General features: G+C 69.3%; 53 protein-coding genes and 1 tRNA gene (2 of these 54 running past the window's edge). 14 read left to right on the top strand and 40 right to left on the bottom strand.

Annotated elements, in window-relative coordinates; translation table 11 throughout:
• The 14 genes from atpD to fadD1 form a co-directional block, all read right to left on the bottom strand.
• On the bottom strand, positions 1-771 hold the 5' portion of the coding sequence (gene atpD, locus G6N31_RS01645; RefSeq protein ID WP_098006188.1) for a F0F1 ATP synthase subunit beta. 663 nt of this gene lie to the left of the window's left edge; 771 of the gene's 1434 nt are visible here — the first part of the coding sequence; it begins with the start codon at positions 769-771; its stop codon lies off the left edge, out of view.
• Positions 772-810: 39 nt separating this feature from the next.
• Entirely contained in the window at positions 811-1740 is a 930-nt protein-coding gene (locus tag G6N31_RS01640) for a F0F1 ATP synthase subunit gamma (RefSeq protein WP_098006190.1), read from the bottom strand.
• 25 nt (positions 1741-1765) lie between these two features.
• The gene (atpA, locus tag G6N31_RS01635) at positions 1766-3409 is read right to left on the bottom strand and encodes a F0F1 ATP synthase subunit alpha (RefSeq protein WP_098006192.1); all 1644 of its coding nucleotides are present in this window, start codon (positions 3407-3409) and stop codon (positions 1766-1768) included.
• A gap of 49 nt (positions 3410-3458) precedes the next feature.
• On the bottom strand, positions 3459-4790 hold the full coding sequence (locus tag G6N31_RS01630; RefSeq protein WP_098006194.1) for a F0F1 ATP synthase subunit B/delta: 1332 nt from the start codon (positions 4788-4790) through the stop codon (positions 3459-3461).
• Between the two features lie 2 nt (positions 4791-4792).
• Complete coding sequence (locus tag G6N31_RS01625; protein WP_098006196.1) at positions 4793-5311, bottom strand: F0F1 ATP synthase subunit B; 519 nt, start codon at positions 5309-5311, stop codon at positions 4793-4795.
• Between the two features lie 15 nt (positions 5312-5326).
• Positions 5327-5572, bottom strand: a complete 246-nt coding sequence (locus G6N31_RS01620; RefSeq protein WP_098006198.1) for a F0F1 ATP synthase subunit C — start codon at positions 5570-5572, stop codon at positions 5327-5329.
• Positions 5573-5673: 101 nt separating this feature from the next.
• Positions 5674-6459 carry a F0F1 ATP synthase subunit A gene (atpB, locus tag G6N31_RS01615; protein WP_098006200.1) on the bottom strand — a complete coding sequence of 262 codons (786 nt, stop codon included), beginning with the start codon at positions 6457-6459 and terminating at the stop codon, positions 5674-5676.
• Entirely contained in the window at positions 6456-6902 is a 447-nt protein-coding gene (locus G6N31_RS01610) for an ATP synthase subunit I (RefSeq protein WP_098006202.1), read from the bottom strand. The genes atpB and G6N31_RS01610 overlap by 4 nt, the downstream gene beginning before the upstream one ends.
• Before the next feature lie 259 nt (positions 6903-7161).
• A complete protein-coding gene (locus tag G6N31_RS01605; RefSeq protein WP_098006234.1) occupies positions 7162-8358 on the bottom strand; it encodes a glycosyltransferase family 4 protein in 1197 nt (398 codons plus the stop codon).
• 33 nt (positions 8359-8391) lie between these two features.
• On the bottom strand, positions 8392-9054 hold the full coding sequence (locus G6N31_RS01600; protein WP_098006203.1) for an L-threonylcarbamoyladenylate synthase: 663 nt from the start codon (positions 9052-9054) through the stop codon (positions 8392-8394).
• Between the two features lie 14 nt (positions 9055-9068).
• The gene (gene prmC, locus G6N31_RS01595) at positions 9069-9896 is read right to left on the bottom strand and encodes a peptide chain release factor N(5)-glutamine methyltransferase (RefSeq protein WP_098006236.1); all 828 of its coding nucleotides are present in this window, start codon (positions 9894-9896) and stop codon (positions 9069-9071) included.
• A 20-nt stretch (positions 9897-9916) separates the two neighbouring features.
• Entirely contained in the window at positions 9917-10990 is a 1074-nt protein-coding gene (prfA, locus tag G6N31_RS01590; RefSeq protein WP_098006205.1) for a peptide chain release factor 1, read from the bottom strand.
• A gap of 75 nt (positions 10991-11065) precedes the next feature.
• The gene (gene rpmE, locus G6N31_RS01585; protein WP_098006207.1) at positions 11066-11305 is read right to left on the bottom strand and encodes a 50S ribosomal protein L31; all 240 of its coding nucleotides are present in this window, start codon (positions 11303-11305) and stop codon (positions 11066-11068) included.
• Positions 11306-11445: 140 nt separating this feature from the next.
• Positions 11446-13014, bottom strand: a complete 1569-nt coding sequence (gene fadD1 / locus G6N31_RS01580; RefSeq protein WP_098006209.1) for a fatty-acid--CoA ligase FadD1 — start codon at positions 13012-13014, stop codon at positions 11446-11448.
• 108 nt (positions 13015-13122) lie between these two features.
• Between fadD1 and G6N31_RS01575 the strand changes: the two genes are divergently transcribed.
• Positions 13123-13800, top strand: a complete 678-nt coding sequence (locus G6N31_RS01575; protein WP_098006211.1) for a TetR/AcrR family transcriptional regulator — start codon at positions 13123-13125, stop codon at positions 13798-13800.
• Here the strand turns inward: G6N31_RS01575 and G6N31_RS01570 are convergent.
• Positions 13763-14332 (bottom strand): maleylpyruvate isomerase family mycothiol-dependent enzyme, encoded by a 570-nt coding sequence (locus G6N31_RS01570; protein ID WP_098006214.1) that lies wholly within the window; start codon positions 14330-14332, stop codon positions 13763-13765. The genes G6N31_RS01575 and G6N31_RS01570 overlap by 38 nt on opposite strands.
• 66 nt (positions 14333-14398) lie before the next feature.
• Here G6N31_RS01570 and G6N31_RS01565 point away from each other — a divergent pair, with 66 nt between their 5' ends.
• Entirely contained in the window at positions 14399-14833 is a 435-nt protein-coding gene (locus G6N31_RS01565) for a MarR family winged helix-turn-helix transcriptional regulator (protein WP_098006216.1), read from the top strand.
• Between the two features lie 17 nt (positions 14834-14850).
• Here G6N31_RS01565 and rho read toward each other — a convergent pair whose 3' ends face one another.
• The 6 genes from rho to argS all read right to left on the bottom strand — a co-directional run bounded on the left by rho (position 14851) and on the right by argS (position 23565).
• Positions 14851-16836 (bottom strand): transcription termination factor Rho, encoded by a 1986-nt coding sequence (gene rho, locus G6N31_RS01560; RefSeq protein WP_098006218.1) that lies wholly within the window; start codon positions 16834-16836, stop codon positions 14851-14853.
• 298 nt (positions 16837-17134) lie between these two features.
• On the bottom strand, positions 17135-18079 hold the full coding sequence (thrB, locus tag G6N31_RS01555) for a homoserine kinase (RefSeq protein ID WP_098006220.1): 945 nt from the start codon (positions 18077-18079) through the stop codon (positions 17135-17137).
• Positions 18080-18088: 9 nt separating this feature from the next.
• Positions 18089-19168, bottom strand: a complete 1080-nt coding sequence (gene thrC / locus G6N31_RS01550) for a threonine synthase (RefSeq protein WP_098006223.1) — start codon at positions 19166-19168, stop codon at positions 18089-18091.
• Complete coding sequence (locus G6N31_RS01545) at positions 19165-20493, bottom strand: homoserine dehydrogenase (RefSeq protein ID WP_098006225.1); 1329 nt, start codon at positions 20491-20493, stop codon at positions 19165-19167. Before G6N31_RS01545 ends, thrC begins: the two co-directional genes overlap by 4 nt.
• A gap of 4 nt (positions 20494-20497) precedes the next feature.
• The gene (gene lysA, locus G6N31_RS01540; RefSeq protein WP_098006227.1) at positions 20498-21916 is read right to left on the bottom strand and encodes a diaminopimelate decarboxylase; all 1419 of its coding nucleotides are present in this window, start codon (positions 21914-21916) and stop codon (positions 20498-20500) included.
• Positions 21913-23565, bottom strand: a complete 1653-nt coding sequence (gene argS / locus G6N31_RS01535) for an arginine--tRNA ligase (protein WP_098006229.1) — start codon at positions 23563-23565, stop codon at positions 21913-21915. Before argS ends, lysA begins: the two co-directional genes overlap by 4 nt.
• 104 nt (positions 23566-23669) lie before the next feature.
• On the opposite strand from argS, the gene G6N31_RS01530 reads away from it, so the two are divergent.
• Positions 23670-23742, top strand: a tRNA-Arg gene (locus G6N31_RS01530).
• Positions 23743-23764: 22 nt separating this feature from the next.
• Here G6N31_RS01530 and G6N31_RS01525 read toward each other — a convergent pair.
• The 3 genes from G6N31_RS01525 to G6N31_RS01515 form a co-directional block, all read right to left on the bottom strand.
• Positions 23765-26482, bottom strand: coding sequence for a cation-translocating P-type ATPase (locus tag G6N31_RS01525; RefSeq protein WP_098006230.1), 2718 nt, complete (start codon positions 26480-26482; stop codon positions 23765-23767).
• 75 nt (positions 26483-26557) lie between these two features.
• Positions 26558-26842 (bottom strand): hypothetical protein, encoded by a 285-nt coding sequence (locus tag G6N31_RS01520; RefSeq protein WP_163721990.1) that lies wholly within the window; start codon positions 26840-26842, stop codon positions 26558-26560.
• A gap of 84 nt (positions 26843-26926) precedes the next feature.
• Positions 26927-27856, bottom strand: coding sequence for a lytic transglycosylase domain-containing protein (locus tag G6N31_RS01515; RefSeq protein ID WP_109790846.1), 930 nt, complete (start codon positions 27854-27856; stop codon positions 26927-26929).
• Between the two features lie 77 nt (positions 27857-27933).
• Between G6N31_RS01515 and G6N31_RS01510 the strand changes: the two genes are divergently transcribed.
• The 4 genes from G6N31_RS01510 to G6N31_RS01495 all read left to right on the top strand — a co-directional run bounded on the left by G6N31_RS01510 (position 27934) and on the right by G6N31_RS01495 (position 31391).
• The gene (locus G6N31_RS01510; protein WP_197747153.1) at positions 27934-28719 is read left to right on the top strand and encodes an N-acetylmuramoyl-L-alanine amidase-like domain-containing protein; all 786 of its coding nucleotides are present in this window, start codon (positions 27934-27936) and stop codon (positions 28717-28719) included.
• A gap of 82 nt (positions 28720-28801) precedes the next feature.
• Complete coding sequence (locus G6N31_RS01505) at positions 28802-29962, top strand: acyl-CoA dehydrogenase family protein (RefSeq protein WP_098004750.1); 1161 nt, start codon at positions 28802-28804, stop codon at positions 29960-29962.
• Positions 29963-29975: 13 nt separating this feature from the next.
• Positions 29976-31082 carry an acyl-CoA dehydrogenase family protein gene (locus G6N31_RS01500; RefSeq protein WP_098004751.1) on the top strand — a complete coding sequence of 369 codons (1107 nt, stop codon included), beginning with the start codon at positions 29976-29978 and terminating at the stop codon, positions 31080-31082.
• Between the two features lie 84 nt (positions 31083-31166).
• Positions 31167-31391 carry a hypothetical protein gene (locus G6N31_RS01495; protein ID WP_098004752.1) on the top strand — a complete coding sequence of 75 codons (225 nt, stop codon included), beginning with the start codon at positions 31167-31169 and terminating at the stop codon, positions 31389-31391.
• Between the two features lie 19 nt (positions 31392-31410).
• Here the strand turns inward: G6N31_RS01495 and G6N31_RS01490 are convergent, their stop codons facing one another.
• Genes G6N31_RS01490 through G6N31_RS01475 form a run of 4 tightly spaced genes read right to left on the bottom strand, consistent with a single transcriptional unit; the run spans position 31411 to position 35499 of the window.
• Positions 31411-32085: a DUF899 domain-containing protein gene (locus G6N31_RS01490; RefSeq protein ID WP_098004753.1), complete on the bottom strand. Its 675-nt coding sequence runs from the start codon at positions 32083-32085 to the stop codon at positions 31411-31413.
• 19 nt (positions 32086-32104) lie between these two features.
• Complete coding sequence (locus tag G6N31_RS01485) at positions 32105-33397, bottom strand: threonine/serine exporter family protein (protein ID WP_098004754.1); 1293 nt, start codon at positions 33395-33397, stop codon at positions 32105-32107.
• Positions 33398-33446: 49 nt separating this feature from the next.
• Positions 33447-34334: an LLM class flavin-dependent oxidoreductase gene (locus tag G6N31_RS01480; RefSeq protein ID WP_098004755.1), complete on the bottom strand. Its 888-nt coding sequence runs from the start codon at positions 34332-34334 to the stop codon at positions 33447-33449.
• 43 nt (positions 34335-34377) lie between these two features.
• On the bottom strand, positions 34378-35499 hold the full coding sequence (locus G6N31_RS01475; protein WP_098004756.1) for a TDT family transporter: 1122 nt from the start codon (positions 35497-35499) through the stop codon (positions 34378-34380).
• Between the two features lie 101 nt (positions 35500-35600).
• On the opposite strand from G6N31_RS01475, the gene G6N31_RS01470 reads away from it, so the two are divergent.
• The 3 genes from G6N31_RS01470 to G6N31_RS01460 are packed head-to-tail and all read left to right on the top strand — an operon-like array spanning position 35601 to position 38456.
• Entirely contained in the window at positions 35601-36920 is a 1320-nt protein-coding gene (locus G6N31_RS01470; protein ID WP_098004757.1) for a sensor histidine kinase, read from the top strand.
• Positions 36908-37552 (top strand): response regulator transcription factor, encoded by a 645-nt coding sequence (locus G6N31_RS01465; protein ID WP_098004758.1) that lies wholly within the window; start codon positions 36908-36910, stop codon positions 37550-37552. Before G6N31_RS01470 ends, G6N31_RS01465 begins: the two co-directional genes overlap by 13 nt.
• A gap of 19 nt (positions 37553-37571) precedes the next feature.
• On the top strand, positions 37572-38456 hold the full coding sequence (locus G6N31_RS01460; RefSeq protein WP_098004759.1) for a hypothetical protein: 885 nt from the start codon (positions 37572-37574) through the stop codon (positions 38454-38456).
• A gap of 18 nt (positions 38457-38474) precedes the next feature.
• Here G6N31_RS01460 and G6N31_RS01455 read toward each other — a convergent pair whose 3' ends face one another.
• From G6N31_RS01455 to G6N31_RS01405, 11 genes are all read right to left on the bottom strand, one after another.
• A complete protein-coding gene (locus G6N31_RS01455) occupies positions 38475-39488 on the bottom strand; it encodes a nitronate monooxygenase (protein WP_098004760.1) in 1014 nt (337 codons plus the stop codon).
• Position 39489: 1 nt separating this feature from the next.
• Positions 39490-39957, bottom strand: coding sequence for an Rrf2 family transcriptional regulator (locus G6N31_RS01450; RefSeq protein WP_098004761.1), 468 nt, complete (start codon positions 39955-39957; stop codon positions 39490-39492).
• Between the two features lie 44 nt (positions 39958-40001).
• Positions 40002-40607 (bottom strand): hypothetical protein, encoded by a 606-nt coding sequence (locus G6N31_RS01445; protein ID WP_098004762.1) that lies wholly within the window; start codon positions 40605-40607, stop codon positions 40002-40004.
• 43 nt (positions 40608-40650) lie between these two features.
• A complete protein-coding gene (locus G6N31_RS01440; protein WP_098004763.1) occupies positions 40651-41382 on the bottom strand; it encodes a 3'(2'),5'-bisphosphate nucleotidase CysQ in 732 nt (243 codons plus the stop codon).
• Positions 41379-43256: a sulfate adenylyltransferase subunit CysN gene (gene cysC, locus G6N31_RS01435; protein ID WP_098004804.1), complete on the bottom strand. Its 1878-nt coding sequence runs from the start codon at positions 43254-43256 to the stop codon at positions 41379-41381. The genes G6N31_RS01440 and cysC overlap by 4 nt, the downstream gene beginning before the upstream one ends.
• Before the next feature lie 11 nt (positions 43257-43267).
• On the bottom strand, positions 43268-44203 hold the full coding sequence (gene cysD / locus G6N31_RS01430) for a sulfate adenylyltransferase subunit CysD (RefSeq protein ID WP_098004764.1): 936 nt from the start codon (positions 44201-44203) through the stop codon (positions 43268-43270).
• Positions 44204-44301: 98 nt separating this feature from the next.
• A complete protein-coding gene (locus G6N31_RS01425; RefSeq protein ID WP_098004765.1) occupies positions 44302-44793 on the bottom strand; it encodes a beta-class carbonic anhydrase in 492 nt (163 codons plus the stop codon).
• A 31-nt stretch (positions 44794-44824) separates the two neighbouring features.
• Entirely contained in the window at positions 44825-46792 is a 1968-nt protein-coding gene (locus tag G6N31_RS01420; protein ID WP_098004766.1) for a glycosyltransferase family 39 protein, read from the bottom strand.
• Positions 46789-48051 (bottom strand): bifunctional glycosyltransferase family 2/GtrA family protein, encoded by a 1263-nt coding sequence (locus G6N31_RS01415; RefSeq protein ID WP_098004805.1) that lies wholly within the window; start codon positions 48049-48051, stop codon positions 46789-46791. The genes G6N31_RS01420 and G6N31_RS01415 overlap by 4 nt, the downstream gene beginning before the upstream one ends.
• Positions 48052-48096: 45 nt before the next feature.
• Positions 48097-49659, bottom strand: a complete 1563-nt coding sequence (locus tag G6N31_RS01410; protein WP_109790845.1) for a sensor histidine kinase — start codon at positions 49657-49659, stop codon at positions 48097-48099.
• The gene (locus G6N31_RS01405) at positions 49637-50341 is read right to left on the bottom strand and encodes a response regulator transcription factor (protein WP_098004806.1); all 705 of its coding nucleotides are present in this window, start codon (positions 50339-50341) and stop codon (positions 49637-49639) included. Before G6N31_RS01405 ends, G6N31_RS01410 begins: the two co-directional genes overlap by 23 nt.
• Before the next feature lie 217 nt (positions 50342-50558).
• Here G6N31_RS01405 and G6N31_RS01400 point away from each other — a divergent pair, with 217 nt between their 5' ends.
• Genes G6N31_RS01400 through G6N31_RS01385 form a run of 4 tightly spaced genes read left to right on the top strand, consistent with a single transcriptional unit; the run spans position 50559 to position 55988 of the window.
• Positions 50559-51536 (top strand): oligopeptide ABC transporter permease OppB, encoded by a 978-nt coding sequence (locus G6N31_RS01400; RefSeq protein WP_098004807.1) that lies wholly within the window; start codon positions 50559-50561, stop codon positions 51534-51536.
• Positions 51533-52414 (top strand): oligopeptide ABC transporter permease OppC, encoded by an 882-nt coding sequence (locus tag G6N31_RS01395; protein WP_098004767.1) that lies wholly within the window; start codon positions 51533-51535, stop codon positions 52412-52414. The genes G6N31_RS01400 and G6N31_RS01395 overlap by 4 nt, the downstream gene beginning before the upstream one ends.
• Complete coding sequence (locus tag G6N31_RS01390) at positions 52411-54261, top strand: oligopeptide ABC transporter ATP-binding protein OppD (RefSeq protein ID WP_098004768.1); 1851 nt, start codon at positions 52411-52413, stop codon at positions 54259-54261. Before G6N31_RS01395 ends, G6N31_RS01390 begins: the two co-directional genes overlap by 4 nt.
• Before the next feature lie 11 nt (positions 54262-54272).
• A complete protein-coding gene (locus G6N31_RS01385; RefSeq protein WP_098004769.1) occupies positions 54273-55988 on the top strand; it encodes an oligopeptide ABC transporter substrate-binding protein OppA in 1716 nt (571 codons plus the stop codon).
• Here G6N31_RS01385 and G6N31_RS01380 read toward each other — a convergent pair.
• On the bottom strand, positions 55985-56878 hold the 3' portion of the coding sequence (locus G6N31_RS01380; RefSeq protein ID WP_098004770.1) for an alpha/beta hydrolase. The gene runs 324 nt beyond the window's last position; only the last 894 of its 1218 coding nucleotides appear in the window; its start codon lies off the right edge, out of view — the gene reads right to left on this strand; its stop codon occupies positions 55985-55987. The genes G6N31_RS01385 and G6N31_RS01380 overlap by 4 nt on opposite strands.

The following is a 56878-nucleotide window of genomic DNA, read 5'->3' as shown; positions in this document are numbered from 1 at the left end:
GTTGTCGATGAACAGCAGCACGTCCTGGCCCTGCTCGTCGCGGAAGAACTCGGCCATGGTCAGTGCCGACAACGCGACGCGCATACGGGTGCCCGGCGGCTCGTCCATCTGGCCGAACACCAGCGCGGTGTCCTTGAGCACGTTGGCGTCCTCGAGCTCGACCCACAGGTCGTTGCCCTCACGGGTGCGCTCACCGACGCCGGCGAACACCGAGGTACCGCCGAAGTTGCGGGCGATGCGGTTGATCATCTCCTGGATGAGCACCGTCTTGCCCACGCCGGCGCCGCCGAACAGGGCGATCTTTCCGCCGCGGACGTACGGGGTCAGCAGGTCGACGACCTTCAGTCCGGTCTCCAGCATCTCGGTGCGGGGTTCCAGGTCGGAGAAGGCCGGCGGCTTGCGGTGGATCGACCAGTGCTCGAAGTCCTTGCCGTAGCCGGGCTCGTCGAGGCAGTCGCCCAGGGCGTTGAACACGTGACCCTTGACGCCGTCGCCGACGGGCACCGAGATCGAGGAGCCGGTGTTGGTGACCTCGACGCCGCGCACGAGGCCGTCGGTCGGCTGCATCGAGATGGCCCGGACCAGGTTGTCCCCGAGGTGCTGCGCCACCTCCAGCGTCAGGGTCTTGGACAGCTCCTTGTAGGAGATGTCGGCGTGCAGCGCGTTGAACAACTCCGGCACGGAGCCGCGCGGGAACTCCACGTCGACGACCGGGCCGGTGATACGAACCACGCGACCGGTGGTCTCCTTGGCTTCTGCTGGTGCACTCATGGTGTTTCTTCGCTTCCTAACCGGACGTACTGCTGAAGGTCACTTGGCGTCGGCCAGCGCGTTGGCGCCGCCGACGATCTCGCTGATTTCCTGGGTGATCTGCGCCTGACGTTCGCGGTTGGCCGCCAGGGTCAGGGACTTGATCAGATCGTCTGCGTTGTCGGTGGCCGACTTCATGGCCCGGCGCCGCGACGCCGACTCCGATGCGGCGGCCTCGAGCAGCGCCGCGTAGACGCGCGTGGCCACATAGCGCGGCAGCAGCTCGTCGAACAAGGTCTCGGCGTCCGGCTCGAACGAGAAGAGCGTCTGCGGGCCCTCGCTCGGCGCTTCGTCTTCGACGTACTCGACTTCCATCGGGGCGATGCGCCGGGCGGCGACCGTCTGGGAGAGCATCGAGCGGAACTCGGTGAAGACGATGTGCAGTTCGTCGACACCCAGGACACCGTCCGCACCAGCGTCGTCATCCTCGTCGTCGACGCCCGCCATGAACGTCGTGACCAGGGTATCGGCGATCTCGCGAGCGTGCTCGTAGGTGGGCCGCTCGGAGAAGCCGGTCCACGACTCGACGACGTCGCGCTGCCGGAAGTTGAAGTAGCCCAGCGCTTTACGGCCGATGACGTAGAGGACGGGCTCCTTGCCCTCTTCCCGCAGCAGCGAGAAGAGCTCTTCGGACTGCCGCAGCACGTTGGCGTTGTAGGCGCCGCAGAGACCACGATCGGAGGACACCACCAGCACCGCGGCCCGTCGCGGATTCTCCCGTTGCACGAGCAGCGGGTGATCCAACGCGCTCGCGCTGGCGAGCTCGGTGAGCATGTTGGTGATCTCGGTGCTGTACGGCCGAGCCGCCTCGACTCGGGCCTGCGCCTTGGCGATCCGCGAGGTGGCGATCATCTCCTGGGCCTTGGTGATCTTCTTGATCGACCCAGCGGAACGGATGCGCCCGCGTAGCTCGCGCAGTGTTGCAGCCATCTAGCTCTCCAGACCGTCTCGGTGCCTACTTCTTGGGGGCCGGCTTGCGGACCTTGACGGACTCCTTCTCGACGTCCTCTTCGTCCATCGCCTCGGCCTGGGCATCGACCGCCACCGAGCTGCCGTCCGAGGCCGAGAAGCCCTTCTTGAAGTCGTTGATGACCTTCACCAGCTTCTCCTCGTTCTCCTCGGAGAACTTCTTGCTCTCCCGGATGTCATCGAGAATCTGCCCGTGCGAGCCCTTGACGTGCTCGAGCAGTTCCTGCTCGAAGCGCGCGACGTCCTCGACCGGAACCGAGTCCAGGTGGCCACCGGTGCCGAGGAAGATCGCGACGACCTGATCCTCCACCGCGTACGGCGTGTACGCCGGCTGCTTGAGCAATTCGACCAGGCGGGCGCCGCGGTCCAGCTGCGCTTTCGAGGCGGCGTCGAGGTCAGAGGCGAACGCGGCGAAGGACTCCAGCTCGCGGTACTGCGACAGCTCCAGACGCAGTGAACCGGCAACCTCCTTCATCGCCTTGATCTGCGCCGCGCCACCGACGCGCGACACCGACACACCGACGTTGATGGCCGGCCGCACACCCTGGTTGAACAGGTCGGACTCCAGGAAGCACTGACCGTCGGTGATGGAGATGACGTTGGTCGGGATGTACGCCGAGATGTCGTTGGCCTTGGTCTCGATGATCGGCAGACCGGTCATCGAGCCGCCACCGAGCTCATCGGAGAGCTTCGCGCAGCGCTCCAGCAGACGGGAGTGCAGGTAGAAGACGTCACCGGGGTACGCCTCGCGGCCCGGCGGCCGACGCAGCAGCAGCGAGATCGCGCGGTAGGCCTCGGCCTGCTTGGTCAGGTCGTCGAAGACGATCAGCACGTGCTTGCCGTCGTACATCCAGTGCTGTCCGATGGCCGAACCCGTGTAGGGCGCCAGCCACTTGAAGCCGGCGGCGTCGGACGCAGGAGCGGCGACGATGGTGGTGTACTCCATGGCGCCGCCCTCTTCGAGAGCACGCTTGACCGAGGCGATCGTGGTGCCCTTCTGGCCGACGGCGACGTACACGCAGCGCACCTGCTGCTTCGGGTCGCCGGTCTCCCACGCTTTGCGCTGGTTGAGGATGGTGTCGACACAGACCGCGGTCTTGCCGGTCTTGCGGTCGCCGATGATCAGCTGTCGCTGCCCGCGGCCGATCGGGGTCTGGCTGTCGATGGCCTTGATGCCCGTCTGCAGCGGCTCGGACACACCCTGGCGCTGCACCACCGACGGGGCCTGAAGCTCGAGGGCGCGACGGGTGTCGGACTCGATGTCCCCTTGGCCGTCGATCGGCTGGCCGAGCGGGTTGACGACGCGGCCGAGGAACGCGTCACCGACGGGTACCGAGAGGACCTCACCGGTGCGTTTGACCTGCTGGCCCTCTTCGATCTTCTCGAAGTCGCCCAGGATCACGGCGCCGACGCTGTGCTCGTCGAGGTTCATGGCGACACCGAGGACGCCACCGGAGAACTCGAGCAGCTCCTGGGTCATCACCGAGGGCAGACCCTCGACGTGGGCGATGCCGTCACCGGCGTCGACGACGGTGCCGACCTCTTCACGATCGGAATCCGCGCTGAAGGAGGAGACGTAGTCCTCGATCGCGCCCTGGATGTCAGCAGCCGAGATAGTCAACTCTGCCATGGCTTTTCGCTTCCTGCCTTTTGGTGTTCTAAAGGGGTCTTGGGTTCGGTCAGTCGGGCAGCCGGGTCTCGGCGGCCGCCAGTCGTGAGGACAGCGAGCCTTCGATGACCTCGTCGCCGACGGCAACTGTCAGGCCGCCCAGCATGGACGGATCGATGTGCAGCTGCACTGACACCGGGTGGCTGTAGATACGGCTGAGCACTTCGGTCAGCCGGGTGCGCTGATCGTCGCTGAGTTCGGCGGCGGCGCTGACGTGGGCGACCACCTCGCCGCGGCGCGAGACCGCAAGCTCGGCGAGTTCCCGCACCGCTTCGTCGGCCCGCTCGCCGTGCAGCAACGAGACCGTCTGGGCCAGCAGCGCCCGGGTGGTGTTGTTGGCCTTGTTCTCGAGCAGCTTGTCCAACAAGCCGATTCGGCCGTCCAGCGGTGTGGTGTAGTCGCTGAGCAGCGCGCTCAGCTGCGACTCACCGTCGAGGATCCGGCTGAAGCGGAAGAGCTGTTCTTCCACCTCGTCGGACTCGTCGTTGCGCTCGGCACGCACCAGCAGCGAAAGCCTGGCCATATAGCGGATCGCGAAGATCAGGTCGGCCTCGTCCGACCAGCGCTGCTCGACCGCTGTCTTGACCAATGCCAGCGCGGTGTCCGAGATCTTCCCCGACAACAGCCGCTCGGCGAGACCGCTCTTGGCGTCTCCGCCGTCGGTCGGTTCACCGAGGTGCTTGCTCAGCACCGGCTGGGAACCGAGCAGCTTGGCCACCGAGACCAGGTCGTCGGCGAGCGTGGTCAGCTCCTCAGCGGAGGTCTGAGCGGTGTGCTCGTCGAACCGGGACACCACGACCTCGAGTGCTTCGCGGCTGGTGGCCCGCATCCTGGCGCCGACGCTGTCACCGACGTTGGCCTCGGACGGCGCCATCGCGTCGAGTTCGTCCAGGAAGCGGTCGACGGTGGCCGACCGGTTGCCGTCGTCGGAGACGTGCTCGCGAACCAGTTCCCGGGCCCGGTGCACGGACTCGGTGCCCAGCTCCTGCCGGAGCTCGCGGATCAGCTGCTGACGCAGCAGTTCCCTCTGCGCCTCGCCCTGCACCTTGATGCGCTCGACGTCGGCGTCGGCCTGCTCGCGCATCTGCTCTGCGATCTTCTCGGCGTCGGCGCGAGCTTCCTCGACGACGCGAGCCGCCTCCTCCTTGGCCGCGGCGACGGCCTTGGCATGCTCTTCGTCGGCTCGTGCCACCTTCTCGGCCGCCGCCGAACTGGCTTCGAGTTGCTGCCGGACGGTGTCCTGCTGCAGGCGCATCATGTTCCGCACCGGCGGCACCACGAAGCGCACCACCAGGAACACGATGACCGCGAACCCGATGAGCTGACCGATGAATGTCGACATGCCTACCGTCCCTGGCTCGTGGTCGCAGCGGTGCGGGAGCTGGCGACGTCGGTTCCGAGGACGCGACCGGCCAGTGTCTCCGACAGCGTCTCGATCGACGACCGCAGCTCGTCAGCGGTCTGCCGACCCTGCCGGGACAGCTCCTCGTTGGTCTTCTGCACCGCGGAGGTGACCTCCTCGTTGGCACGCGACCGCATGTCCTCGAGGATTTCCCGGCCTTCGGTGCGGGCCTGGTCCCGAATGGACGAGGCCTCCCGACGTGCCTCGCCCATCACCTTCGCCGAATCGTCCTGCGCGGCGGCGGACAGTTCGGCCGACTTGCGGTTGTCCTGGTCCGTCTTGGTGACCATGGCTTCACGTTCGTGCAGCACCGCGCTGACCGGCGGCACCACGAACTTGGCGATGACACCCAGCACGATCAGGAAGATCAGCAGCACGAAGATGAACGTGCCGTTGGGCAGCAGGAAGTTGCTCTGCCCGCCTTCCTCTGCGGCGAGGACAGTGATGCTCAGGTCACCCATGACTCTCCAGTCCGACTATGCAACCGGGGTGGCGAACACGAACAGCGCCATGAACGCCAGGTTGATGAAGTACATGGCCTCCACCAGACCGACGGTGATGAAGAACGGGACGAACAGCCGGCCCTGGGCCTCGGGCTGCCGGGCCACACCTTCGACCAGTGCGCTACCGACGACACCGTCGCCGATGGCCGCGCCGATGGCGCCGCCGCCCAGCAGAAGTCCACCGCCGATGAGTGCGCCGGCAGCGATCGTGGGATCCATTTCTTTCCTCCTTGCTAACTGGCAGGGCGTCCCTGCCAGGTCTGGGTTGAGTCGATCAGGTCAGTTGAACAGGCTTTTGCGAGAAGTCTTTTCGCGAGAGATCAATGGTGTTCGTCTTCGAGCTCCATCGACTGCCCGAAGTACAGGATCGTCAGCAGCGCGAAGATGAAGGCCTGGATGGCGCCGATGAACAACTCGAACGACTTCCACAGCGCGTTCGGCGCCCACATCACGTACGCGGGGAACAGCGCGATGATCGTGACCATGATGCCGCCGGCGAACACGTTGCCGAAAAGTCGGAGAGACAGCGAGATCGGCTTGGCGATCTCTTCGACGACGTTGATCGGCGCCAGGAACGCGACGTGGCCCTTGACCAGGCGCAGCGGGTGGCCGACCAGCCCGCGGCGCCAGAAGCCGGCCGCGTGGTAGCAGATGAACACGAACAGACCCAGCGCGACGACGAAGTTGATGTCGGATGCGGCCGGTTTGAGGACCTCGTGGATACCGGTCTCATCGGAGTACTGCCACGGGAAGACCGACAGCCAGTTGGCCGCCAGGATGAACACGAACAGCGTCACCGCCAGCGGAAGCACGAACGGCGCGATCTTCATGCCGATCGCGCTCTCCACCTGGTTGCGGACCTGCACGGTGATCGCTTCCCAGAACAGCTGCACGCCGCTGGGCACGCCGGACGCGGTGACCTTCGAGCGCAGATAGAACGCGAGCAGCAACACGATGACCGCGGCGATCGATGTCGAGAGCAGGGTGTCGGTGTTGACCGTGAGGCCGAACCAGTTGGCCTCTTTGTGCACGCCGACATGAATGCCGGACTCGGCGGCGAGGACCGTCACGGAACCCGCGGGGTCGGCGACATTGATTCCCGTCATGGTTGGCTCGCGTCTCCTTCAGGGCCGTGGGCCGCACCGGCCCGCAGTTTGCGTGCGACAGGCATGGTGGTCGAGAACACCAGCAACATCTGGAACAGGGCCATCCCGAAGACCACCCCGAGCCCCTGCGGGCGGAAGATGAACGCGATGGCCAGGCCGATCACCGTCAACGCCATCAGGCGGCCCGCCGAGTTGATGGCCATCGAACTCTTCAGCGGATTGGGCTTCGAGGTGATCTTGGTGACCGAGCGACGCACCAGCACCGCGTTGATCAGACCGAGGCCCAGGCCGATTCCGAAGAACACCCCGACCCAGATGTGTCCGAGCAGAGCGGCGGCCAGCGTGCCCACGCCGGCCAGCACCAGGCAGATCACGAGCAGGCGGACCGGCCGGAAAGCGATGGATGGCAACACCAACGGCGCATCGTGCGCTGGCGTCGTCACTGCATCACCTCAATCCCGCGGTCGTATGGGGTTGTGAGAGCCGTCCCGAGGATTCGGTGCGCGGCGCCCGTAGCGTATCGGAGGGCGATGAGCGCACTGGACTCACCCAAGGGGAAGCTCCCTGTGATCGTTCGAACTGTCGGTCAATGTCAACGTTCCCGGCTCGGCGAAACCGCTGCCCGGGGGCTGGACACCCGCGCGGTTTCAGTCGGCTCTTATTGAACCCTAACACACCGAAAAGGCCGGATTCCCGGCCCTACTACTTCTCGTCGTATACGCCCCGGCCTGCGCCGTCGCGTCCACCGAGCAACGGGATCAGGGTCACCACGAGGGCGATGACGATGGCCGCTCCCATCACCGCCGCGGTCTGCCGGGGATCGAAGAAAATGGTGCTCGCGGCGCCCAGTGCCACGATGCCCACCCACAGGTAGACCAGTAGCACGACGCGGCGGTGGGAGTGGCCGATCTCGAGCAGCCGGTGGTGCAGGTGCATCTTGTCCGGGCTGAACGGGCTGCGGCCGGCGCGGGTGCGCCGGATGATCGCCAGCAGCATGTCCAGTGCGGGCACGCACATGACGGCGACGACCAGAAGGAACGGCGACAACAACGCGAACACATCGCGCACGCCGTAGGCGGATTGCGAGATCGGGCCGGCCGCAGTGGTCGACGCGGCGGCCAGCATCAGGCCGATGAGCATCGAGCCCGAGTCCCCCATGAAGATCCTGGCCTTGTGAAAGTTGTGCGGCAGGAACCCCAGGCAGGCGCCCGCCAGGACGACCGAGATCACCGCGGGCGGGTAGAAGAGCACGTCGCCGCCGTGGTCACGCAACAGGCCGACCGAGAAGATGCAGATCGCCAGCGCGGTGATCAGTCCGAGCCCCGCCGCGAGGCCGTCGAGACCGTCGACGAAGTTCATCGCGTTGACGATGGCCACCGTCAGCGCAAGCGTCAGCAGGATCGACGCGACCTGGTCGAGCACGATGGTGCCCACTCCCCCGAAGGGGATGTAGAGCACGCTCCAGGCGACACCCATGGTCACCAGCACGCTGGCCGCGGTGATCTGCCCCGCGAACTTGGTCAGCGCATCGAGTCCCCACCGGTCGTCGATCAGCCCCACGAGCATGATCAGCCCACCGGCCACCACCACCGCGGGCATCCCCGACGAATAGACGAAGCCACGTGTCAGCGCGGGCAGCTGGGAGGCCAACAACACCGCGGCCACCACTCCGAGGTACATCGCCAACCCGCCCATGCGGGGCGTCGGCTGCAGATGGACGTCGCGTTCGCGCGGATAGGCCACCGCACCCCAGCGCATGGCCAGCACGCGGACCAAGCCGGTGGCCAGATAGGTGATGATGGCCGCGGTCAGGCCGACCAGCGCCAACTCCCGCAGCGGGACGCCGGCGCCGCGGTCGGACAATGCCAGCACACTCTCCGACATCGAGCTGGGGAACATCACCGCTGCACCGTAATCCACCGGGTGTGCAGCTCAGTCGGGCTGCGGACGCAGGGTCGCGGCGTCGACGCGCAGCACACCGGCGATGGCGTCGACGGTGACCGGGCCTTCGCGCAGGACGCGGGGTTGCGCGCCGGTCAGATCAACGATGGTCGACGCCGCCTGCGCCTGCGCGGCCCCCCCGTCGAGGTACACCTCGACGAGGTCGCCCAGCTGCTCGCGGGCCTCGGCGGCCGTGACGGCCGCCGGATGGCCCGAGATGTTGGCGCTCGACACCGCCATCGGACCGACTTCGCGCAACAGCTCGATGGCCACCGGGTGCAGCGGCATCCGCAGCATCACGGTGCCCTGCGCGTCGCCGAGGTCCCACTGCAGCGACGGGGCCTGGTGCACCACAAGGCTCAACGCCCCGGGCCAGAATGCGCGGATCAGCTCCTTGGCCGTCGATGGCACCGCGTAGACCAGGCCCTGGATGGTGTGCCAGGAGCCGACGAGAACCGGCACCGGCATGTTGCGTCCGCGGCCTTTGGCGGCCAGGAGCGCGGCCACGGCGTCGCTGTCGAACGCGTCGGCTCCGATGCCGTACACGGTGTCGGTCGGCATCACCACGAGGCGGCCGCCTTTGAGGGCGTTGACCGCCGACGCGATTCCCGCCGTGCGTTGCGCCGGATCCGAGCAGTCGAACATCTCAGCCATCGGTCACCAATCTCTCACTCGCCGCGCAGCGCGGTCACGAAGCGGGGGCGGCCGGTCCAGTCGTGTCGTGCGGTGACGTCACGGAATGGCCCGGCACGCCGGAACGTCTCGACGGTCTCCCCCGACGTGGTGTCGTCATGCTCGACGGCGCAGAACCCGCCGGGGCGGAGCAGCCGGGCGGCAGCGGCGGCGATGGGAGCGATGACCGCCATGCCGTCGGCACCGCCGAACAACGCGTGGTCGGGGTCGTGCTGCGCGACCTCCGGAGTCAGCGGGGCACCGGCCGGGATGTAGGGCGGGTTGGCCACCAGCAGGTCGACTCCGGCGACGAGGTCGCTGAGCATTCCGGGGTCGGTGACATCGGCGCAGACGAGTTCGACGCCGGAGTCTCCGATGTTGCGCCGGGCATAGTGCAGCGCCTGCTCCGAGTCGTCGACGGCGATGACCCTGGCCCGCGGGTGGTGGGCGGCCAGCGCCAGCGCGAGCGCGCCCGACCCGGTGCACAGGTCGACGATCACCGCGGCCGGAGGCAGACGTCGCGTCAGCGCCCACTCCAACAGCGCCTCGGTTTCCGGTCGCGGGATGAAGACCCCGGGTCCGACGTGGACGGTGACCGGCCCGAACGCGGCGGTGCCGGTGAGGTGTTGCAGCGGGATGCGCTGGGCGCGCTGAGCCGTCAACGTTCGGTAGCGCTGGATGAAGGCGGCGTCGGGGGTGGTCAGCGTGAGCCGGCCGCGGGGGATGCCGGCGACGTGTTCGGCCAGCAGCTCGGCGTCGATGCGCGCCGACTCCACGCCGGCGGCGGTCAGCTCGTCGGTCGCGGCGTCGATCACCTGACGCATGGTCGTCCGGTGCGCGAGGCTCACGTGCTCTGCAGCCGGGACTGCCTGTCGGCGGCGGCCAGCGCGTCGAACAGTGCGTCGAGGTCGCCGTCGAGCACCTGGTCGAGATTGTGGGCCTTGAAGTTGATCCGGTGATCGGCGATCCGGTTCTCCGGAAAGTTGTAGGTCCGGATCCGTTCGCTGCGGTCGACGGTGCGGATCTGGCTGGCGCGGTCGGCCGACGCGTCGGCCTGGGCCTGTTCCTCGGCCAGCGCCTGCAGCCGGGCCGCGAGCACCTGCATGGCGCGCGCCTTGTTCTGCAGCTGCGAGCGCTCGTTCTGACAGGTCACCACGATGCCGGTGGGCAGGTGGGTCAGGCGCACCGCGGAGTCGGTGGTATTGACTCCTTGGCCGCCCTTCCCGGAACTGCGGTAAACATCGACGCGCAGGTCGGACTCGTCGATCTGGACCTGCTCGATCTCCTCGGGCTCGGGGTAGACCAGCACCCCGGCCGCCGAGGTGTGCACCCGGCCCTGTGATTCGGTGACCGGCACCCGCTGCACCCGGTGCACCCCGCCTTCGAACTTCAGCCGCGACCACACCCCGTCGGCCGCGTCGCCCTTGCTGCGGATCGACAGCGTGGCGTCCTTGTAGCCGCCGAGGTCGGAGCTGGTCTCGTCGAGGATGGTGACGGTCCATCCGCGCCGCTCGGCGTAGCGGATGTACATGCGCGCCAGATCCGCGGCGAACAGCGCCGACTCTTCGCCGCCCTCCCCCGACTTCACCTCGAGCACGATGTCGTCGGCGTCGTGCGGGTCCCGCGGGGCGAGCAGATCGGCCAGCTGGGTCTCCAGCTCGGCGACGGTGGCGGACAACTCGTCGACCTCCGCGGCGAACGAGGAGTCGTCGGCCGCCAGTTCCCGGGCCGCCTCGAGGTCGCCACGCGCGGCCTCGAGCTTGCGGTGGGTGGCGACGATCGGCGAGATCTGCGCGAACCGACGGCCGACCTTGCGGGCGGCGCCGGGATCGGCGTGCAGTTCGGGGTCGGCCATCCGCTGTTCCAGATCAGCGTGTTCGGCGAGGACGGCAGCGATCCCCGGTGCGGTGTCGGTCACCCCGCCTCCTTGTCGTGCCGACGAAACGGCGCCCGCCCTGCGCGGAAAGCGGCAGGTCGGGCGCCGATCGGATGGTTACTTGTCGTCTGCGGACTTGTTCTGGCCCGCCGAGCGCTTGCCGTAGCGCTTCTCGAAGCGCGCCACGCGGCCGCCGCTGTCGAGGATCTTCTGCTTGCCGGTGTAGAACGGGTGGCACTGCGAGCAGACCTCGACGGTGATCTGGCCGCTCTTCTTCGTGCTGCGGGTGGTGAAGCTGGCGCCGCAGCCACACAGCACGGTGGTCTCGACGTAGTCAGGATGAATCCCTGATTTCATTGGCTTTCCCTCTTCGATCGTGGGTCCCGGGTCGCCTCTGCGCGAACTGTCAGAGATTGCGGCGTGAACCGGAACCGAGGTGTCGGCGATCCATTATGCCAGGATGACCGCCAGCAGCCTAAACGCGCAGCCGGTGACCGCTATTCCCGGCGATAGACGCGGCCGTCGCGGCGCCACCGCACCCCGCCGGGCGGCGTGGCCCCCATCGCGACCAGCTCGCGTTTGAGGATCTTGTTGGTGGCGGTGGCCGGAAGCTGCTCGGTGATCCAGACGTGGCGCGGCCACGCTTTGGGCGACAGATCCGGCTGCGCGGCCAGGAATTCGGTGAATTGCTCCGGTGTCAACGTCGCGCCGTCCTGGAGCACGATCGCGGCCATCACCTGGTCGCCGACGTGGTCGTCGGGCACCGGGTACACCGCGACGGTGCTGATCGCCGGCAGCCGGACCAGGATGCGTTCGATCGGCGCGGCCGTCATGTTCTCGCCGTCGACCCGCATCCAGTCGGCGGTCCGCCCGGCCAGGTAGATCCAGCCGCCGCCGTCGCGGTAGGCGAGGTCACCGGTCCAGAACATGCCGTGGCGCATGCGTTCGTCGGTGGCGCCGGGATCGTTGTAGTAGCCGGCGAACATGCCCGCACCCTGGGTGTTGACGAGTTCACCGATCGCGTCGTCGGGGTTGCTCAGCGCGCCGTGCTCGTCGAACTGCACGACGGCGCATTCGGTCAACGTCTCGGGGTCGTAGATCGCCACCCCGGGGAAGCCCTTACCGATGGAACCGGGCGGGCAGCCGTCTTCGCGGGTGACGGTGACCGCGTTCTCGGTGGAGCCGAAGCCGTCCCACACCTGGCAGCCGAAGCGGCGCGCGAACTCGGCGATGTCGCGGTCGGTGGCCTCGTTGCCGAACGCGACGCGCAGCGGGTTGTCGGCGTCGTCGGGCCGCTCCGGGGCGGCCAGGATGTAGGCCAGCGGCTTGCCGACGTAGTTCATGTAGGTGACGCCGTAGCGCCGGACGTCGTCGAGGAAGCGCGACGCCGAGAAGTGTGCGGGCGCCATGGCCGCACCCGCGTTGAGGGCCACCGACCACCCGGCCAGGACCGCGTTGCTGTGGAACAGCGGCATCGACAGATAGCAGACGTCGGCAGGGGTGAGTTGGTAGCGATCGGCCAGGGCGGCCCCGGCCAGCAGCACCATCGCGTGCATGACCTGCACCGCCTTGGGGTCACCGCTGGTACCGGAGGTGTAGATCAGCATGAAGGTGTCGGTCGGGCTCGGTTGCCGGTGCGGGGTGAGCTCGCCCGCGCCCGCCAGCAGCTTCTTGTACTCCGCGCTGTCCACCACCAGCACCCGGACACCGGGCAGATCCAGCCCGTCGAGCAGCTCGCTGTGCTGATCATCGGTGAGGACGACCTGGCAGTCGGCGCGGAGGACGTCGCGCGCCAGGGCCGGTCCGCGGCGGGTGTTGTTGAGGCCGCAGAGCACGTAGCCACCCAGTCCCGCGGCCGCCATCGCGGTCAGCATGTCAGGGGTGTTGCCCAGCAGTGTGCCCACGTGCAACGGCCGGTCCGGGTCGGCGATGGCGATCAGCGCCGCTGCCTGGGTCGCGGCGTCGTCGAGATGTTCGCGCCATGTCCAGGTCTGCCCCTCGTAGGTGACGGCGATTCCGTCGTCTCCGTGGCGTTCCCGCAGCAGCTGCTGGACTGTCTCGGCCACCCGCCCGCCCTTCGCGTCGGTATACAGATTTGTGTACTTGTCTACTCGACCGGTCACAGGTGGGCCACATCGCCCCACCACAAACCCGTCATTTGCGAAGATAAGCCGATGAGCCTGGGTACTGCGGTCGATTCGGTCACCGCCTCGGACACCAAACCCTCGGTGCGTGACCGGTTGATCGACGCCGCGGAACGGTGCCTGACCGCCAAGGGAATTCGCGCGACCACGGTCTCGGAGGTAGCCGAGGTCGCCGGTGTCAGCAGGGGCTGGCTCTACCGCCATTTCCCGGACAAAGCCGAGTTGCTCGGCGCCGCGATCGTGCGCCTCAACGACGCGTTCTGGACCGAGTCACGCACCCGTCTCGATGCGGTGCGCGGCCTCGACCAGCGCATCGCGGTCGGTGTCGCGCTGGCCCGCAAGGAGTCCGAGACCCCCGGGGCTCTGGTGCTCAAGCTGCGCCAGGAGGAGCCCGAGGCGTTCACCGCCTGCGTGGGACTTGGCGTGCGCGGGCTGATCCCGGAGATCGCCGCGTTCTGGGAGCCCTATCTGCAGGCCGCCGTCGACGAGGGCGAGATCCATCCGAACACCGACTGCGCCGAGGCCGCCGAGTGGATCGCGCGGCAGATGATGAGCCTGGCGACAGTGCCCGGAGAGAAGTGCGACGTCGACGACCACGAGTCGGTGCTGCGGCATGCGCGGCGCTACATCGTCGCGGCGCTGCGGTGTGACCCGGACCAGACGGCGCCTGCTAGCGCCGCCCGGTCAGCATCATCAGCAGATCGCTGATCGGGGCCCGCACCGGCTCACCCTCGCCGAGGACGAGATCGGCGTCGGTGGCCACCAGCTGCTTGCCGGCGTACCGCCGCCGGGCGTGGAACGGGAAGCCCCGACTCCACACCTGCTCGGCCGCGGCGACGGCGGCGTCGGTCGGCATGGCTCGCTCGATGCCGAGCGGGACGCAGATGTCCTGGGTGTGGACCAGCACGTCGGTCAGCGGGTCGCGCACGGTGGTGCCGGGTGGGTGCCGCCGGCACCCGGCCATGGCCCGCAGCCGGGCGGTGAGCTCGGCGGGGGTGCTGTCGTCGGCGCGCGCCATCCGGTCGATCACCGCGTCCATCCGGAACCCACCCCGCACGGCCTCCCAGAGCATCCTCGGAAGGGGCAACGTGGAATGGGTCAGGTGCGCCGCGACGTCGCGCACGGTCCATCCGGTGCACAGCGACGGGGTCCGCCACACCCCGGCGTCGAGGCCGTCGAGAAGGTCGGCGAGCTCTCGACGTTGCGTGTCGATGTGTTGCCATGCGGTGTCGGTGTCCATGACGGCCTCGCTCAGTGGTCAGCTTTCCTGACTAAATTAGTCAGGGGCTCGTACTAAAGTCAAGGTGTGTCCGAGCACCCGTCGACCCCCACTCTGATGTTCATCGCGCACCGCGACGTCGAGAGCCGGGTGATGGACGCTCTCGCCGATGCGGGCGTCACCGATATCACGCAGGCACAGTCTCGACTACTGCAGCGCCTTGACCCCGCCGGCATGCGGCTGACCGACCTGGCCGAGCAGGCACGGGTGACCAAGCAGACCGCAGGAGCCCTCGTCGACCAGCTGGAACGGGCCGGCTACGTGACGCGCCGGCCCGATCCGTCCGATGCGCGGGCCCGCCTCGTCACACTGAGCGACAAAGGCGCGCACGCGTGCCGGACGGCTGCGGCAGCGGTCGGCCGGGTCGAAGAGCAGTGGCGAAAGCACCTCGGCGACAACGCCTTCGGCGACCTGCGCGCAGCGCTGATCACGCTGCGTGAGATCACCGACCCCTACTGGTGAGCCGGGGGCGGGCCGGCTCAGTCGCCGTCGGCGCCGCCGGGGGTGTTCTTGGAGACCTGGACCAGGAACTCGTAGTTGTTCTTGGTCTTGCGCAGCTGGCTCATCAGCAGGTCGATGGCCTGGTGCGGGTCCAGCCCGGACAGCACCCGGCGCAGCTTGTGCACGATCGCGAACTCGTCGGGCGAGAGCAGCAGCTCGTCCTTGCGGGTGCCCGACGGGTTGACGTCGACGGCCGGGAAGACGCGTCGCTCGGCGATCTTGCGGTCGAGCTTGAGCTCGGCGTTGCCGGTGCCCTTGAACTCCTCGAAGATCACCGTGTCACCGGTGGAGCCGGTTTCGACCATGGCGGTGGCGATGATGGTCAGCGAGCCGCCTTCTTCGATGTTGCGCGCCGCGCCCAGGAAACGCTTGGGCGGGTACAGCGCGGTCGAGTCCACACCACCGGAGAGGATGCGCCCCGACGCAGGTGAGGCGTTGTTGTAGGCGCGGCCCAGGCGGGTGATCGAGTCAAGCAGCACGACGACGTCCTTGCCCTGCTCGACCAGGCGCTTGGCACGTTCGATCGCCAGCTCGGCGGCCTGGGTGTGGTCCGACGGCGGCCGGTCGAAGGTCGACGCGATGACCTCGCCCTTCACCGAGCGTTGCATGTCGGTGACCTCTTCCGGGCGCTCGTCGACGAGCACGACCATCAGATGGCACTCCGGGTTGTTGCGGGTGATCGCGTTGGCGATGTCCTGCATGATCGTGGTCTTGCCGGCCTTGGGCGGGGACACGATCAGCGCGCGCTGACCCTTGCCGATCGGCATGATCAGGTCGATCACGCGGGTGGTCAGCTTGTCACCGGAGGTCTCGAGGCGCAGCCGCTGGTTCGGGTAGAGCGGCGTGAGCTTGTTGAACTCCGGACGCTTCTTGGCCTCCTCGACCGGCTTGCCGTTGACGCTGTCGAGACGCACCAGCGGATTGAACTTCTGCCGGGAGTTCTGCCCGCCGCCGTCGCCCTCCTTGGCGACACGCACGGCGCCGGTCACCGCGTCACCGCGACGCAGGCCGTTCTTGCGCACCATGTTCATCGAGACGTAGACGTCGTTGGGGCCGGCCAGATAGCCGGAGGTCCGCACGAAGGCGTAGTTGTCCAGCACGTCGAGGATGCCGGCGACCGGCTGGACGACGTCGTCCTCACGCAGTTCGGTGTCGCGATCGTTTCCGCCGCCACCGTCCCCGCCGCCGCGCTCGCGGCGCCGGCGATCGCGGAACCGCCGCCCGCGCCGACCCTGCCGGCCCTCGCCGTCGTCATCGTTGTCGGAGCGGTTGCCGTCGGCGCGGTTGTTGTCCGAGCGGTTGTCGGAACGACCGCCCTCGGCGCGGTTGCCGTCCCCGCGGCCGCGGTTCTGGCCGCCCTGTTGGTCGCCGTCCGGACGGTTGCCCGAGCCGCTGTCCGAGCGGTCCGGTTTCTCGGACTTGTCGGCGGTGTCGCCCGATCGGTCGGGCTTGGACTCCTGGGCATCCCGGCCGCGCTGCTCGGTCCGGTTCTCCCGTCCCGCCTCCTTGGCGGTGTCGGATCCGGGCTGTTCGGCGTCGGACTGCTCCGGGCCGGCGGTCTGCTCGCCGGCGGGCTTGCCCTGGTCACGGGATGCGGCGCGGCGCTCGCGGCGTGCGGGCGTGGCGTCGGCGGCCTGGTCGGCGGCGCCGGTTTCCGGCGCAGGCGCGGCGTCGGCGGCGGGGGCACTCGACGCCGCGGCGCCGTTGCTCGCTCCGCGCCGTTCGCGGATCGCCGCCACCAGCTCGCCCTTGCGCATCCCGGACGCGCCGTCGATGCCGAGCTCTTTGGCCAGCGCGCGCAGTTCGGGCAGCACCATGCTGGTCAGCGCGCCGCTGCGGCGCGTCGCGGCCGGTGCCGGCGTCGCGCTGTCGTCCGCGGCGGCGGAGGCTTCTGGGGTCACGGAATTGGGCAGCTCAGCGGGAGCGGGGCTGCCACCAGCCGTGATGAGGTCCGTTTCGGTCACGGATTTCCTTTCTTCCCTCGCTGACCGAGTCACGCGGGGGTTCGGTGCGGTCAGCCGATCCGCTGAACGCGAAGGTCACACCATTGCCACTGCAACGGTGATCGCCGGGCTTCGCCGAAAAACGGCGAACCGTCAGTCCACAAATTGAACACCTGAAAGAAGAGTGGTCGTCCTAGTGTAGGCGCAGGCAGAGACGCTGCGATTGCTGGACGATTGCGAGAATAACCCGCATCCGGGAGGGAAGCAAGAAACCCATGGTCGGCATGTCGTGAGCCTCAGCACGGTGCTGGCCACTCACCTAGCTGCCGACCACCACTCCGGACGTCCACTGCACGCCGCTGCCGACCGAGGTCGTGACGACGGTGAACCCACTTTCGGCACCGAACTTCGCGGCTTCCGCCGGAAGCTCGGCCCGGGTGCTCAGTGCCAGCACTGCAGGTCCTGCACCTGACAGCACTGCCGCAATGCCACAACGGCGCAGCACCGCGAGAAATTCCCCGGACGCCGGCATGGCCGGCGCGCGCTGGGGCTGATGCAGGACGTCTTCGGTCGCGGCCATCAGCAGGTCGGGCCGTTCGGTGAGGGCCACCACCAGCAGCGCCGCCCGACTCAGGTTGAACCGTGCGTCGTGGTGGCTGACGTGCTCGGGCAACAGGACCCGGGTCTCGGCGGTCGACGAACGTACCTGCGGGATCCCGACGAACAGGTGAATGTCGGCGTGCAGCCGGATGGGCGCGGCGGCATACCGCGCGTCGCCGCGGGAGGTGTCGGTCCACGACACGACCGCGCCGCCGTAGACCGCGGCTGCGGCATTGTCGGGGTGGCCCTCGAACTCCGAGGACACCTGGATCAGCTCGGACTCGGTCATGGGTGTGCAATCCGCTTGCACGGCAAGCCCGTTGGCCGCGGCGAGGCCGCCGACCACCGCAGCCGCCGAGGACCCCAGGCCGCGGGAGTGCGGAATATCGTTACGGCACCGGACGATCAGACCGGGCGCGGTCAGTCCCAGCTCACGCAGGCCGCGCTCGATGGCGCGAACCACCAGGTGCGACGAGTCGAGCGGCACCTGCCCCTCCCCTTCGCCCTCGACTTGTACGACAAGGCCGGAATGCGTTGTCTCGACGATGATCTCGTCGTAGAGGCGCAGGGCCAGCCCAAGGCTGTCGAAACCGGGTCCGAGGTTGGCGCTCGACGCCGCGACCACAGCGTTGGCCGTCAGCCCGGGTGGCAGGGTGCGCGTCATGGACGGTTCCTAGACCAGACCCAGCTTCGCCACCACGGCGACCGGATCGACCGGGACGGGAATGACCGCGGGCATGCCCTTGAGGGCGGTGTCGGGGTCCTTGAGGCCGTTGCCGGTGACGGTGCACACCACGGTGGAACCCCGGGCGACCCAACCGTCTTCGATCGACTTGAGCAGACCGGCGATGCTGGCCGCCGAGGCCGGTTCCACGAACACGCCTTCGGCGCGGGCCACCAGGTGGTAAGCGGCCAGGATCTCCTCGTCGGTGGCCGCCAGGAAGCGTCCGTCGGACTGCTGCTGGGCCTCCACCGCCGAACTCCACGACGCCGGCGAGCCGATGCGGATGGCGGTGGCGATGGTCTCCGGGTCGCTGACCGGCTCCCCGAGCACCAGGGGCGCGGCGCCCGCAGCCTGGGTGCCGAGCATGCGCGGCAGCCGCTGCGCGACCCCGTCGCGGTGGTACTCGGTGTAACCCTTCCAGTACGCAGTGATGTTGCCGGCATTACCGACCGGCAGCGCGTGCACGTCGGGGGCATCGCCGAGGGCGTCGACGATCTCGAAGGCCGCGGTCTTCTGACCGTCGATGCGGAACGGGTTGACCGAGTTCACCAGCGACACCGTCGGGAAATCGGCGGTCAGCTTGCGGGCCAGCTCCAGACAGTCGTCGAAGTTGCCGTCGATCTGAATGATCTTGGCTCCGTGCATGACCGCCTGCGCGAGCTTGCCCATCGCGATCTTGCCCTGCGGCACCAGCACCGCGCAGGTGATCCCGGCACGCGCGGCGTAGGCCGCGGCCGACGCCGACGTGTTCCCGGTCGACGCGCACAACACCGCCTGCTGCCCGCGGGCCACCGCCTCGGTGACCGCCATCGTCATGCCGCGGTCCTTGAACGAACCCGTCGGGTTGAGGCCCTCGACCTTCAGGTGCACGGTGCAGCCTGTGTATTCCGACAGCCGGGGCGCCGGCAGCAGCGGAGTTCCGCCCTCGCGCAGGGTGATCGGCGTCCAGCTGTCCTCGACCGGCAGCCGGTCCCGGTAGGCGGCGATCAGTCCCGGCCACGGCTTGTGCACGGCTGAGGCGGTACTCATTCGGTGGTTCCTTCCATCCGAAGAACGCTGTTGATGCTCTGCACGACCTCCAGACCGGCAAGCGCGGCAACAGTTTCCGACAATGCGGCATCGGTCGCCCGGTGTGTCACGACCACGATGCGGGCGCCACAGCGCTGGCCGCCCTCGTCGACCATGCCCTCCTGCCGGACCTCGGCGATGCTGACCTCGTGTTTGGCGAACTCCGCAGCGACGGCGGACAGCACGCCCGGCCGGTCGGCGACGTTCATGTTGACGTAGTAGCGGGTGGAGATGTCACCGATCGGCGCCACCGGCAGCTTCGCGTACTTGGATTCCCGGGGTCCGCGCCCACCCTGTACCCGGTTGCGCGCGGCCATCACCAGATCGCCCATGACCGCCGACGCGGTCGGCGAGCCGCCGGCGCCCTGGCCGTAGAACATCAACCGCCCGGCCGCCTCCGCCTCGACGACCACCGCGTTGAACGCACCGTTGACCGCGGCCAGCGGATGGTCGAGCGGCACCAGCGCCGGGTAGACCCGTGCCGAAACCCGCTGCTGCCCATCGGCACCGGTGAGCCGTTCGCAGATCGCCAGCAGTTTGATGGTGCAGCCCAGCGCGCGGGCCGACACGAAGTCGGTCGGGCTGACCTTGGTGATGCCCTCGCAGTAGACGTCGTCGGCGCTGACCCGGGTGTGGAATGCGATCGATGCCAGGATCGCGGCCTTGGCGGCCGCGTCGTGGCCCTCCACGTCGGCGGTCGGGTCCGCCTCGGCGTAGCCGAGCGCGCTGGCGTCGGCCAGCGCGGAGGCGTAGTCGGCTCCGGTGCTGTCCATCTCGGAGAGGATGTAGTTGGTGGTGCCGTTGACGATGCCGGCCACCCGCAGCACGGTGTCCCCGGCCAGCGACTGGGTCAGCGGGCGGATCACCGGGATCGCGCCGGCGACGGCGGCTTCGAAGTAGAGGTCGACGTGGGCGTGCTCGGCGGCCTGGGCGAGCTCGCCGGCCGACACCGCCAGCAACGCCTTGTTCGCGGTGATCACCGACTTGCCCTGCTCCAGCGCGGCCAGGATGGCCTTGCGGGCGGGCTCGACGGGGCCCATCAGCTCGACGACGATGTCGACGTCGGCGCGCGAGACCAGCTCCTCGATGTTGTCGGTCAACAGCTCTGCCGGGACTCCGCGGTCGGCACCGACCCGGCGCACGCCGATGCCGCGCACCCGCAGCGGTGCTCCGACCCGGGCGGCCAGGTCGGTGGCGCTTTCCTCGATGATGCGCACCACCTGGCTGCCGACGTTGCCCAGACCCAGGACAGCCACGCCGATCTCGCCGTTGACGGCCTCAGTCACAGGTTCACCTCACTTCCAGACTCAAGAGATCCTCGACCGTCTCGCGGCGCAGGATCAGCCGGGCCCGCCCGTCGCGCACGGCCACCACCGCCGGTCGGCCGATCAGGTTGTAGCGACTCGACATCGAGTAGCAGTATGCGCCCGTCGCGGCGACACCGGCCAAGTCGCCCGGTGCCACGTCATCGGGCAGCCACGCGTCGCGGACCACGATGTCACCGCTTTCGCAGTGCTTGCCCACCACCCGTGACAGCGCCGGGCTCGCGGCACTGGTGCGCGACAGCAGCCGCACGTCGTACTCCGCGTCATAGAGAGACGTGCGGATGTTGTCGCTCATCCCGCCGTCGACGCTGACGTAGCGGCGGTACCGGTCGGCGGCCACCGCGACGTCCTTGACGGTGCCGACCTCATAAAGCGTGATGGTGCCCGGTCCGGCGATGGCCCGGCCGGGCTCGACGACCAGTTTGGGAGCCGGAAGCCCGACCGCGGCCGACTCGTTGCGCACGATGGCCAACAGTTTGTCGGCCAACTCTTTCATCGGCGGCGGGTTGTCCCCCGGTAGATAGGAGATACCCAGCCCGCCGCCGAGGTCGACGATCGACATCTGGGCAGTCTTCTCGACACCGAACTCGGCGACCACGTCACGCAGCAGCCCGATCACCCGGTGCGCGGCGATCTCGAACCCCGCGACATCGAAGATCTGCGACCCGATGTGGCTGTGCAGCCCCACCAGCCGTAAGTGGTCGGCCGCGAACACCTTGCGCACCGCGGCCATCGCCGCGCCGGTGGCCAGCGACAGGCCGAACTTCTGGTCCTCGTGCGCGGTGGAGATGAACTCGTGCGTGTGCGCTTCGACCCCGACGGTGACGCGCACCAGTACGTCCTGCACCACACCGGCCGCGCCGGCGATCCGGTCGAGGCGCTCGATCTCGATTTCGGAGTCCAGAACGACGTGGCCGACGCCGGCCGCAACGGCCGCGGTGAGCTCGGCGACCGATTTGTTGTTGCCGTGCACCGTGATTCGCTCTGCCGGAAATCCTCCGTGCAGCGCGACCGCGAGTTCCCCGCCGGTGGCGACGTCCAGGCACAGCCCTTCCTCGTTCACCCAACGTGCGATCTCGGTGCACAGGAACGCCTTGGCCGCGTAATGCACGTGTTCTCCCCCGCCGAACGCCGCGGAGATCTCGCGGCATCGCGACCGGAAGTCGTCCTCGTCGATGACGAACACCGGGGTGCCGAACTCGGCGGCGATGTCGGTGACCGCGACACCGGCGATCCGGACCACGCCATCATCGCCGCGAAAAGCATTGCGCGGCCATACATTCGGCGCCAAAGTGAGCACTTCGGAGATGTCGCGGGGGCGGTCGGGGGTGCCGCCGTGGTGGATCTCCTCGGCGTGGCGCGGGCCGGCGGGATGGGCGATCACATGCGCTCCGGTGCGCTGACGCCCAGGATGCTCAGCCCGTTGGCGATGACCTGGCGGGTGGCCGCGCACAGCGCCAGCCGCGCCGAGTGCAACTCACCGGCGGGCTCGTCGCCCTGGGGCAGCACCCGGCAGGAGTCGTAGAAGCGGTGATAGTCCCCGGCCAGGTCTTCCAGGTAACGCGACACGCGGTGCGGTTCCCGCAGCGCGGCAGCGGTTTTCAGCACGCGGGGGAACTCGCCGATGTTGCGGATCAGCGTGCCCTCTTTGTCGTGGGTCAGGAGGTCCAGGTGCGCGGTGTCAGCGGTGACACCGAGGTCGGCGGCGTTGCGCGCCAGCGCCGAGAGGCGGGCGTGGGCGTACTGCACGTAGTAGACCGGGTTCTCGTTGGACGCCGAGGACCACAGCTCCAGGTCGATGTCGATCGGGGTGTCGACCGAGCTGCGGATCAGCGCGTAGCGCGCGGCGTCCACGCCGATGGCCTCGACCAGGTCGTCGAGAGTGATCACGGTGCCCGCGCGCTTGCTCATCCGGACCGGCTGGCCGTCGCGGACCAGGTTGACCATCTGCCCGATCAGCACCTCGACGGTGGCCGGGTCGTCTCCGAGCGCCGCCGCGGCGGCCTTCAGGCGGGCGATGTAGCCGTGGTGGTCGGCGCCGAGCATGTAGATGCACAGGTCGAAGCCGCGCTGGCGCTTGTCCAGGAAGTAGGCGAGGTCACCGGCGATGTAGGCGGGCTGCCCGTCGCTCTTGATCACGACGCGGTCCTTGTCGTCGCCGTGGTCGGTGGTGCGCAGCCAGACCGCGCCGTCCTTCTCGTAGATGGCGCCGTTGTCGCGCAGCCGGGTGATGGCCTGCTCGACGCGCCCGGAGGTGTGCATCGAGTCTTCGTGGGTGTAGACGTCGAAGTCGGTGCCGAACTCGTGCAGCGATTCCTTGATGTGGTCGAACATCAGGTTCACCCCGATGGCGCGGAACGTCTCGCGCATCTCATCTTCGGGCAGGCTCAGCGCGTCGGGCTCCTTGGCCAGCACCTGGGCGGCGATGTCACCGATGTAGGTGCCCGCGTAACCGTCCTCAGGGGTGGGCTCGCCCTTGGCGGCGGCGATCAGCGAGTTGGTGAACCGGTCGATCTGCGCGCCGTGGTCATTGAAGTAGTACTCCCGGGTGACCGCCGCACCCTGGGTGCTCAGCAGCCGGCCCAGCGCGTCGCCGACGGCGGCCCAGCGGGTGCCGCCGATGTGGATCGGGCCGGTCGGGTTGGCCGAGACGAACTCGAGGTTGACCTTCTGCCCGCCCAGGGTGGCCGAGTGGCCGTAGTCGGCGCCGCCGGTCAGCACGTTGGCGACGATGACGTTCTGCGCCGAGGCCTCCAGGCGCAGGTTGACGAAGCCGGGCCCGGCGACCTCGGCGGCGGCGATACCGTCGCGTTCGGCCAGCGCGGCGGCCAGCCAGCCCGCCAGTTCACGGGGGTTGGCGCCGACCTTCTTGCCGAGCTGCAGCGCCAGGTTGGTGGCGTAATCGCCGTGCTCGGGGTTGCGCGGACGCTCCACGGTCACGGTGGCGGGCAGCGCGGCGGTGTCGAGGCCGTGCTCGGCCAGCACCGCGGTGGCGGTGGCCTTGAGCAGCTCGGCCAGATCGGCGGGGGTCACGGGGGTTCATCCTATGGTCTGGGGCCGTGCTGCCCCGAATCCGTTTCCCGTCGCCGGTATGCGCTACGCTAGGCCACGCCCAACGGCGCAGTGTTCTGTCACGCGCCCCCGTAGCTCAGGGGATAGAGCGTCTGCCTCCGGAGCAGAAGGCCGCAGGTTCGAATCCTGCCGGGGGCACTCTTCTACCAGGTGTTTTGCCTCAATAGCCCAGCCGCAGCCCGATCGCCTTGGCCGCTTCGACCGTCAGGAAGATCAGCACCGAGAAGCCCAGCGCGACACTCCACCCCAGCAGGGTGATCGGCGCGGAGTGGAACCAGGTGTTCATGAACGGGGTGTAGATGAACAGCAGCTGGAGCGCCAGCAGCGCCGCAGCCATCCGCCACACCCACGGGTTGCCGCGCAGCGCGGCCGGGCGCAGGCTCGACCGCGACACGAAGCGGCAGTTCAGCAGGTAGGCCAGCTGACCCATCGCCAGCATGTTCACCGCGGCGGTCTGCGCCACCGCCAGCGGGTAGCCGTTGGCCCGGCCGATGAAGAAGATCGCCAGCGCCGCCCCGGCGACCAGCACCGACACAAGTGCGATCATCGACACGTCGGCCAGCCGCACGACGGGCTGGGTGGCCGGCCGCGGTGGCCGGGTCATCAGCCCGTCCTCGGCCTTCTCGAACACCAGCGCCAGCGCCAGCGTCACGCCGGTGACCAGGTTGACCCACAGGATCTGCACCGGCTGCAGCGGCAGCGCGAAGCCGAACAGCACCGCCACCAGGATGACCAGCGACTGGGAACCGTTGGTGGGCAACAGGAACAGCACCGACTTGCGGATGTTGTCGTAGATCCGCCGGCCCTCCTCGACGGCGCGCTCGATAGTGGCGAAGTTGTCGTCGGCCAGCACGATCCCGGCGGCTTCCTTGGTGGCCTCGGTGCCCTTGACGCCCATCGCGACGCCGATGTCGGCGCGGGTCAGCGCTGGTGCGTCGTTGACCCCGTCACCGGTCATCGCGACCACGTCGCCCTCTGCCTGCAGAGCGCTGACGATGCGCAGCTTGTGCTCCGGGCTGGTCCGGGCGAACACATCGACCTCGCCGACCACTTCCCGCAGCCGCGGCTGACTCATCCCCTGCAGGTCGGCGCCGGTCAGCGCGGACGGCTCCCCCTTGGTGCCGATGCCCATCTCCCGGGCGATGGCCTTGGCGGTGCCGACGTGGTCCCCGGTGATCATCTTGACCCGGATTCCGGCGCTGTGACAGTTGGCGATCGCGTCGATGGCCTCGGGGCGAGGCGGATCGACGATGCCGACGACGCCGAGGAACTCCAGCCCGGTGTCGGCGTCCTCGATCGCGACACTGTCGGCGCCACCGGCCGGGCGCCGCGCCGCGGCGAGCACCCGCAGCCCCTGATGGCTGAGTTCGTCGACGCGGGCGTGCCAGAAGTCGCGGTCCAGCGGTTCGGCCACCCCGGCGCGCAGCTGTGTGGTGGACCGGTCCAGCAGGCGGTCCGGCGCGCCCTTGACGTGCAGCCACCGCTGCCCGTCGGGCGCCTCGTCGAGGGTCACCATGAACTTGTGCGCCGATTCGAACGGCACCTCGGCCCGTCGGCGCATCGGTTGCTCGACACCGGCCTTGTGCGCCAGCGCACGCAGCGCGCCCTCTGTCGGCTCGCCCACCACCCGCCAGTGGCCGTCGGTGTCGACCAGCCGGGAGTCATTGCACAACGACATCGCGACGACGACCGCGGTCAGGTCGGGATGGGAGTCCAACCCGGTTGCGGTGCCGTCGATTTCGATCTCGCCGTGCGGGGCGTAGCCGGCGCCGGTAACGCTGTAGTGGTGGCGTGCGGTGACCACGGTGCGCACCGTCATCTCGTTCTGGGTCAGGGTGCCGGTCTTGTCCGAGCAGATCACGTTCACCGACCCGAGGGCCTCCACGGCGGGCAGCTTGCGGGTGATCGCGTTGCGGCGCGCCATCTGCTGCACACCCAGCGCCAGGGTCACCGTCACCACCGCCGGTAGTCCCTCGGGGATGGCGGCCACCGCGAACCCGATCGCCGCCGAGATCAGCTCGTCGACGGTGAACTCGTGGAAGACCCGGCCGATGACCAGCATCACCGCGGCCATCGCGAGGATGAGCACCGATAGTTGCCGGCCGAACTGCTCCAGCTTGCGGGTCAGCGGCGTGTCGATGCCTTCGACCTCGGAGATCAGCGTCTGGATCCGGCCGATCTCGGTGGCCGTCCCGGTCGCGGTCACCACCCCGACCCCGGTGCCGGCGGCCACGATCGTGCCGGAGTACACCATCGAGGTGCGGTCGCCGAGCCCGGCGTCGGACTCGACGTGGGTGACGCTCTTGACCGCCGGCACCGACTCGCCGGTCAGTGCCGACTCCTCCACCCGCAGATTGTTGACCTCGAGCAGGCGCAGGTCGGCCGGAATGCGGTCCCCCGACCCGATCCGCACCACGTCGCCGGGCACCAGGGTCTCGGCGTCGACGTTGGTCCACTGCCCGTCGCGGCGCACCCGCGCCGACACCGAGAGCATCTCGCGGATACTGTCGAGCGCCTTCTCGGCCTTACCTTCCTGCAGGTAGCCGACGACGCTGTTGAGGATCGCCGCCGCAGCGATGACCGCAGCGTCGACCCAGCCGCCGAGGATCGCCTTGAGCACCGCGGCGGCGATGAGGATGTAGATCAGCACGTTGTTGAACTGCGCGAGGAATCGCACCAGCGGCGAGCGGTGCGGCGGCGCGGGCAACCGGTTCGGCCCGGTCTCGGCCAGCCGGGCCTGGGCATCGGCCGACTGCAGGCCGGCGGCGGTGGTGCGCAGCGCGGCCAGGATGTCAGCGCGGCTGCGGGCATGCGCCAGACCGGCGAACTCGGACTCCTCGACGGCGCGCTGGGCCACCGCGTCTGGTCCGCGTGTCATGACCCGATGCTTACGCGTCCCGGATCTCGGTGCAACCGGCCGAAAGTCACTTGTCGCAGCGGGCGGACGATCCCGTCAGATCCCGGTGCACAGAGACACGAACGGGATCGGGGCGCAGATGCCGATCGAAAACCCCGGGGTCAGATCCCCGTTCCACGCCGGAGGAGGAGGCGGCGGAGGAGGTGGTGGCGGCGGTGGAGGTGGCGCCGGGGCCACGACACAGGTATCGGTCGCCGCGTCGTAGACGGTCCCGGCCCCGCACTCGGTGGCCTGAGCGAGCCCCGGTGACACCAGGGCCCCGCCGACCACGGCCGCCACCGCTCCCATGACGAGAAACGAACGTCTGATCTTGTTCCGCATCGCAGGGCCTCCTTGCTCGTTCCCGACCCTTGCGTCGATGCCATCGTACGACTGGAAAGTCCCGACCCTGGGCCGATTCGGCGCTCACTGCGGGTAGCGGGCCACGTACTCCTCGACCGCGATCGGGTGGTCGGCGCGGTACCCGACCGGCAGCACCACATCGCCGGCCGCACTGCGGTAGTAGACGTCCCAGCGGTGGAAGCCTTCGAACGCGGCCGGGTGTGCGGCGATCAACGCCGCGTACTGGTTGACCGCCCGCACGTACTGCCAGGAGTTGTTGTAGCGGAACAGCGCGGCATCGCGATTGCGGGCGAAACCGTGGGCGGCCAGGAACCGGCCGGCGGCCAGGACGGCGTCGCGCGGCGACCAGATGTCGCCGCGGCCGTACATCGCGAACGTCGACGGCAGGAACTGCATCGGCCCCTGCGCACCGGCGGTGCTGACGCCGCGGATCCGGCCGAACGCCGTCTCGACGAAGTTGATCGCCGCCAGATAGTTCCAGCCCACCCCGGAGTTCCGTTCCGCTTCGCCGTAGTGCGCCCGTAGCTCAGCCAGCGCGGTCGGCGGGTTCACATGCCAGGCCGGCAGGGTCGGTTTGCCCGGGCCCCGGCTCATCGCCTCGAGCTGACGGCGGGCGTCGACGTTGCGGTCATAGACCTCCCGCAGTGGCGCGGGAATGCGGGCATGGGCGATCGGATCCCACTCGGGATGGCGCCCGAGCACGCGGTAGGCCGCCTGCTGGCGGCGCGCCGCGGCCGCTACGACGTCGTCGCCTGCCGCCGGATCACGCAGCGCGCGTTCGTCGGCGACGAGGCCGTCGATCAGACCCGCCGGATCGGGCGCCAGCTGCGGTTGCGCCCACGGCGGGACGTGCGGTCGCTGCGGCGCCGGCTCCGGTCCGGCGACCGTCGGCGCAGCGCGGTGCGGCGCCTGCTCGGCCGGCGCGGATGTGCAGGCGCCGAGTAGTGCGCTCGTGAGTATCAGGGCCGCGGTCAGTGCCCGGGTGCAACTCAGTGTGATCCCTCCCTTGTGCCGTCTCGACCAGTGTGACGACACTTCGGCGGTCTGCCCACCGCCGTACAGTGGCCCACATGCTCATCGGGATCCGGACCTGCATCGCGGCGCTCGTCGCCGTCATCGGCGTCGCCGCGGCCCCGCTGCCCGCGCAGGCCGCCCCCGCGGTGCAGCTGTCCGGGCCCAGCGCGCAGATCCTGGACTCGATGCTCGCCGCGGACGCATCCGACTCGGCGTCGGCTTCGGCGCTGTTCCTTGGTACTTCGTACGGCGCGGACACCCTCGTCGGCTCGGCCGGCGAGCCCGAACAGCTCGTCGTCGAATTGGAACAGGTGGACTGCTTCACCTACGCCGACTACGTCGAAGCGCTCAAGCGCGCCGAGGACCGCGACTCGTTCCTCGCCGCGCTGACCGACGTCCGGTACACCGATGGCGTCGTCGCCTTCGAGAACCGCAGACACTTCTTCACCGACTGGGCCGCGACCGCCCCGGCGGTGGCCACCGACGTCACCACCGCGGTCAGCGACGACGCGGTGGGTACCGCGAAACAGCTGAACCAGAAGGACAACGGCGGTGTGTATCTGCCGGGGCTTCCCGTCGTCGAGCGCGAGGTGTCCTACATTCCCAGCGAGCGCGTCGACGGCCAGGTGGTCAGCCGACTACGCACCGGCGACTACCTGGGCGCCTACGCCGACGACGGCGGCCTCGACGTGACCCATGTCGGCATCTACGTCGACACCCCGACCGGGCCGGTGTACCGCAACGCGTCCTCGCTGGCCTCGGACATGGCCGTCGTCGACACGCCCCTCGCCGAGTATCTGGCGACGATTCCCGGCCTGGTGGTGCTGCGCCCGGTCCGGTGACATTTTCCCGCCCTGCGGGTTGGCCGACCAACCAGGTGGTTAGTCTGCAGGGAGGTCCACCGACGGAGCAGGAGAGATCGCCATGCAACTGGCGCTGACACCCGAAGAAGCCGCCTTCCGCGACGAACTTCGCACCTTCTACACGACGAAGATCCCCGAGGACATCCGGGAACGCGCCCGTCAGGCGACGGAGTTCAACCACGAAGACATCATCACCACCCACAAGATCCTCAACGACCACGGCTTGGCGGTGCCCAACTGGCCCGTCGAGTGGGGTGGCAAGGACTGGACGCAGACCCAGCACCAGATCTGGCTCGACGAGATGCAGCTGGCCAGCGTGCCGGAGCCGTTGACGTTCAACGCGAAGATGGTCGGCCCGGTGATCGCCGAGTTCGGCTCGCAGGAGACCAAGGAGCGGTTCCTGCCGCCGACCGCGGCGCTGGACATCTGGTGGGCTCAGGGTTTCTCCGAACCCGAGGCCGGCTCCGATCTGGCCTCGCTGCGCACCACCGCCATCCGCGACGGCGACAGTTACGTCGTCAACGGCCAGAAGACCTGGACCACGCTCGGTCAGTACGCCGACTGGATCTTCTGCCTGGTGCGCACCGACCCCGACGCGCCGAAGCGCCAGGCCGGTATCTCGTTCCTGCTCATCGACATGAAGACCCCCGGGGTCACGCTGCGGCCGATCAAGCTGATCGACGGCAGCTACGAGGTCAACGAGGTGTTCTTCGAAGACGTCCGGGTGCCGGCCGACCAGCTCGTCGGCGAAGAGAACCAGGGCTGGACCTACGCGAAGTTCCTGCTGGGCAACGAGCGCACCGGCATCACCCAGGTGGGTCGCACCAAGGTCAAGCTCGCCGACATCAAGGCCCGCGCCCGCAAGAGCGGCCTGCTCGAGGACCCGCTGTTCGCCGCGCGGCTGGCCGAACTCGAGAACGACGTACTCGCTCTGGAGCTGACCCAGATGCGGGTGGTGTCCGGATCGTCGGCCGGCAAGCCCAACCCGGCCTCGTCGGTGCTCAAGCTGCGCGCCAGCCAGCTCCAACAGCTGACCACCGAGCTGTCGGTGGAAGTCGCCGGTCTCGACGCGCTCCCGTTCCAGGCGGGCGACGCCATCGCATCGCCGGAGTGGGCGCAGTCCAGCGCGCCGCACTACCTGAACTACCGCAAGACGTCCATCTACGGCGGCAGCAACGAAGTGCAGCGCACCATCATCGCGTCGACGATTCTCGGATTGTGAGGCTTTAGGACACATGGACTTTCAACTCAGTGAAGAGCAGGTCCTGCTCCGCGACACTGCGCGCGACGTGCTGTCTCGCACCTACACCATTGAGCGTCGTCTCGAGGTGATCGACTCGGAGACCGGCTGGAGCCGCGACGTGTGGAACCAGCTGGCCGAGATCGGCATCCTGGGGCTGGGTTTCGAGGAAGACGCGGGCGGCCAGATCGAGATCTTGGTCGCGATGACCGAGATCGGTCGCCGGCTGGCACCCGAGCCGGTCGTGCATGCCGCGCTCGGGCCGGGGTCGCTGATCGCCGAGGTGGGCAGCGACAGCCAACGCGCCCTCCTCGATGACGTCGCCTCCGGTGAGCGCCTGCTGGCGTTCGCCCACTTCGAACCCGGCACTCGCGGCCCGTCGGCGACGGTGTCGACAACCGCGGCACAGCAAGGCGATTCGTGGACGATCACAGGTACCAAGAACCCGGTCCTGGCCGGGGACAGCGCCGACGTGCTCGTCGTGAGCGCAACGCTGCCCGGCGGCGGTACCGGCCTGTTTCTGGTCGACGCGGCGGCGACCCGCCGTCAGCCCTACCGCACGTTCGACGGTCTGCGCGGGGCGCAGATCGATTTCGACGCGGCGGCAGCCGAACCGCTGGGTGCGCCCGAGGACGCCGGGGCGGCCATCGAGCGGGCCCTGGTGCGGATCTCGTCGGCGGTCTGCGCCGAGGCGCTGGGCGCGATGGAGGAGTCGCTGCGGCTGACCACCGAGTACCTCACCCAGCGCAAGCAGTTCGGTGTCACGCTGAGCAAGTTCCAGACCCTCACTCAGCGCGCTGCCGACATGTATGTCTCGCTGGAGCTGGCGCGCAGCATGACGTTCTACGCGGCGATGTCGATCGCCGACGGCAACCTCGACCCCGTCATCGCGGCCCGGGCCAAGCTGCAGACGGGCCGCTCCGGACGGCACATCAGCCAGGAGGCCATTCAGCTGCACGGCGGCATCGGCGTGACGGCCGAGTACCCGGTCAGCCACTACGCGGCGCGGCTCACCGCCATCGAGCACACCCTGGGCTCATCGCAGGATCAGCTGCACACCCTGATCGGCGCTCTGGACGACTACGAGGTCCTCAGCGTCTGATCTGCTCGGTTACCGCCCCGCGGAATAATTACGATTGATCTGTCGTACACCGCAGAAGGCATCCGAACAGGCAAGGAGCGCAGAATGCAGGTGAAGAAGATGCTGGCCGCCGCCGCGATCGCGGGCGGCCTCGGCGCAGCGGGCACGGCGTTCGGCACGGGAACCGCGGGCGCCGACCCGAAGTGGTGGGACCCTGTCCCGCCGCCCGGCCACATCGGGCAGGTCGTCAACGTCCCGCCCGGCCACATCGGCCAGTGGGTCGGTGTCCCGCCGGGTCACTGGGACAAGCCTTGGAAGTGGCTGAAGTAGCCGCTTGCCGAGACGTCGCTCAGTAGGCGTCGTGTAGCCGCATCCAGTCATAGGGCGGCTGCTGCGGCCATCCCGGCGGGGAGTCCTCCCAGGTCTCCTGGCGGCCGTACGGCGTCAGGTCGAGCAGGTCGAACACGAGCATGAACGGTTCCTCACCGCGGCCGAACGTCTGCCAGGTGTGGAACACTCGGTCGCCGTCGCGCAGGAAGACGCTGATCGAATGGCGCTCTTCGCCGTCGACGGTGGCGCCGAAGTCCTCGTTGAAGGTGCTGCGTCCCGACGACACCCAGGGCAGCTCCCATCCCATCCGGTCCTTGAATGCCACCAGCTTCCCGACCGGCGCCCGCGAGACCAGCACGAAGGACGTGTCTTTGGCGTGCAGGTGCGACAGCGGGCCGATGTGATCGGCCATCATCGAACAGCCCGCACACCCCTCGTCCCAATCCGGCGCGAACATGAAGTGCTGCACGATGAGTTGGCGACGGCCGTCGAAGAGGTCCAGCAAGGACAGCGGCCCCGACTCGGTGTCGAACGCGTATGCGGCGTCGATCTGCACCATCGGTAAGCGGCGGCGCGCCGCGCTGACCGAGTCTTTCAGCCTCGTCAGCTCTTTTTCCCGGACCAGCAGGTCGGCGCGGGCTTTCTCCCATTCGGCGCGGGACACGACCGGCGGCATGGCGGCGGTGTTCGTCATGCCTCGAGCTTGCCACCGCTCAGACCGGCGTCCTGGATCGGGCGAGCACCGTGTCGTAGATGCTCCAGGCCAGCAGCGTGCCGAGGGCGATCGAGAAGACCGCGGAGAAGGTACTGGCCAGGGTTCCGGCATCGAGTGACCTCTGCACGGCCGCTTCGGTGATCGACTCGAAGCCCAGCGCTCCGGGTACCAGCGACCAGAACGCCGCCAGAAGCATGACGAACATCGGCGGAGCCGTCTTCATCTTGGCGGCGACCACAGTGAACGGGAACACCAGTAGCGCGCCCAGCGCCCCGGAGTGCGCCGAAGACAGGAACAGCCCGCCCACCTTCTGACCGATCAATGCCACGGCCACGGCGGCGGTCAGCCACAGCAGGGAGCCGCGCGGCGCCGAAAGGTAGATGTAGAGCCCGATCCCGATGACGACGATCGCCGCGTAGAACGACGCCGGCCCCATCCGGTCGGCCACCGCCGGCGACCCGGCAGTGCCTGCGATGGCCACGCCGATCGCCACCCCGAACGCCAGCAGCATCAGCTGCACGACGCCGTACACCAGCCGACTCGATCCCGCCATGATCGACCCGTCGGCAAGCTCCATCGCGCCGATGGTCAGGGACAGGCCCGGCAGGGTGGCCACCAACGCCGGGGCGATGATCCGCAACAGCTCGTCGTTGGCCGCGTCGGCGACGAACCAGATCGCGAGGATCGTCACCAGCGCCGCCGACAGCGACGGGATGATCACCGCCAGGGTCGGCACCCGCCCGGCGACCACGACGACCACGCCGACCACGGCACCGAGAAACACGTACGCCCACAACGCCGTCCATGCCGGATTGATGACGATGCCGAAGCCCAAGGTGGTGATGACGTAGCCGAACAGCAGGGTGAGCGGACCGAACCGCGGGGAGGCGGTGCGCGCCTCGGTGATGTCGCGCACCGCGTCCCGTGGACTGATCGCGCCGGCCGAGGCGAGGCGCGCGACCACGTCGACCTTGCCTGCCCGATCGAGTTGGGTGGTGCCGTGAGTGGAGGCCGTGACCTCGTGCCCGGTGCTGCCCACCTGCACGATCAGCACCGTCGGTAGGACGACGATCCGGACCGGCGCGGTGGTGTAGCGCGCGGCGATACGCGTCAACCGCGACTCCACGACACCGGTGGGAACCTGAACCTCCACCAGGGCGATGCCGATCTCGCGGAGCATCTCGGCGACCTCGTCGACGGGGTGGGTGTCAGGCGGGGCAAGCGGCGCCGGCGTCTGCTTGGTGATGGCCCGCCACACCCGCTGAGCGCGCCCCTCACGGCTGATCGTCATCTGAGCAGAGTGTCATCCCACGGTCTGCGCCCGGACGCGAACCGCGCCCTTAAGGCTGTTCGAATTCCTCGACGACCTCGGCGACGCGGCGCACCTGATCGAGATCCGAACTGGTCGGGATGAGGTGGATCTCGTCGGTGCCGATGGCGGCGAACTTTTCCAGCACCGCCCGCAACTCGTCGGGGGTACCGGCCCAGCCGGTACCGGGCGCCATCGCGTCGACGATCTCGGCGGGGATCCAGTTCATGTAGCGCAACAGGTGGCGGTGCACCTGTTCGCGGGGGTCGTCACCGTCGCCGATAGCGAACCAGAACGAGGTCGCCAGATGCGGTGCGCCGCGGCCTTGAGCGCGCCATGCGTCGCGCGCGACGTCGAACAGCTCGTCCTGCTTGGTGACGTCGAGATCGAGGGTGGTCCCGGCCAGCCCGTCGGCCCAGACGGCCGCACTGCGCACCGTCTTCGGACCCATCGTGCCGACCAGCAGCTGTGGGCCCCCGGCCTGCACCGGCGGCGGCCCCACCGGCAGCGTCGCGTCAGTGACCTTCTCCCCCGCCCACACGCGCTTCATCACCGCGACCCGGTCGCCCATCTGGCGCATGGTCTGGGTGGCCGGGTCGGCGCCGACCGACCGGTAGTCCTCGTGGCGGCCGCCGACGCCGAGGCCCACCGTCAGCCGTCCCCCGCTGAGGACGTCGCCGGTGGCCAGCTGCTTCGCCAGCAGAACCGGGTCGTGCAGTTGCGGGATCACCACGGTGGTCACCAACCGCACCCGGTCGGTCAAGGCCGCGAGCGCCCCGAGCAACGTCAATGCCTCCGGATTGTCGAAGGCGATGCGCTCGCCCCAGCACAGCGACGAGAACGGCCCCTCATCGACGACGCGCGCCCAGGCCTTGAGCGTGGCGCGGTCCAGGTCGGGCTCCATCACCGGCATCGTCATTCCGACTTTCACGTCGGCGATTCTGACACGGGCGACGCGGCGGTCACGCGTCGCGCGGCGGGTCTTTGTAGGCGCGGATGGGTTCGGCCGCCGGCGGCGCGAACAGGGCACCGCGCAACCCGCCGCCGAATGTGCGGACCGCGACCAGCAGCCAGGTGGCCAGCAGCCCGACGTAGGCGATCGCGGCCGCGACCCGAAACGCCGGCAGCCCGGTGTGCAACGCCAGCTGTGTGGTTCCGGTGACGAAGGTGCCGACCGGGAAGGTCAGGCTCCACCAGGTCAGCGCGAACGGCATACCGCGGCGCAGGGTGCGCGCCGTCAGCGACGTCGCCAACGCGATCCACAGCACCGCGAAACCCCACACCGGGACCCCGTAGAGGACCGCGAACACCGCCATGCCGTCGGCGATCTGCCGGTCCACCGCCAACGGCGCGTCGGCAGCCAGGAGCCCGGTGACGGTGATGGATTGCCCGAGCGGCCCCAGCACGATCCACAGGGTCGGCACCCGGGCCGTTCCCGAGGTTCCGTAGTGGGCCAGCCGGCTCCACACCATGGTGATGATGATCAGCGACGCGATCAGCGACAACCCGAACATGGCCAGACAGCCGTAGAGCATCGTCGCGCGGCCGGTCCCCTCGGGCAGGTGGGGAATGAGCATCGCCCCGGTGGCGGCCGACACCATCGGCGGCACGACCGGCATCAGCCAGCCGCCGAACGCGGCGTCGGGCTCGACCCGGTACTGGGTGAACATCAGGTGCGGAATGCTCATCGCGGTGAACAGTCCACCGGCGGTGCCGGCTGCCCACAGCCACCACGCCAGGGCGACCGCGAAACGGCTGCCGACCAGGTCGTGTCCGACCAGCAGCGCCCCCGCGGCCACGGTCAGCAGCGCCATCGGGGCCGCACCGTAGAAATGCGCCATCTGCGGGTTGCGGACGTGGCTGCGGGCCACGGTCGGGCTGCGCACCCAGTGCGCGATCATCGCGACGACGAGGACCACCAGCCACAGCGCCGAGACGGCCCACACGCCCGCCGCGAACCCGCGCAGACCCGGCACCTGCACCGGCAGTGACGCGCCCGCGGTGGCCACGATGCCGGTGCCCATCACCGAGGCGAACCAGTTGGGTCCCAGATAGCCGAGGACCGTCGGCCTGTCACCGGTCATCCGGTCAGTATCTCCAGTAGGCAGCGCCCGGGGGTAAACCCCCAGCGGACTGTCCGGGAAACACAGTGTCGGTGGGGCGCGCGCATCCTTAGGTTGGGGTCATGGCCGCAGTATCCGACCTCGATGTCGACCCCGAGACCACCGCGGGCGTCGCACCGTCCGCCCCGACCGCACGTCCGCGACCGATCGGTGTGGTGCCCACCGCGTCGATGCTCGTCGGAGGCGCGGTCGGATCGGTGTGGTTCTGGATTCCTTTGGGATTGCTGATCGTCGGTGTCTCGTCGATCCCCAGTGTTGTCGGATTCGTCCTCGCCTCAGTCGTTTTCGTGTACGTGATCCGCGGTGTCGACCGCGTCGAACGGGTGCGCAGCGAAGCGGTGTTCGGCATGGCGCTGGGAGTGCCACCCCGACGGCTCTCCCACTACACCGGGTTCCAGGGCTGGGCGCACCAGCTCTGGCTCGACGTCAGCAGCGCCCGCTTCTGGAAGGCTGCCTCGCACCACTATCTGCGCATGCTCTACGACATCGCGGTCACCGCGCTGGCGATCCTGTTGCTGACGTTCGCGTTCGTCGCCCCCGCCGCGGCCATGGCGATCGGCAACAGCGACGACGCGGCCGGGCTGTCGTTTCTGCCCACTCCGGTTGCTCTGCTGCTGGCACTGGTCGCGTTCGCCGCGGCCGCGGCGCTGCTGGTGTTCGGCCCGGTGCTGGACGCGCGGATCGACCGCTGGCTGCTGACCCCGTCGCCGACGGCGGCGTTGCAGTACCAGGTCAGTGCGCTGGCGGACGCGCGCGCCGGCGCGGTGACCTCCGCGCAGACCGAGCGGCATCGCATCGAGCGGGATCTGCACGACGGTGTCCAGCCCCGGCTGGTGTCGTTGGCGATGACGATCGGGCTGGCCCGGACCAAACTCGACACCGACCTGCCCGCGGCCAAGGAGCTGATCGCCGAGGCCCACGAGGACGCCAAGAGCGCGCTGGTGGAACTGCGCAACGTGGTGCGTGGCATCGCGCCGACGATCTTGTCCGACCGCGGCCTGGACGCCGCGCTGTCGGCGGTGGCGCAGCGGGCCACCAACGCCGGGGTGCCCACGACGTTGAGTGTGCACCTGCCGCGCCGGCTCCCCGAGGAGATCGAAGCCTGCGCCTATTTCGTCGTCGCCGAGGCGCTGACCAACATCACCCGCCACTCCGGGGCGACGCAGGCCGCGGTCACCGTGCGTCTCGACGACGCCGCGGATCAGTTGCACGTCACGGTGTTCGACGACGGCAGGGGCGGTGCGCAGATCGGTGATGGTCCGGACGCCACCGGGCTGCGCGGACTCGACGAACGGGTGCGCGCCGCCCGGGGTACCTTCACGGTCTCCAGTCCAGTCACCGGTCCCACGATCATCACCGCGGTGTTGCCATGCGCATCGTGATCGCCGAGGACTCGGCGCTGTTGCGGGCAGGCCTCGAGCGCATCCTGACCGACGCGGGCCACCAGGTGGTCGCCGGCGTGTCCGACGCCACCGACCTGCTCCGGCTGGTCAACGAGGAACGGCCCGACCTGGTGATCGTCGATGTGCGGATGCCGCCGACGTTCACCGACGAAGGGATCCGCGCCGCGGCGCTGCTGCGCAGCCAGAACCCGGAGTCGCCGGTGCTGGTGTTGTCCCACTACGTCGAGGAACGGTACGCCGTCGACCTGATCGCCTCGGACACCCGCGGTTTCGGCTATCTACTCAAGGACCGTGTCGCCGACGTGCCGGCGTTTCTCGACGCGGTGGGCACGGTCGGGTCCGGAGGTACCGTGCTCGACCCCGAGGTGGTGTCACAGATCCTGGTCCGGTCGCGCAGCCGGGCGGCTCTCGACGCGCTGACCCCGCGTGAACACGACGTGCTGCAGCTGATGGCCGAGGGCAAGACCAACTCGGCGATCGCCCAGGAACTGCACATGTCCGTCGGTTCCGCCGAGAAGCACATCGCATCGATCTTCGCCAAGTTCGACCTGGTTCCCGATGACAGCGAGAACCGCCGCGTGCTGGCGGTACTGCGCTACCTCGAATCGTGAAGCGCTGAAAGGACTGTCCGTGACGAACACCATCACCACCTCCCCCCCACCGGCGTCGCCACCGCCCGAACTGTCCTCCGGGGCACGCACCACGGTGCGTGTCGGCCTGGTCGTCGCCGCGGCAGTGCTACTGGTCGGTGTGCTCGTCGCACTCGCGGGGGTCGCCTTCGGAATCAGCCGCTTCCGGGTGGTCGCGGAGTCCTCGGCGCTGCCGGACACGTTGCGGACGTTGGAGATCGACATCGACTCGGCACCGGCGGCAGTGCGGATCCGGTCGGACCGATCGGTCGACGAACCGCGGGTGGACATGCGCATGATCGACTCCTCCCGCTCGGACGCGCGCCCGCTCAGCGTCAGCGCCGACGGCACCAGCGCCCGGGTCAGCGTCGACCCCGTCTCGTCGGAACTCCTGCGCCGGGCCAGAGCGGGTGAGATCACGATCGTCGTGCCCGACGAGATGGCCCGCCGGTTGACCGTCACCGTCCGCCAGGAGATGGGCGCGGTGTTCGCTGACGCCGACCTCGACCAGTTGACGGCGCATGTACGAGAGGGCGCGGTGGTGCTCGGCGGGTCGGCGCGCCGCATCGACATCGACAACGACAACGGCGAGGTGGTCAGCCGTCGGCCCATCTCGGTGACCGAGTCGTTCCGCGCGGCCACCGCCACCGGTGACATCGACGTCGAGTTCACCGACGTGCCGGAGACCGTCGATGTCGAAACCCGCACCGGGGACATCGATCTGACGGTCCCGCTGCCCGGGCCCTTCCTCGTCAACGCCACCACCGGCGACGAGCGCGGCGCCACCGTGGTCAAGGTGCCGCAGACCCGTGACGCCGGTGAGGCCACGGCGGTGATCACCGCGCGGTCGGACACCGGCGACGTCGTCGTCGACGACAGAAACTGACACCGTCGACGACGCGGCCTAGTGCAACAGCGCCATGATCGCGTGCACCGGTCCGGTGCGGATCTGCGCGAAGCCTGTTCCGGCCCAGATGTTGACCGCATCGGGATCACCGGCCCGCGCCGCGGCCGCCCGCAGCGGCCCGGTCAGGTAGTGCAGCTCCGGATAGGCCAGCGGCGCATGAGTTTCGTACTCGTCGATGAACCGGTTGCGCAGGCCCCGGGCGTAACGGCCGGAAAAAGCCTTGGTCACCACGGTTTCGGTGAAACGACCGCCCTGCAGCGCGGCGCGGTGCACCGGCGTACTGCCGGCTTCGTCGCTGCACAGGAACGCGGTGCCCAGCTGCGCCGCGACCGCGCCGGCCGCGCGGACCCGCGCGACGTCGCCGGCGGTCATCAGCCCGCCGGCCGCCACCACGGGCAGCCCGACCTGGGAGGTGAGCGCCGAGACCAGCTCCTCGAGCGGCTGGCCGGCCGGCTCGGCGGCGGCGTCGAAGGTACCGCGGTGCCCACCCGCCGACGGGCCTTGCGCAGCAAGAACATCCACACCGCAATCGGCGGCCTGGCGCGCCTCGGCCAGCGTCGTCACGGTGGCCACGGTGGTGATCCCGGCATCGCTGAGTCGACGCCGCTCCGCCACGCTGGGCAGACCGAACGTGAACGACACCACCGCGGGCCGGATCTCGAGCAGCACGTCGAGCTTGGCCGACCAGTCTTCGTCGAAGTACCGGGGCTCCCCGAGTTCGGTCCCGTAGCGTCGGGCCTCACCGGCCAGTCGGGCGGCGTAGGCGTCGACGTCGGCCGCGGCGGCGCCGCTGGGTTTGGGCACGAACAGATTCGCACCGATCGGGCCGGAGGTCAGCCCTCGGGCGGCCTCGAGCCGCTGCGCGAACGCCGGGGCGGTCAGATAGCCGGCGGGGACGAACCCGAGTCCTCCCGCGTCGGTGCCGGCGGCGGCCAGCTCCGGCGTCGAAGGCCCGCCGGCCATCGGGGCCACGACGATCGGGGCGGCCAGGTCACGAAAGTCGAAGGCCATGCTATTGGCCCCGCGCCTGCTGCTGGCGGCGGTAGTCGTCGGCCAGTGCGCCGACGTGCTCGGGCAGCGCCCCTGACGCCACGTCGGCGAGGCTGGTCTGCTCGAGCACCGAACGCATACTCGCCCGCAACGCCCGCCAGACGTCGGTCAGCGCCGCGGTCGGACCGGAGTAGGGCAGGTCGCCGAGTCCGATGTCACGCACGCTGGCCAACGGCCCGTCGATGCAGCGCAGCACGTCGGCGAGGCTGATGTCGGCGGCCGGGCGGGCCAGTTCGTAGCCGCCGTCGCGACCGCGGTGGCTGCGCACCAACCGATCGGTGCGCAGGTCGGACAAGATGTCGACCAGGAACTGGGCGGGGATGCTCTGCGCGTTGGCCAGGTCCTCGGTCTTGACCAGCGTGCCGTCCTCGACAGTCGCGAGCTGGACCATCGCCCGCACGGCGTACTCCGCCTTGGCCGACATCCGCATGGGGTCAGGCTAGCCAACGGCGGCCGGGGAGCGGTCCAGCGGCGTCAGGACGCCCCGGACAGGTCGGTGCAGTCCAGCCAGCGCCCGTCTTCGCGGACGAACGGTGTGGTGTCGGTCCTGGTGTCCGGCGCAGCCTGTCCCAGGCGGCGGGTGGTCGTGACGTCGGCGGTCGCGGTGTCACCGGTGACGGTGATGTTCTCCACCTTGTCGACGGTCAGGGTGGCCGACTGCCTGATCAGGTCCAGCATGCCCGCCTCGTAGGCCGGCTCGTCGTAGGCCACGAGCGCCTGGGACACCCGGTCCAGCGTGTCTCTCGGTGCGCCGGTGCCGAACTGGCGGGTCAATCCCTCCGACACCTGGGCGATGGTCAGCGAGGCCATCTGCTCCCGGGTGCCGAAAGCCGTCATCGGCGGCACCAGGTAACTGGCGGGATCTCCGGCCTTGTCGCGGAACTGCGCGCACGTCAGGTCGGCCAGCACCGGCCAGTTGCCCTCGGTGAAGGCCCGGGTCTGGGTGTGCACGAGGTCCCGGATCTGCTGTTCGTCGGCGCTCACCGCGGGCAGCGACGCCTCCGGCGTGTTGATCATCTCGGACCCGCAGCCGGCCAGGGTCAGCGCCGCCAGCGCGGCGGTGACGATGGAGCGCAACACTCCCGCAGCCTACGCGCCGCAGCGGCGCCGGCGCGGCCGGCGGTCAGCGCGCGGTGACGGCCAGGACAGCCTCGGCCAGCTCAGGTCGGCACACGATCAGGTCCGGCAGCAGCGAGTCGCGCTGGTTGTACACCAGCGGCGACCCGTCGATGCGCGACGTGTGCAGACCCGCGGCCCGGGCGACCGCGACCGGTGCCGCGGAATCCCATTCGTACTGCCCCCCGGCGTGCACGTAGACATCGGAGCGACCCTGTACCACCGATGCGACTTTGGCCCCCGCCGAACCCATTTCGACGAGGGTGCCGCCCAGTGCGTCGCGCACCTGCAGCGCGATCGCCGGTGGCCGGGTGCGCGACACGACGATCCGCGGCGACTCGGGGGCCACCGGCGGCGCCGCCACCGTCGGGGTGGCCAGCGTGACGCCCTGCGCGGGCAGCGCCACCGCCCCGGCGACCAGTTCCCCGGCCTGCCACAGCGCCACGTGCACCGCCCAGTCCGACCGGCCGAGCTCGGAGAATTCGCGGGTGCCGTCGAGCGGGTCGACGATCCAGACCCGCTCGGCGGCCAGGCGCACCGGGTCGTCCACCCCTTCTTCGGACAGCACTGCGTCGGCGGGACGCCGGGCGGACAGTGCTTCCATCAGGAAGTCGTGAGAGCGCCTGTCCCCCTCGTCTTTCCGTTCCTGCGGCTCGGCGTGGGCCAGTTCTCCGCGTACCGCGAGCAGCAGCTCGCCGGCCTCGGTGGCCAGCCGGGCCGCCAGTTCGTGATCGTTCACGCCGGGTTCGCCCCGCGCTCCAACAACTCGATGACCGCCTCGGCGTGCGCATCCGGGGTCTGCTCGGGCGTCAACCGCAGGTCCGGGTTCCTGGGCCGCTGATACGGGCTGTCGATGCCGGTGAAGTGAGTGATCTCGCCGGCGCGTGCCTTGGCGTAGAGCCCCTTGGGATCGCGGCGTTCGCAGTCCTCCAGCGGGGTGTCGCAGAACACCTCGAAGAAGTCCAGACCGGCGTCGGTGGTCACGGTCCGAGCCAGTTCGCGATGCTCGGCGAGCGGGCTGATGGCCGGCACCAGGACCACCTGGCCGGCATCGGCCAGGATCGCGGCAACGTGGGCCAGCCGGCGCAGGTTCTCGGAGCGGTCGGCCATCGAGAACCCGAGGTCGGCGTTGAGACCGTGGCGCAGGTTGTCGCCGTCGAGAACGTAAGCCGGGATACCCTTTTCGAGCAGCTTCTGCTCGACGAGCATGGCCACCGACGACTTGCCCGAACCGGACAGTCCGGTGAACCACACGGTGCGCCCCCGGGTCAACCGGTCCTCGGCGGTGCACAGCGACTGGTGACGCACCGTGTTCGGGCTGGCCTCGCGCGCCGAGCTGTCGCGCAGCACCATTCCGGCCGCGACGGTGCCGTTGGTGTTGGGGTCGATCAGGATGAACGAGCCCGTCGCCGGGTTGCGGGAGTACTCGTCGAGCAGCAACGGCACCTGCGAACGCAGCGAAATGCGGCCCAGCTCATTGAGTTTGAGGGCGGTCGCCGACTTGTCCCGGTGCAGCGTGTTGACGTCGAGGCGGTAGTCCAGCCCGGTCACCCGCACCCGGGTGGTGCGGGTGGTGTGCTTGATCAGGTAGTCACGACCCGGCTCCAGCGAGCCGTCGTCGGACATCCAGCACACGGTGGCATCGAAATCCTGCGCCACGCGCGGCGAGTTGTTCGGCCGCGCCAGCATGTCGCCGCGAGAGATGTCGATGTCGTCGGCCAGGCTGACCGACACCGCCATCGGCGGGAACGCCTCGGTGACCGGACCGCTCGGACCGTCGATCGAGGTGATGCGCGAGGACTTGCCGCTGGGCAGTACGACCACCTCGTCGCCGGGGCGCATCACTCCGCTGGCCACGGTGCCGGCGTAGCTGCGGTGGTCCTGATGCTCGCGGGTGTGCGGCCGGATCACGTACTGCACCGGGAACCGCACGTCGACGAGGTTGCGGTCGCCGGCGACGTAGACCTCCTCGAGGTGGCTGAGCAGCGAGGGCCCCTCATACCAGGGCGCCCGGTCCGACCGCGTGACGACATTGTCACCGTGCAGCGCCGAGAGCGGAATCGTGGTGACGTCGTGGATGTCCAGGCGGGTGGCGAAAGCGTGGAACTCGTCGCGGATGGCCTCGAACCGGTCCCGGTCCCAGTCGATCAGGTCCATCTTGTTGACCGCCAGCACCACGTGCTGCACGCCGAGCAGCGACGCCAGAAACGCGTGCCGGCGCGACTGTTCGAGCAGCCCGTTGCGGGCGTCGACGAGCACGATCACCAGATGCGCCGTCGACGCGCCGGTGACCATGTTGCGCGTGTACTGGATGTGGCCCGGGGTGTCGGCGATGATGAATTTCCGCTTGGCCGTGGCGAAGTACCGGTAGGCGACATCGATGGTGATGCCCTGCTCGCGCTCGGCGCGCAGGCCGTCGGTGACCAGCGCGAGGTCGGTGTAGTCGTGCCCGCGCTCCTTGGAGGTGCGCTCGACGGCGGCCAGCTGGTCCTCCATCACGGCCTTGGAGTCGAACAACAGCCGCCCGATCAAGGTGGACTTGCCGTCGTCGACCGAGCCCGCGGTGGCCAGACGCAACAGCGTCGCGTCGGGGCTCGCCACGTCGATGGGCATGTCAGTCAGCATCAGAAGTAGCCCTCCCGCTTACGGTCTTCCATGCCGGCCTCGGAGATCCGGTCGTCGGCGCGGGTGGCGCCGCGCTCGGTCAGTCGCGACACCGCGGTCTCGGCGATCACCTGCTCGACGGTGGCCGCGGTGGACTCCACGCAGCCGGTGCAGGTGACGTCACCGACCGTGCGGAACCGCACGCTGGTCTCGAACACCTCTTCGTCGTCGTGCGGCCGCAGGTACGGGTGCACCGCGAGCAGCATGCCGTCCCGGCGGAACACCTGGCGCTGATGGGCGTAGTAGATCGACGGCAGTGTGATGTTCTCTTCGCCGATGTAGGACCAGATGTCGAACTCGGTCCAGTTCGACAGCGGGAAGGCGCGGATGTGTTCACCCTTGCGGTGGCGGCCGTTGTAGAGGTTCCACAGCTCGGGGCGCTGGGCCTTGGGGTCCCACTGACCGAACTCGTCGCGGAAGCTGAATACCCGCTCCTTGGCCCGGGCTTTCTCCTCGTCGCGGCGGGCCCCGCCGAACGCGGCGTCGAACTTGTTCTCCCGGATGGCGCGCAGCAACGTCACGGTCTGCAACGGGTTGCGTGACGGCCCCTTCTCGACGACCCGGCCGGCGTCGATGTCGTCCTGCACCTTGGCCACCACCAGGCGCACCCCGGTGCTGGCGACCAGGTCGTCGCGGGCGGCGAGCACCTCGTCGAAGTTGTGTCCGGTGTCGACGTGCATGACCGGGAACGGCGGGCGGCCCGGCGCGAATGCCTTGACGGCCAGATGGAGCATCACGATCGAGTCCTTGCCGCCGGAGAACAGCAGGACGGGCCGCTCGAACTCGGCGGCCACCTCTCGGATGATGTGGATGGCCTCGGCCTCGAGCGCGCGCAGATGGCTCAGCTCGTAGCTGCCGGGAGCGATGGTTTCGGCCGTCGCGGTGGAGAGGGTCATGACTTCCTCGTTAAGTTGGTAGATCTAGCCAACATTATCGGTATAACCCAGTATCAAACCAGCGCGACTTCGCGCTGTCAAAGTCCCGCCGCGCGCGGCTAGAGAGTGACCTCGGTCAGGCGACCGGTCTTGACGTCGAACACGAAGCCGCGCAGCGACTCGTGCTTGGTGACGAACGGGCTGGCCTCGATGCGCCGCAACGACTGGCGCACATCCTCCTCGACGTCGATGAACGCCTCGGCAGCCCACTCGGGTTTGATGCCGACCTCGTCCTGGATCTGCTGCTTGAAACCGTCGTCGGTGAAGGTCAGCATGCCGCAGTCGGTGTGGTGGATCAGGATGATCTCCTTGGTGCCCAGCAGTCGCTGACTGATGGCCAGCGAGCGGATCTCGTCGTCGGTGACGACGCCCCCCGCGTTGCGGATGACGTGGGCCTCGCCCTCCTGCAGACCGAGGGCCCGGTAGACATCGAGCCGGGCGTCCATACAGGCGACGACGGCCACGTGCTTGCTGGGTGGCAACGGTAGCGGACCGGAGAACGTCTTGGCGTACTCCTCGTTGTTCTTCAGGTACTCGTCTGTGACCGACATGGCGCGAAGCTAGCAGCGCGCCGCTTCGATGTCACGGGTGCGCATCATCGGGAACGGAATGGCCGTGCTGCAGGTCGAAGACCATCACCCCACCCACATCGGTCGGCGGGAAATTTTGCCGCACCCACGCGTCGATCTGGGCCGCGGCGCCGGTCCCTCGGCGTGGATCGCCGGGCCCGCCGGCGACGAAGTATCGCACCTCGCCCGCCGCGACATAGCCCTGGAACTCGTCGAGGGTCGGCGCATCGTCGCCGCCGGTGAACCCGCCGATCGCCATCACCGAGGCCCCGGTGGCCAGTTCGAGTTCCCCGGCCAGCATGGAACCGACGGTGGCAGCGGCCCACCGGTTGTCGGTCGCCATCACGAGCTCCTGAAGTGCGACATTGCCGGAGACGGCCCGGCCGGTACGGTCGGCTCCGTCAGGGCCGCCCGGGCTACCCGGGCCACCGGGGCCGCCCGGGCTACCCGGGCCACCGGGGCCGACCGAGCCTTGGCCCCGCGAAGGTCCGGACATCATCCCCGGACCGGTCGACCCATTGGTGGCCGTCTCGATGGCATAGGCTGCGGGCGCGGCCGCGCCGAGCACCACCGCTGCGGCCACCACCACCGCGGTGGCCTTGCGCAGCCGGTGCGCACCGACCGCGACGACCATCGCGACGACCACCGAACCCACCAGGACCGCCCACCGCAACCACGGCTGCCAGTCCGGGGTGCGGTCGAGCAGGACGAAGGCCCACACGCCCGTCGTCGCCGACATCACCGCCAGCACCGCACGCGGCACCACAGCCGCTCGGAGACGCCACAATTCGGACGTGGAGATGCCCACCAGCGCGGCGATACCCGGCGCCAGCGCCACCGTGTAGTACGGGTGGATGACGCCGTCCATGAAGCTGAACACGGCACCGGTGACCAGTACCCAGCCACCCCACAGCAGCAGGCTCGCACGGACGGCACCGGTGCGGGCGGTACGGCGGGTGAACCACAGTCCCGCCAGCAGGCCGATTAACGCGGCCGGCAACAACCACGACGCCTCGGCGCCCATCGACGCACCGAACAACCTGCCGAGACCGGGCTCGCCGCCGAAGAACAGGTTGACTCCCCCGCCGGGACCGGCGGGGCCGCCGGCACCTCCCGGCGGGCCACCGGGGGCGCCGCCAGGCATGGCGGCACCACCGGTCATCCGCTGAATTCCGTTGTAACCCAGTGCCAGCTCGAGCAGGGTGTTGTCGGTGGAGCCGCCGATGTACGGTCGCGAATCCGCCGGCCACACACTGACCAGAGCCAGGAACGAACCCGCCGTCGCGATCATCGCGGCGGCCCCCGCCACCAATCTGCGCACCCGCTCGCAGACCCCCACCGGCGCGGCCACCAGATAAGCCGACGCCAGCCCCGGCACCACGAGAAACGCCTGCAGCATCTTGGTCAGGAACGCCAAACCGAGCACCACGCCGACCAGGACCACCCACCGGGTACGGCCGTCGTCGATCGCCCGCACCATCAGGTAGGCGGCAACCACGAGCAGCAGCACCAGCAGGGCGTCGGGGTTGTTGTACCGGAACATCGACGCCGCCACCGGCGTGACGGCCAGGACGAGAGCGGCCAGCAAGCCGGCGCCCGGTCCGCTGACGCGGCGCACCGTCGCGAACAGCACCGCGATCGAGGCCATCCCCATCAACGCCTGCGGCAGCAGCATCGTGAACGGGCTGAAGCCGAACAACCTGCCGGACAACGCCATCACCCACAATGCGGCGGGGGGTTTGTCGACGGTGATCGCGTTGCCGGCATCCAGCGATCCGAACAGCCACGCCGTCCAGTTTTGGGTACCCGCCTGCGCCGCGGCCGCGTAGTACTGGTTGGCCCAACCCGATGTGCCCAGCCCCCAGAGATACAGCACCGCGGTGGCCGCCAGTAGCGCCGCCAGGGCGGGACGGACCCAGCGCGGTCGTGGCGGTGCGGTTGCCGCGGTGACGGGTGCCACCGGCGCGGTGGAGAGGGTCATGAGAAAGTACCTCCGGTGGTCGTGCGACGGGGATGGAACACCCAGCCGCGCAGCAGCATGAAGCGCAGGACCGTGGCGACCAGGTTGGCCATCACAAGTACCGCCAATTCGATTGTGCGGTGCGGTGTTTCCGCGGTGGCGTGCAGTAACGCGAGTGCTGTACTGGTGACGGCCAGTGCGATACCGAACACGATCAGGCCTTCGATGTGGTTACGAGCCAGCCGTGCACGGCCGTCGATACAGAAGGTGAAGCGTCGGTTGGCCGCGGTGTTGCCGACCGCGGTCAGCAGCAGTGCGGCCAGGTTGGCCAGCTGCGCTCCGGCCAAGCCCTGCAGCAGCATGAATAACGCGATGTACGCGGCGGTGGACGCGGCGCCGACCGTGCTGAACCGCACCGCCTGCCGCAGCAGCGATCCGGGCGCGGCGGCCGCCGGCGAGTTGCCCAGTTGCGCGGCGATGGTGTGGACCGGGATGGCGCCGCAGGCCAAGCCACGCATCAGGCGCCCGACACCTCGCAGGTCCGCGGCGGCGGTTGCGACGATGTCGACGCGGCTGTCGGGGTCGTCGATCCAGTCGACCGGCACCTCGTGGATGCGCAGTCCACTACGCTCGGCCAGGACCAGCAGTTCGGTGTCGAAGAACCACCCGGTGTCCTCGACATGCGGCAGCAGTTCGGCCGCGACATCGGCACGAATCGCCTTGAACCCGCACTGCGCATCCGAAAAGCGGGTTGAGAGCGTGGATTTGAGGACCAGGTTGTAGCCGCGCGAGATGATCTCGCGCTTCGGTCCGCGACGCACCCGGGCGCCGCGGGCCAGCCGGGTGCCGATCGCAAGGTCGGAGTGACCCGAGATCAACGGCGCGACCAGCGGCGCGAACGCGGCCAGGTCGGTCGACAGATCGACGTCCATGTACACCAGCACGGCTGCATCCGATTCCGTCCACGCCCGCTGCAACGCACGTCCGCGCCCTTTCTCCGCCAGCCGCATCACCCGCACGTTCGGCAACCCGGCGGACAAGTCGGCAGCGATGCGCGGAGTATCGTCGTCGCTGGCGTTGTCCGCGATCGTGATGCGGGTGGGGAACGGTACCGACTCGGTCAGGTAGCGGTGCAGGCGGTGCACCGAGTCGGCTAGGGCGGCCTGTTCGTTGTGGACGGGCACCACGACGTCGAGCACCGGCGCACCGGTCGGGCTCGCCGACACCGCGGGCCGGACTCCGAACGTACGACGCTGCGGCGCAAGGGCGGTGTCTGCCATGGCTTCCACCATGCGGGTCCTACGTGTGCTGCTCGTGGGCCCTAGCTATGCGCCGCCTGTGAGCTTCGTGGGCAAACTGACCACGAAACGCGTTGTCCCGGAATCGCTGTGTGCGGTGATCGTGCCGCCGTGGGCGCGCACGACGGCATCGACGATGGCCAGCCCGAGGCCGGTGCTGCCGTCGCGGCGCGAGCGCGACGAATCACCCCGGGCGAAGCGCTCGAAGACGTTGGGCAACAACTCGGCCGGGATACCGGGGCCGTCGTCGGACACGGTGAGCACCGCGGCGCCGTCGGCGCGCATCGTCAGCGACGTGGTCACCGACGTGCCGTCGGGGGTGTGGGTGGCCGCATTGGCCAGCAGGTTGGCCAGGACCTGATGGAGTCTGTCCTCGTCACCGGAGACCATCACCGGCTCGTCGGGCAGATCGAGCAGCCACGCGTGGCCGGGCCCTGCAGCCTGGGCGTCGCTGACCGCGTCGGCCACCAAGCGGGTCAGGTCAACGGGCTCGCGCCGCAGCGGCCGGCCTTCGTCGAGCCGGGCCAGCAGCAGCATGTCCTCGACCAGTTGCGTCATCCGGGTGGCCTCGGACTCCACCCGGTTCATCGCGTGGGCGACATCGTCGGGCAGCTCGGCGCGTTTGCGTTGTGCCAGTTCGGTGTAACCGCGGATCGCGGCCAGCGGCGTGCGCAGCTCGTGGCTGGCGTCGGCGACGAACTGCCGCACCCGGGTTTCACTGGCGTGCCGGGCCCTCAGCGCGCCGGCGATGCGGTCGAGCATCCGGTTCAGCGCGGTGCCCAGCCGGCCGACCTCGGTGCCCGCGGCCACGGGGTCCACCTCGACGATCGGGCTGGGCAGCCGTACCTCGCCGCGGTCGAGTTCGAGGTCGGCGACCTGCTGCGCAGCGTCGGAAACCCGTTCCAGCGGCGCCATCTCGCGGCGCACCAGCACCGCGCCGGCGCCGGCCGCCACCGCCAACGCCGCCCCGGCGACGACGACGAAGATCACCAGCGCCTGCAGCATGGTGTCGTCGACGTCATCGGTGGGAAGACCCGTCACAACGGTCTGCGGCGTGAACAGACTCGGCATCGCGACGACGCGGTAGCGGCCGAGCCCGTCGAGGTCCACTGTTTGCGGCGGCCGACCGACCTCCACCTCGGCGAGCCGGGCGGCCGCGGGGCCGGAGATCTCGGCACGGGCGCCGTCGCCGGTGATGACCCCCGCCGTCTCCGCCTGACCGTCGGTCACCACCGCACCCACCGTGCGGGTGGCCTGCCCGGGCGCGTTGAGGAACGCCGGCCCCGGACCGTCGTCGATCCGCAGGCCCGGGTGTCGGCCCGGGAAGTCCCGGGGCCGCATCATCGGGGGGCGGCCGGGTGGCGGTGGCGGTCCGTGATCGAACATCATGACCGACCGCCGCCCCGCCTCGATGACCTGCTCGTCGAGCTGACCGGTCAGAAAACGGTGCAGTCCGAACTCGGTTGCGACGCCGATGCCGGCACACACCGCGGCCAACAGCAGCAGTTGGGTGACGAGCAACCTGGTGCGCAGCGACCAGGAGCGCGGGGAACGCAGCCCGCGGCGCTCACCGGGCGGGCTTGAGGACATACCCCGCCCCGCGCAGCGTGTGGATCATCGGATCGCGCCCACTGTCGATCTTCTTGCGCAGATACGACACATACAGCTCGACGATGTTGGACCGGCCGCCGAAGTCGTAGTTCCACACCCGGTCGAGGATCTGCGCCTTGCTGAGTACCCGTCGGGCGTTGCGCATCATGAAGCGCAGCAGCTCGAACTCCTTGGCCGTCAACGCGATCGGCTCCCCAGCGCGGCTCACCTCGTGGCTGTCCTCGTCGAGCACCAGGTCACCGACGACCAGCTTGCGGCCTCCGGTCTCGGTGGTGATCCCGGTGCGCCGCAACAGGGCTCGCAAACGCAGCACCACTTCCTCGATGCTGAACGGTTTGGTCACGTAGTCATCCCCGCCGGCGGTCAGCCCCGCGATGCGGTCTTCCACCGAATCCTTGGCGGTCAACAGCAGCAGCGGCAGGCCGGGGTTGCGCTGACGCAGCTCCCGCAGCACGTCGAGTCCACTCATGTCGGGCAGCATCACGTCGAGCACCACCACGTCCGGCGGCGTGTGTTCGGCCACCGACAGCGCGCTCGCGCCGTCACCGGCGGTGCTGATCTCCCAGCCTTCGTAGCGCAGCGCCATCGACACCAGCTCGGCCAGCACCGGCTCGTCGTCGACCACCAGCACCCGGATCGGGCTGCCGTCGGCGCGCCGCATCACCGCCCGGGCGGGCTCGAGATCGCCCCCGACGTCGTCGGGGGCTCCGTGCGGGGCGGTGACCACCGCACCATTATCGGTCGATCCGATGAGCACCCGCTGTGCGATTTCTGTGCGCCCGCTGTGCGCACCGTGGACGCGATCGGCCCCGCCATCACGTCGTCCACACCGACGTCTCCTAACCTTGGCCCATGCAGTGCCGGTGCGGACTCACCCGATGACCCGTTTCCTGGCGCGCCGACTGCTCAACTACGCGCTGCTGCTGGCATTGGCCTCGTTTCTCACCTTCGCGTTGACCTCGGTGGCGTTCAACCCGCTCGAGAGCCTGCTGGAACGTAATCCGCGCCCCCCGGACGCCGTGATCGCCGCCAAAGCCGCCGAGCTGCGCCTCGACCAGCCGATCCCGCTGCGATACCTGAGCTGGGTGTCGGGAGCGGTGCGCGGGGACTTCGGCACCACGGTCGCCGGCCAGCCCGTCGCCGAGGAACTGTGGCGCCGGATCGGGGTGAGCCTGCGGCTGGTCGTCATCGGGTCGGTGCTGGGCACGGTGATCGGGGTGGTCGTCGGCGCGTGGAGCGCGGTGCGGCAATACCGGCTGTCGGACCGGGTCATCACGCTGCTGTCGCTGCTGATCATCTCCGCACCGACGTTCGTGATCGCCAACCTGCTGATCCTCGGCGCGCTGAACGTCAACTCCGCGCTCGGGATGCAGATCTTCGAGTACACCGGCGAGACGTCCCCGGACGCCACCGGGGGCGGCTGGGACCGCTTCGTCGACCGGTTGCAGCACCTGGTGCTGCCGACCTTCACGCTGGCGCTGGCGTCGATCGCCGGGTTCTCGCGCTATCAGCGCAACGCGATGCTCGACGTCCTCGGGCAGGACTTCATCCGCACCGCCCGGGCCAAGGGGCTGACTCGCCGTCAGGCACTGTTCAAGCACGGCCTGCGCACGGCGCTGATCCCGATGGCGACGCTGTTCGCCTACGGGGTCAGCGCGCTGGTGACCGGCGCGGTGTTCGTCGAGAAGATCTTCGGCTGGCACGGCATGGGCGAGTGGGTGGTCGACGGCATCGCCGCCCAGGACACCAACATCGTCGCGGCCATCACGGTGTTCTCCGGCGCGACGGTGCTGCTGGCCGGTCTGCTGTCCGACCTCATCTACGCCGCCCTCGACCCCCGGGTGCGGGCCCGATGAGCACCACATTCACCTCACGCCGCACGCTGGTGCGGCGCCGGTTCCTGCGCAACACCCCGGCGGTGGTGTCGCTGGTGGTGCTGGCCCTGCTGTTCATCGGCTGTTACGCGCTGCCTCCGCTGCTGCCGTACTCCTACACCGATCTCGACTATTACGCACTGCAGCAGCCGCCCAGCGCCGAGCACTGGTTCGGCACCAACGCGCTGGGTCAGGACCTGCTGGCCCAGACGCTGCGCGGTATGCAGAAGTCGCTGCTGATCGGGGTGTTCGTGGCGTTCCTGTCCACGCTGCTGGCGGCTACCGTCGGCGCGGTCGCGGGGTACTTCGGCGGCTGGCGCGACCGCGCCCTGATGTGGCTGGTCGACCTGCTGCTGGTGGTGCCGGCCTTCATTCTCATCGCGATCGTGACGCCGCTGACGCAGCGGTCCCACACCGTCTTTTGGCTGATCGTGCTGCTGGCCGCGTTCAGCTGGATGATCAGCTCCCGCATCGTGCGCGGGATGACCATGAGCCTGCGGGACCGCGAGTTCGTCGTCGCCGCCCGCTACATGGGCGTCAGCCACTGGCGCGTCATCACCCGCCACATCATCCCGAACGTGGCGTCGATCCTGATCATCGACACCGCGCTCAATGTCGGTGTGGCCGTGCTGGCCGAAACCGGGCTGAGCTTCCTCGGGTTCGGCGTGCAGCCCCCTGACGTGTCGCTGGGCACGCTGATCGCCGACGGCACCCGGTCGGTCACGACGTTCCCGTGGGTCTTCCTGTTCCCGGCGGGGATGCTGGTGCTGATCGTGTTGTGCGCGAACCTGATCGGCGACGGCCTGCGCGACGCGCTGGACCCCAACGCCCGGCCGCGCGCTCGGCGAGGTCGCCGATGAGCCTGCTGGAGGTGCGGGGTCTGACCGTCACGTTCCCGGTCGACACGGCGACCGGGACCGAACGCGTCGCCGCGGTCCGCGGCCTGGACTATCACGTCGACGCCGGCGAGGTGGTCGCTCTCGTCGGGGAGTCGGGGGCCGGCAAGTCCGCCGGCGCGATGGCGGTGATCGGCCTGCTGCCCGACTACGCCGAGGTGTCCGGGTCGGCGCGGTTGCACGGCGCCGAGCTGCTCGGCACCGCCGACCGGGAGATGTCACGAATCCGCGGTAACCGGATCGGCACGGTGTTCCAGGACCCGATGTCGGCGCTGACGCCGGTGTACACCGTCGGCGACCAGATCGCCGAGACCATCCGGGTGCACCGCCGCGACGTCGGCCGGCGGGCCGCCCGGGCGCGGGCCGTCGAGCTGCTGGAGCTGGTCGGTATCGCGGCACCGGAGAAACGGGCGCGGGCGTTCCCGCACGAGCTGTCCGGTGGCGAACGTCAGCGTGTCGTCATCGCGATCGCCATCGCCAACGACCCCGACCTGCTGATCTGTGACGAGCCGACCACCGCACTCGACGTCACCGTGCAGGCCCAGATCCTCGACGTGCTGCGCACCGCGCGCGACGTCACCGGTGCGGGGGTGCTGATCATCACCCACGATCTCGGGGTGGTCGCCGAGTTCGCCGACCGGGCGCTGGTGATGTACGCCGGGCGCGCGGTGGAGACCGCGCCGGTGGCCGAGCTGTACCGCGACCGCCGGATGCCCTACACCGCAGGGCTTCTGGGATCGGCGCCGCGGCTCGACGCCGCCCAGGGCGCCCGGCTGGTGCCGATCCCCGGCGCTCCCCCGTCGCTGTCGGCGTTGCCGCCCGGTTGCCCGTTCACGCCGCGCTGCCCGCTGGCCGTCGACGACTGCAGCGCCGCCGAACCCGCGCTGGAAGAGGTCGGAGCGGACCACCGGGTGGCGTGTATCCGCCCCTCCGACGTGGCCGGCCGCAGCGCCGCCGACCTGTACGGGGTGTCGATTTCCCGGGCGACGTCGGCGGCGGAACCCGCAGACGCGCCTGTGGTGCTGCGGGCCCGCGACCTCGTCAAGACCTATCCGCTGACCAAGGGGGCGGTGTTGCGCCGGCGGATCGGCGAGGTGCGCGCCGTCGACGGCGTCAGCTTCGACCTGGAGCAGGGCCGCACGCTGGCCCTCGTCGGCGAGTCCGGTTCCGGCAAATCGACGACCCTGCACCAGATTCTCGGTCTGACACCGCCGCAGGCCGGAACCATCGAAGTGCTCGGCACCGACGTCGCGACCCTCGACCGCCGCACCCGCCGGGCGCTGCGCAAAGACCTTCAGGTGGTGTTCCAGGACCCTGTCGCCTCGGTCGACCCGCGCCTCCCGGTCTTCGATGTGCTGGCAGAACCCCTGCAGGCGAACGGGTTCGACACCGCGGCCACCCACGAGCGGGTCGCCGACCTGCTCACCCTGGTGGGGCTGCGCCGCGAGGACGCCGACCGGTATCCCGCGGAGTTCTCCGGCGGCCAGAAGCAGCGGATCGGCATCGCGCGGGCGCTGGCGCTGCAGCCGAAGATCCTGGCCCTCGACGAGCCGGTCTCGGCGCTGGACGTGTCGATTCAGGCCGGCATCATCAACCTGCTGCTCGATCTGCAGGACCGCTTCGGGCTGGCCTACCTGTTCGTCTCGCATGATCTGTCGGTGGTCAAACACCTCGCCCACCGGGTCGCGGTGATGCACCGCGGGGTGATCGTCGAGCAGGGCGACAGCGAGCACGTGTTCGCCGACCCGGCCCACGAGTACACACGCCGATTGCTGGCCGCGGTTCCTCAGCCGCGGCCAGATCGTGACTAAAGTCGGTCCGCATGACCCACCTCACCCCGCGAGCAGTCACCAGCACCCCTGTTCGGTCGCGCAAGAGCGGTCTTGCGCGGCTGCTCGGCGTGGGACTGGTCGCGGCGCTGGTGGTGACCGGGTGTTCCAGCGGGAACGACGAGGTGCCCTCGGCCGGAGGTGACGCCGAGATCGGCGTCACCGCCGACATCAACCCGCAGGACCCGGCCACGCTGCGCCAGGGCGGCAACCTGCGGCTGGCGCTGAGCGGCTTCCCGCCGAACTTCAACTATCTGCACGTCGACGGCAACCTCGGCGAGCTGGGCGCGATGCTGCGCGCCACGCTGCCGCGCGCGTTCTTCATCAAGCCCGACGGCGAGATGACGGTCAACTCCGACTTCTTCACCGACGTCGAGTTGACCGGCACCGAGCCGCAGGTGGTCACCTACACCATCAACCCGAAGGCCGTCTGGTCCGACGGCAGCCCGGTCACGTGGGAGGACATCGCCGCGCAGATCAACGCGACCAGCGGCAAGGACGACCGCTACCTGTTCGCCGCGCCGAACGGCAGCGACCGCGTCGAGTCGGTGACCCGGGGCGTCGACGACCGCCAGGCGGTGGTCACCTTCGCCCGGCACTACGCCGACTGGAGGGGCATGTTCGCCGGCAACAGCATGCTGATGCCCAAGACGGTGACCGGAGACCCGGAGACGTTCAACCGGAGCCTGCTCGATGCTCCGCCGTTGTCGGCCGGGCCCTTCATGATCAGCACCATCGACCGGGGCGCACAACGAATCATGTTGACCCGCAACCCGAAATGGTGGGGCGCCACACCGGTGCTGGACTCGATCACCTACACCGTGCTCGACGATGCCGCGAAGATGCCGGCGCTGCAGAACAACGCGCTCGACGCCGTCGGACTGGCGACCCTGGACGATCTGACCATCGCGCGCCGCACCGAAGGTGTCTCGGTGCGCCGCGCACCGGCGCCGAGCTGGTATCACCTGACGTTCAACGGCGCTCCCGGCTCGATCCTGGCCGACCGTGCCCTGCGGATCGCGATCACCAAGGGCATCGACCGCCAGGCCATCGCGTCGGTCTCGCAGCGCGGTCTGGTCGACAACCCGGTTCCGCTGAACAACCACATCTACGTCGCCGGCCAGGAGGGCTACCAGGACAACAGCATCGGCTTCGACCCGGAGGCGGCCAAACGCGAACTCGACGAATTGGGGTGGCGCCAGAACGGGCAGTTCCGCGAGAAGGACGGGCGTCCCCTGACCATCCGCGACGTCTTCTACGACGCTCAGAGCACCCGCGCCATCGCGCAGATCGCACAGAGCAACCTGGCGCAGATCGGCGTCAACCTCGAGCTCGTGCCGGCCGCGGGCGGAAAGTTGTTCAGCGAGTTCGTGATCCCCGGCAATTTCGACATCGCCCAGTTCGCCTGGGGCGGAGACGCGTTCCCGCTGTCGGGCCTGACCCAGATCTACGCCTCCGACGGAGAGAGCAACTACGCCAAGATCGGCAGTCCCGAGATCGACGCCAAGATCGAACAGACGCTCTCCGAACTGGATCCGGCCACCGCGCGAACTCTGGCCAACGAGGTCGACACCATGATCTGGGCCGAGGGGCACAGCCTGCCGTTGTTCCAGGCCGCCGGCAATGTCGCGGTGCGCAGCAGTCTGGCCAACTACGGTCCGGCCGGCATCGGCGACCTGAACTACACCGCCATCGGCTTCATGAACTAGGGCAGGAGCGCTTCGACCCGCGCGGCTACGGCGACCGCGCCGATCAGCAGCCGTATCGTGCCGTTGGCCGGCAGCGCGTCGAGTTCGCCCGCGCGGGGGGCCAGCTGGTGCAGTTGGTCGGCCGCCGCAGCGGCGCACACCTGCAGCGCCGCCGGCTCACGCGTGTCGAGGATGCTGTGCCCTGCGGTGGGCAGTTCGACGAGGACCGACCCGGGGATCAGGTCTGCCACGCGGTGGGCCACCTCCGGCGGCGTGGTCAGGTCGCGACCTCCCGACAGCACGGCGGTCGGCCAGCCGAAGTCGGGCATCGCCGCGCGCAGATCAAAGGGTTCCGCATCGAAACCGATGTCCCCGGAGGCCATCTCACGCAACGCCACCGCGGGATCGAGTGGGCCGCCGTCGGGTTCGGCGCCGTAGTTGAGTTCCCGATAGGCGATGCGCTCCACCAGGTCGGGTTCGTGGTGGTACAGCGTCTTGCGCTCGAGCAGGGTGCGGGTTCCGAGCTCGACCGCCGACCAGAGCCGGCGATGACCACTCGCCAACAGATCGAGCTGGCGCTGCAGCACCTGCGGTCCGGCGGTGCCGTACAGGTCGGCGATCAGTTGCACGTCGCGGCGGGCCAGACTCCCGTCGTCGACCAGCCGCCGGACGGTGGCGGCCAGCACGTCGTTGCCCGGCGCCGCGCCGTCCCACAACACCCGCCGAATGCGGGTTCGCACAGCGTCGATGTCGTCGGCGGACAGCAGCGGGGAGTCCAGCACCATCGCGTGCACGCGGCCGGGGTGCCGGACTCCGACGCCGCCGGCGAGGTAGGACCCGTAGGAGGCCCCGTAGACGGTGGCGCGCGCCACCTTGGCGTCGTCGAGCACCGCGGCGATGTCGTCGACGGC

Source organism: Mycolicibacterium duvalii (genome assembly GCF_010726645.1).
GTDB lineage: Bacteria > Actinomycetota > Actinomycetes > Mycobacteriales > Mycobacteriaceae > Mycobacterium > Mycobacterium duvalii.
The sequence above is the reverse complement of the archived record's forward strand: the minus strand, read 5'-3'. Positions and strand labels throughout refer to the sequence as shown.

Coding starts and splice junctions, on each gene's coding strand:
- G6N31_RS01395 (WP_098004767.1), top strand. CDS start 51,533: ATGAGCACCACATTCACCTCACGCCGCACGCTGGTGCGGCGCCGGTTC.
- G6N31_RS01510 (WP_197747153.1), top strand. CDS start 27,934: ATGCTCATCGGGATCCGGACCTGCATCGCGGCGCTCGTCGCCGTCATC.
- G6N31_RS01455 (WP_098004760.1), bottom strand. CDS start 39,488: ATGGCCTTCGACTTTCGTGACCTGGCCGCCCCGATCGTCGTGGCCCCG.
- G6N31_RS01495 (WP_098004752.1), top strand. CDS start 31,167: ATGCAGGTGAAGAAGATGCTGGCCGCCGCCGCGATCGCGGGCGGCCTC.
- G6N31_RS01480 (WP_098004755.1), bottom strand. CDS start 34,334: ATGACGATGCCGGTGATGGAGCCCGACCTGGACCGCGCCACGCTCAAG.
- G6N31_RS01415 (WP_098004805.1), bottom strand. CDS start 48,051: ATGGCAGACACCGCCCTTGCGCCGCAGCGTCGTACGTTCGGAGTCCGG.
- G6N31_RS01625 (WP_098006196.1), bottom strand. CDS start 5,311: ATGGGTGACCTGAGCATCACTGTCCTCGCCGCAGAGGAAGGCGGGCAG.
- G6N31_RS01570 (WP_098006214.1), bottom strand. CDS start 14,332: ATGGACACCGACACCGCATGGCAACACATCGACACGCAACGTCGAGAG.
- atpA (WP_098006192.1), bottom strand. CDS start 3,409: ATGGCAGAGTTGACTATCTCGGCTGCTGACATCCAGGGCGCGATCGAG.
- cysD (WP_098004764.1), bottom strand. CDS start 44,203: ATGACCCTCTCCACCGCGACGGCCGAAACCATCGCTCCCGGCAGCTAC.
- G6N31_RS01420 (WP_098004766.1), bottom strand. CDS start 46,792: ATGACCCTCTCCACCGCGCCGGTGGCACCCGTCACCGCGGCAACCGCA.
- G6N31_RS01450 (WP_098004761.1), bottom strand. CDS start 39,957: ATGCGGATGTCGGCCAAGGCGGAGTACGCCGTGCGGGCGATGGTCCAG.
- G6N31_RS01500 (WP_098004751.1), top strand. CDS start 29,976: ATGGACTTTCAACTCAGTGAAGAGCAGGTCCTGCTCCGCGACACTGCG.
- rpmE (WP_098006207.1), bottom strand. CDS start 11,305: ATGAAATCAGGGATTCATCCTGACTACGTCGAGACCACCGTGCTGTGT.
- G6N31_RS01485 (WP_098004754.1), bottom strand. CDS start 33,397: ATGACGATCAGCCGTGAGGGGCGCGCTCAGCGGGTGTGGCGGGCCATC.
- thrB (WP_098006220.1), bottom strand. CDS start 18,079: ATGACGCGCACCCTGCCACCCGGGCTGACGGCCAACGCTGTGGTCGCG.
- G6N31_RS01405 (WP_098004806.1), bottom strand. CDS start 50,341: ATGCGGCGCGCCGACGGCAGCCCGATCCGGGTGCTGGTGGTCGACGAC.
- G6N31_RS01640 (WP_098006190.1), bottom strand. CDS start 1,740: ATGGCTGCAACACTGCGCGAGCTACGCGGGCGCATCCGTTCCGCTGGG.
- G6N31_RS01385 (WP_098004769.1), top strand. CDS start 54,273: ATGACCCACCTCACCCCGCGAGCAGTCACCAGCACCCCTGTTCGGTCG.
- G6N31_RS01465 (WP_098004758.1), top strand. CDS start 36,908: ATGCGCATCGTGATCGCCGAGGACTCGGCGCTGTTGCGGGCAGGCCTC.
- atpB (WP_098006200.1), bottom strand. CDS start 6,459: ATGACGGGAATCAATGTCGCCGACCCCGCGGGTTCCGTGACGGTCCTC.
- G6N31_RS01400 (WP_098004807.1), top strand. CDS start 50,559: ATGACCCGTTTCCTGGCGCGCCGACTGCTCAACTACGCGCTGCTGCTG.
- G6N31_RS01575 (WP_098006211.1), top strand. CDS start 13,123: ATGAGCCTGGGTACTGCGGTCGATTCGGTCACCGCCTCGGACACCAAA.
- G6N31_RS01525 (WP_098006230.1), bottom strand. CDS start 26,482: ATGACACGCGGACCAGACGCGGTGGCCCAGCGCGCCGTCGAGGAGTCC.
- G6N31_RS01605 (WP_098006234.1), bottom strand. CDS start 8,358: ATGTTCCCCAGCTCGATGTCGGAGAGTGTGCTGGCATTGTCCGACCGC.
- G6N31_RS01505 (WP_098004750.1), top strand. CDS start 28,802: ATGCAACTGGCGCTGACACCCGAAGAAGCCGCCTTCCGCGACGAACTT.
- G6N31_RS01520 (WP_163721990.1), bottom strand. CDS start 26,842: ATGCGGAACAAGATCAGACGTTCGTTTCTCGTCATGGGAGCGGTGGCG.
- G6N31_RS01410 (WP_109790845.1), bottom strand. CDS start 49,659: ATGTCCTCAAGCCCGCCCGGTGAGCGCCGCGGGCTGCGTTCCCCGCGC.
- G6N31_RS01425 (WP_098004765.1), bottom strand. CDS start 44,793: ATGTCGGTCACAGACGAGTACCTGAAGAACAACGAGGAGTACGCCAAG.
- G6N31_RS01600 (WP_098006203.1), bottom strand. CDS start 9,054: ATGGCTGAGATGTTCGACTGCTCGGATCCGGCGCAACGCACGGCGGGA.
- prmC (WP_098006236.1), bottom strand. CDS start 9,896: ATGCGTCAGGTGATCGACGCCGCGACCGACGAGCTGACCGCCGCCGGC.
- G6N31_RS01475 (WP_098004756.1), bottom strand. CDS start 35,499: ATGACCGGTGACAGGCCGACGGTCCTCGGCTATCTGGGACCCAACTGG.
- G6N31_RS01490 (WP_098004753.1), bottom strand. CDS start 32,085: ATGACGAACACCGCCGCCATGCCGCCGGTCGTGTCCCGCGCCGAATGG.
- G6N31_RS01390 (WP_098004768.1), top strand. CDS start 52,411: ATGAGCCTGCTGGAGGTGCGGGGTCTGACCGTCACGTTCCCGGTCGAC.
- thrC (WP_098006223.1), bottom strand. CDS start 19,168: ATGAGTACCGCCTCAGCCGTGCACAAGCCGTGGCCGGGACTGATCGCC.
- G6N31_RS01630 (WP_098006194.1), bottom strand. CDS start 4,790: ATGTCGACATTCATCGGTCAGCTCATCGGGTTCGCGGTCATCGTGTTC.
- G6N31_RS01470 (WP_098004757.1), top strand. CDS start 35,601: ATGGCCGCAGTATCCGACCTCGATGTCGACCCCGAGACCACCGCGGGC.
- G6N31_RS01620 (WP_098006198.1), bottom strand. CDS start 5,572: ATGGATCCCACGATCGCTGCCGGCGCACTCATCGGCGGTGGACTTCTG.
- cysC (WP_098004804.1), bottom strand. CDS start 43,256: ATGCCCATCGACGTGGCGAGCCCCGACGCGACGCTGTTGCGTCTGGCC.